The organism is Photobacterium sp. DNB22_13_2, assembly GCF_052873915.1.
Window position 1 is genome coordinate 288,357 of the sequence record NZ_JBNNXU010000004.1, and the last position, 57,671, is coordinate 346,027.

Sequence of the window (57,671 nt, forward strand, 5' to 3'; positions counted from 1 at the left end):
CTGTAAAGAACATAAAGTTAACCCATACGACATCGTCAAGGACACCCAACCCATCGCGTTTGAAAATGCTGCTTGGGCCTACGTACTAGGTGCAGCCATCGCATTAAAAGAAGAATGCAAAAGCGCAGCTCAAGCAGCTGACTACATTGGTCAAGGCCTGCAAGCATTTTGTATTCCAGGCTCGGTAGCCGATCAGCGGCAAGTCGGTTTAGGACACGGAAAACTTGCTGCTCGCCTGCTCAGTGAGCAAACTCAATGTTTCTGTTTCCTCGCGGGCCATGAATCTTATGCCGCAGCAGAAGGAGCTATCAAAATCGCCCTCAATGCCAACAAAGTCCGTCAACAGCCTCTTAGGGTGATCTTAAATGGCTTGGGCAAAGACGCGGCGTATTTAATCTCTCGTATTAATGGTTTTAACTACGTCCAAACCCAGTATGACTACGACACAGGATCACTCAATATTGTCTCTGAACGTCGTTTCTCTCAAGGAACTCGCGGCGAGATCAATTGTTATGGTGCCGATGATGTACAAGAAGGCGTCGCTATCATGCACCATGAAAAAGTGGATATTTCTATTACGGGCAACTCTACCAACCCAACACGCTTCCAGCACCCTGTCGCTGGTACATATAAAAAAGAACGGTTAGAACAAGGCAAAGCCTACTTTTCTGTCGCCTCAGGTGGTGGTACTGGACGTACTTTACATCCCGATAATGTCGCGGCAGGTCCAGCATCTTATGGTATGACAGACACCATGGGCAGAATGCACAGCGATGCGCAGTTTGCAGGTTCATCATCTGTACCTGCTCACGTTGAAATGATGGGATTAATTGGTATGGGTAACAACCCTATGGTCGGCGCTACTGTCGCGGTTGCAGTTGCTATTGAGCAAGCAATGCATTCATCAGATCAGTAATCACACAGCCTATTCATATAGAACGATTTGCCCAGTCTTGTATTTATCACTGCAACTGGGCAAATAACTTAACCAAGCTCAAACGTTGTTACCCCGTATGTACAACTCACCGAAATGGCGGGAATGTCACCCGTGTACATCCGTGCAGTAGTAAACACTGGCTCCATATTATATTTCTCAGCCAATGCAACACCCGGCAAGTTAACTTCCGGTACATCAAGGTAAACATTATCACTCGGTGATGCTTTGGATCTCAAAGCGAGGAATAGTTCCTCAGCCAATAACGCATCATTGGCAAATAACGGGCCTATTTTAAATCCATTACGACATGGCCTGATCACACCATACCCTACCAACCTGCCCGATTGCTTAATACCCAATGCCGATGAACCGGTTTGTTTTATCCAGTGTTGTAAAAATCTCTGTCTATCAGCAGGGAAAAAGGCGTGGTCATAGTCCAATACTTCACTCAATGGCAGTTCACACAGGTCAACCAAACCAATACCATCCGGCTTAACTCCTCCACCCAATCCTTCAAAACGAATGTTGCCATAGGCGAGCTTAAACCCTGATTGTTGATAGTTACCTTGCTGTTCGACAACGCCATCTAATCCAACATTACAACCTTTCAGATAAGCTAAACCTGCTTCCCATAACTTGAAGCCATAACCTTTGCCTCGATAGTCAGGCTTAACGATGTAGAACCCTAAAAAGCCGTAACTGCCGTCATATTTGACCACTGAGATCGACGCGATAGGCTCATCACCTAGATACCCCATCAAAAAACCCTTTGGGTCAGCTGCATAAAATGATTCAATATCGTGAAGCCCTGGGTTCCAGCCTTCTGCAGCAGCCCAATCAATTGCCAATGCTAAATCCTGCTTTGACATTACTTTGATGTTGTATTTTTTGTCAGTCATCACAGCCCCTCATACATCTCATCTACATTTCACAAAGTTAGGCTAAGAGTAGATTGTTTTTTGTCTTGAACGCCGCATTAAAGCCCTTTATTGCCACCTTACTCGCAACATTATTCCGCTCACTCATCTCGCTAGCATAAACCGAGCCTTAATTCTCAATTAATTTTTGATAATAAATCAAAAGCAGAGCTGTTTTCAGAAGACTAATATCCATCTACTATTCACTACATCAACACGGTATAGACAAACACAACTATCAATAAAACAAACACAGTTTCGAATAGAGGAAGACACATGACCAAGCTAACTATCGTAGCCAACATCATTGCAAAAGAAGATAACGTTGAACTTGTAAAAGCGGAACTACTAAAGCTAATCGACATCACTCGCGCAGAGGAAGGTTGTATTAATTACGATCTTCATCAAGACAACGAGAACCCAGCCCACTTCCTGTTTTTCGAAAACTGGACATCTCGTGAGTTATGGCAAAAGCACATGGGTAATCAACACCTTGCTGATTACATGGCAGCAACCGAGGGCTGTGTAGAGCAATTTATCCTAAACGAAATGTCACAGATCGATTAACCCTGTCAAAGTATTCATTCGTCACCATTGGTACTTGTGCCATTGGTGACGAATGCGCTGCTGCGCAAATGCAAGTTACCACTGAATCTCACTGTGGCGATATTTTACTTTGTTTAAAATCAACAAGGGATTCGATTTTAGTAAGCACCCTTCCCTCTTTAGACTGACCTCTCAGTCTGTACCCCTCTGTTATTTATACTGGTCACTTTGCTTAACATGGAAAATGACAGATGGACTTGTTTAAAAAACACGTAAACGGACGGCAATTCATAGAGGCATCGTCTAAATCTGTCACAGTAACGACTACAGCGAAGTAACCATCAAGATAAATTTAACGTTCAGTATTACATCAGGTTCATTAGGGCTATGAGGGTAGTTTCCGCAACAATGAGTTGAGCCACCGCAATTAATCACTTCCATTCTTAAATTGTGATTCAAATCAGATAGTAATGTCACAATTCATTTGTCGTACATATTGTTTTGTCAGATTGGTAAGCGTAGTCTTTACATTTTATATAGGCATCTGATGCATCCCTGATGCTTTCCCTGCGCTTCAGTTTCAATAAAAAGGAGATTTTATGCGACTCAAATCTGGTTTCAGCAAGCTACTTCTTTGTGGCTTGTGTTTTGTATCAACTTTCACACAAGCTTCTGATCTCGAAAGATTCGAAGGGCTTTCCGGAACGATCAATATCGCCGGAGGAACCGCGCATATTCCCGTAATGAAACAGGCGGCAAAGGCTGTTATGCAGAGCAATAATGAGATCCGTATAACAATTGCCGGTGGGGGATCCGGTGTAGGAGCCCAACAAGCGGCCAAAGGGCTAGTTGATATCGGAAACACTGGTCGACCACTGAAACCTAGTGAAGTAAATCTCGGACTAATTTCTTTTCCCTTCGCTATCGACGGTGTCGCAATTATCATCAACCCATCAAACCCAATTCAGGCTTTAACCCAACAACAGGTGGCCGATATCTATGCGGGAAAAATCACCAACTGGCAAGAGCTTGGTGGAGATGACCGCACTATCAACACATTTACCCGAGATGAGGCCAGCGGCACCCGCGCCATCTTTGTAGACAAATTGCTTCACAACTCACCGATAGTCAATCACGCCAATGTCGTACCGTCTAATGGCGCAATGAAAACTGCCATCGCACGTGATCCTGGTGCCGTTGGATACAGCAGTGTCGGCTATATAGATGACATGGTTAAAGCGCCAGCGCTAGACAATGTGCAGCCAACTAATGAAGCTTGTGAATCAGGAGAATACCCTGTTGTGCGCCGGCTTTACATGAATACCAAAGGCCAGCCTCAAGGGCTAGTTCGAGAACTCATTGATTATATCTACAGCCCACAAGGGGCTGAATTTATCCGAGCGTCTGGATATATCCCAGTCAGCAACAACTAATCCATGAGATCCCTGATCACGACAGAGCGGATACTCATGGTACTTGTTGCCATCGTCTTTGTATTCATGATGTTGTTATTTGGCTTTTTGTTCTGGTTCGCCTTGCCTGTATTCTTTAATACAGATACACAGGTTTTATCGCTGAACTGGCGTCCAGAACAAGGGCAATATGGCATTTCATCGATGATCATCGGCTCCGGGCTGATCGGTTTGATGGCACTATCATTGGCCTTCCCTGTTGCGATTGGTATCACGGGATTTTGTCTGTTCAGTCGTTATAGGAAAATAGCCATTTGGATCCGACGTATTATCCGACTGATGGCCGGGGTCCCGACGGTTGTGTATGGGATTTCTGCTGTATTTTTACTTGTTCCATTAATACGAGAAACCTTCAAGAGTGGCTCTGGTTTTAGTCTGCTCGCCGCGGCTGCCATGGTTGTACTATTAATTTTACCCGTTATGATCATGATGTTAGACACTCACTGTCGTCCACTGGAAAATCAGATCCGCTTAGCATCAGCCTCGATGGGCTTTACCGATACACAAACAATTTTATATATCATCTTACCCAACACGACAAAAGCAATGGCCTCTGCCGCGTTGCTGGGCTTTAGCCGAGCTATTGGTGATACTCTTCTTCCGCTAATGTTGGCCGGAAATGCCCCGCAACTGGCTACCAGCGTATTTGACTCAATTCGCACCTTGACCGCTCATATTGGCCTCGTAATAGCCACTGAAAATGGCAGCGCTGCTTATAACTCACTTTTCGCTGCTGGCTTAGTATTACTCGCGATCAGTGTCACTGTTACATTACTGATCAGAAAAATGGAACACGCACAGATCAATGCACATACAGGTGACGCAAAATGAAGGCACGGATATTTCACTTCTGGTGCCTTATTTGTACCATCGGAACGCTGCTATGCCTGAGTTTTTTCATTGGATTTATTATCATCCGTGGTGCCCCAGCACTCAGTCTTTCACTTTTCTTTGGCGATGCTGACCCTATCAAAGGGATATTTGGACTTGAACCAATATGGGACGGAATCTGGCCAGCTTGCATTGGCACAATGACGGTTGTTGCTAGCGCCTTATCTCTAGCACTTTTACCCGGGCTAGCAACCGGGATCTGGCTGGCAACCAGTACGACTTCACGGTTCAAAACGATCCTGGCGCTTAGCATTGATATCTTGGCTGGTATTCCGTCAATTCTGATGGGGCTGTTCGGCTTTACCTTAATCTTATTTCTACGTAACTGGTTACTTCCTTCAGCCAATACCTGCCTAGTACTATCAGGGGTATGCCTCGCGATGCTCATTATTCCCTATTTAGCAGTCGCAACCCGTACAGCTCTACAAGCCTTGCCCCCTTCACTTGAAATAACGGCTCTCTCGCTTGGTATGTCACGTTGGCAAACTTTGCGTGTTGTATTGCTGCCGCAAGCTGCGAAAGGCATTATCGGGGGGATTATGCTTGCGACGGGAAGAGCCGCTGAAGACACTGCGGTTATCATGCTGACAGGCGCGGTTGCTAACGCAGGATTGCCCGGGGGGATATTTGAGCGTTATGAAGCGCTGCCATTTACCATATTCTATTACAGTGCCCAGTATCAAAACGATTCAGAACTCCAAATGGCCTTTGGTGCAGCCCTCACTCTTTTGTGCCTCACTGCCACCATTTTTTCAGTGGCCGGTCTTTTACAGCGTAAACCGTCATGGAGAATTTAGTATGACGTTTAAACGGCCGCCAGAATTGGCCGGTAAAGTATCGAATCTCACCATTTCATTTGGCTCCCAAGCCGTAATTTCGGACGTAAGTGTAGACTTTTATAAAAATCAAATTCATGTGCTTACCGGTACATCAGGTTCTGGCAAAACAACGTTTCTGAGGGCACTCAACCGACTCAATGATTGTTTTGAAAATTGCCATACACAAGGGAAAATAGAACTGTTACTAGACGGAACAACGCAGTCGGTTCATGCCATGAAACCCCAAGGGCTGCCAGGGTTGCGACGGAAGGTAGGCATGGTTTTTCAGCACCCGCAGTTGTTACCCGGCACGATTAAAGAGAACTTACTATTACCTCTTAACGTTGTCTGCGGCTTGAAGGGCCAGGTTGCGCAGCAAAAACTGCGTACTGCCCTCAACCATGCCGCGCTCTGGGATGACGTTAAAGATCGCCTTAGCATGCCAGCTCACTCTCTTTCTGGCGGGCAACAACAGCGTCTTTGTCTGGCTCGTACATTAGCGCTTGAACCCGAAATTTTACTGCTTGATGAACCTACTGCTTCACTGGATCCTGAAACGGCCGATCATATTGAGGCGCTTATTACTCAACTGGCTACACGGTATACCATCGTGATGGTCTCCCATTCAGCACAGCAAACAGAAAAGCTGGCTGATCACATCAGCTGTTTTGAAAATGGAAGAATTGTATGATCGCTATAAATACTACCGACAAAGTTCATTAAACCGTGTGGACGAGAAGGTGTACATTGGCTGGTCAATCAACATGTTACATTTACGGATAGATTAGCAGATTTAATTCCTGAGTTATTAAATTTAATTTAGTACATAACATTGTAAGCGTGTCAGCCAAGATCGGCTGACACAGAGATGAATACTTTTTGTATGAGGTTTCGAAGCTAGAAACAAGTAAACATTTGAGCCAATATCAACACAAACTTTGTTAGCTCTCAGCCCAGTTAAACTTGCTTTCGTCTACACCATCTTTTGCTTCTTTAATACGCTCCCTTCTAAATCGCTCTTCGTCGCGGGCCGCATCAATTTCTTGCATAATGATTGCGATATCAGCTTCAGTATCACTCTCTTCAAAGCTTCCCGTTAGCTCACTATCAGGGGTTAAATCGCCTTTTTCAAACAGAGCCCAAATTTCTTTGGCGTACTCAGTGTCTCGCAACTCAGGGGCAAACTGGCTGTAATAATCACGTATATTGTTGATATCGCGCGCCAACATCCACTCCGCATTATTATTTGCAGAGGCGTCTACAGCTTGTGGCAAATCGATAATCACTGGACCTTTTTCATCAACCAGCACATTAAACTCAGACAAGTCACCGTGAATTAGACCAACGCATAGCATTTTTATCACGTAGGTCATCATAGTTTGATGATCTTCACGCGCTTGCTCTGCTGACATAACCACATCATTTAGCCTTGGAGCCACATAGCCTTCGTCATCAGTGACCAACTCCATCAGCAGTACACCGTCAAAGCAGCCAAAAGGTTCGGGAACCCTAACTCCAGCAGCAGCGAGTTTATACAAAGCATCGACCTCTGCGCTTTGCCACACTTTTTCCTGCTGCTCACGGCCAAAACCAGAGCCTTTCTCCATAGCCCGTGCGCGGCGACTATTGCGCACCTTGCGACCTTCTCGATAGGCCGCTGCTTTCTTAAAGCTACGTTGAGTTGTCTCTTTGTACACCTTAGCGCAACGGATCGTATCTCCACAGCGTACTATGTACACTGAAGCCTCTTTGCCACTCATTAATTGGCTTGTCACCTCGTCGACCAAACCATCGTCAACTAAAGGCTGTATTCTCTTCGGTATTTTCATGGCATTGTTATACCCTAGTTAGCCAATAGATGTAATACCCACCTAACAAATTGAATATCACTTCATATAAAGTGATACATCGCCATAGCAGCCCTAATAGAAAGCACACACCATGTAGGATACATGCAAAACCTGACTTAAAAAGTACACAGAGTTGAAAACTAGCTGTCATAACCCTTGAATACTCTCTATCGAAACTGAGCGAATGCCAGTAGATAATGATTTAAACAAATAATGATAATAGGAAAAAAGTTTGACAACCATTAACGCTGTAACCAATAGCCCTGCAACTAGCGTCATGCCTTACCTTGCTATTTTCGATCTTGATGAGACGTTGATTGCGGCTGATTCTGCCAGTCTATGGAGTGCTTACCTTGTCGAAAAGGGTGTCGCCCCTTCGACTCTTCTGGTTGAAGAAAAACAAATGATGCAAGCGTATGCCAAAGGCAAGATGGACATGGAATCCTACATGCAGGCAACGCTTAAGCCAATGATCGGTATGGATGACTCAGACATTTCGGTATTGGTGGACGAATTTATTAAACACCATATCAAACCTGCGCTTTACCAAGATGCCATAAGCCGAATTCAATGGCACAAACGCCGAGGTGATAAGATTTTGGTGATTTCGGCCACTGGTGAGCACTTGGTAAAACCAATTGCTGACATGCTAGGCGCCGACGATGCCATTGCAATAAATCTTGAACAGGTCGATGGTAAGTTCACAGGAAAGACAACAGGTACGCTTAGTTACCAATATGGAAAGGTGATCAGGATGAAAACTTGGCTTGACCAACAAGATACTGCCTTTAAAGGTAGTTATGGATACAGCGACTCTATCAACGACTTGCCTTTACTTGATGCTGTCGATCGCCCCTTTGCTGTCAACCCTGATCCTGCTCTGGCATTGCATGCACAGATGAACGAATGGACCATTATGGACTGGCGTCACGATAATAACATTCTTCGTTGATTTCCTCTTTTGAAGCCATTGGCTTATTTCTTGTCAATGGCTTAAATATCTATCTGGTTACTCTCCTCATACTCTTCCCCCTCGGCAATACTCCCCCACTCTCGCATGTTATTCAAATAAATTGATGTTGTTGTTCAACTGTTAGTACTTATGTTCCTGACAGTGGTGTCTACAATATCTCTATAAGTGACATAGAGTAGAGAAAGATGAACAAGGAAAGAAAAGCATATGATGGTTTATCCATCTTAATTCACTGGCTAACAGCAATCACCGTTATTGGTTTGTTTGCCGCTGGGCTATGGATGGTTGATCTCAATTATTATTCTCAATGGTACAAACCTGTCCCCCACTGGCATAAGTCAGTTGGGATCTGCCTAGCTGCTCTGACTCTTTTCAGGTTGGTGTGGAAACACATTAAAATGCAGCCTTCCATTGAAGGAGAGGCATGGGAAATTGCTGCGGCTAAAATGGCCCATGCTTTGATATATATCTTACTCATCGGTATTTTTACTTCAGGTTATCTCATTTCCACCGCAGATGGTCGCGCCATCGAAGTTTTTGATTGGTTCGCCGTGCCTGCTTTGGGCGAACTGTTTCCTAATCAAGCAGACATTGCAGGAGAGGTGCACTACTACCTCGCCTTCACGCTAATCGGGCTCACCAGCCTACATGCCCTTGCGGCACTTAAACATCACTTTATTAATAAAGACAACACTCTAAAAAAAATGTTGGGAGTAAAGTAAATGAAAAAGCACATCATCGCCATGGGACTTATGGCTGTGGCATCGGTATCTGGTTTTGTAAATGCGGCAGACTACGCTATCGATACAAAAGGTGCTCACGCATCAATCAACTTTAAAGTTGAGCACCTAGGGTACAGCTTTATTAAAGGCCGTTTTAATACTTTTGACGGTACATTTAGCTATGACCCACAGAATTTGTCAGCCTCAAAAGTGATGGTTAATGTTGATACCACCAGCCTTGATAGTAACCATGCAGAGCGTGATAAGCACCTACGCAGCGAAGACTTCATCGACGCCGGTAAGTTTTCTACCGCTACCTTTACCTCAACCAAAGTCGAACCAAAAGGCAACGGTGAAATGACTATCTTTGGTGATTTGACCCTACACGGCCAAACTAAGCCGTTAGCTATCGATGCCAAGTTCATTGGTGAGGGTGAGGACCCATGGGGTGGTTACCGTGCAGGCTTTACAGGCACAACCCGGATTGAGCTAGCTGAATTTGGTATTCAGGTTATGGGCTCATCGAGCTACGCTGACATCGAACTACATGTGGAAGGTGTTCGCCAATAAAGGTGTAATGTCAATTAATTGCAAAATCCGGCTATTTGCCGGATTTTTTGTATGCATTTCAATCGATCAGCAATAACATTTACCCATGGTTACAGATTGAAACAGGAACCATAGGCTAGGATGAAGGTCATAAAAACAAAGCATAATAATGTGCTACTCAATGAGAAGGTAAATCATGACACCACAAGAAAAAGAGCTGATCCAAAATGTCGCCAACAAGCTGAAGCAAAGCCCAAATAAATCGAAAGACTCAGACGCAGAAAGCTTGATTAACAATGAAATTGGCTCTCAGGATGATGCTATCTACAAGCTTACCCAAGCTGTTCTTGTGCAAGAAATGGCGTTAAAAGAGCTCAAACAAAAGAATGAATACCTTGAAAAATGTGTCGATCACCATAAGACGGAAGCAAACCGTGGCACATTAAGCAAAATGATGGGGGGTAACCGCCCTGCCCCTCAACCACCTCAACCAACCCACCAACCAAGTGCTTTTGGCAGCTTTATGCAAACTGCCGCAAGCGTAGCAGTTGGTATGGTTGCCGGTAATATGATCAGCAACATGCTGTTCAATAACGATGAACAAGCAGCTGATACCATGGCAACAACTGACCCCGTTGCAGAAGATACGGCTACGGAAGAAATGCCTTCAGAAGACGCACTAGCTAACTCTGGTGCTGAAGAAAGCAGCGGTGGTTTCTTAGATGACTCTTCAAGCTTTGCCTCAGACTATACTGACAATTCCGGCGGTTTTGGTACTGATGGTTTAGGTGGCAGTGACTTAGCTGATAGTGGCTTCGGCGAATCTGGTTTCGGTGATGCCGGCTTTGGTAGTGACGGCTTCGAAAATAGTGGTTTTGATGACACACTAGCCAATAATGGCTTTAGCAGCGATGATGATTTCTTCGGTGGCGGTGGTGATGACGGCGGCTTTGACTTCGGCGGCGACGAATAACCACCTTCTAGCCAAGAACCTTCAAGGTGCTTGCGTATATAGAGTTTCTAAAGGGCACTCGACTGCCCTTTTATTAGCCTCGCTCATCTTTCGGTGTATCCATCACCACCATGGTCGAAATGGAATTAACTTGAGGGATCTCTCCCAGTACATCCGCATGAAACCGCTTATAGGCATTTAAATCCTTTGTTTCGACCCTTAACAGATACTCGCTAGCGCCTGTGATGTTATGGCACTCCACCACGTCTTTCGCCAGCTCGATATGAGACTCGAAATCCAACTGTGACTTTTTGCTGTGATTTGCCAGCCCAACACTGACATAAGCGATAAACCCAACACCCATTTTTGTCTGGTTTAATATCGCTTTGTACCCTGAAATGATTTCCTTTCGTTCAAGCTCCTGAACTCGCCTGAGTGTGGCGGAAGCAGATAGACCTACCCGTTGAGACAGCTCGACATTGGTCAACCGGCCATCACGTTTTAACTCCTGCAATATTCTTTCGTCAAACTTATCCATAACGCAACATCATTGTGATTAATTAAATTTAAAAGCAAAAGTAGGCACAAAATGCACCCGTTCTTTAATTAATATACAGGTTAATCTAAAACAGAACATCGGACAATATTATGGATTACCACCACTTCGCTGCCCTTGTAGCATTTGCCTTTGTCTCTACAGTTACACCAGGACCAAACAACATCATGCTCATGACGTCTGGTGCCAATGTAGGCTTCTTACGCACGATCCCCCATATGCTGGGCATTATCTTTGGGTTTAGCTTTATGGTGATATTAGTCGGAATAGGTTTAGTCGGTATTTTCCAAAGCTATCCGCTGTTGCACCAAGTGTTGCAAGTTATTAGCATTGGGTACCTTATCTACCTCGCATTTTTGATTGCTCGCAGCAAACCGTCTCATTCAGATCAAAACGATTATCAGCCAATGTCGTTCCTTTCTGCGGCCGGTTTCCAATGGGTAAACCCCAAAGGGTGGACAATGGCAATTACGACAGTCAGTATCTACAACACAACGTCAGACTGGCGTGGGATAGCACTTATTTCATTGGTATTCGCCATCGTTAACATACCGTCAGTCAGCATCTGGACTTATGCTGGTAAACAGCTTCAGGCTTTTCTCCAACAACCAGCTAAAATGAAATGGTTTAACTATGGGATGGCAGGGCTATTGATCGCATCATTGACTCAGGTGTTGTGATAATAAGTCGTAAATGTGTAAACACATTTCAGGACAAGACAACTTGATGTAGGACGGGTCAATAGAAATGAAAAAGCCTCCAAATTGGAGGCTTTTAAGAACTATTTTTTCGCTTTTGCATTATCCAGAATTTCTTTAATACGTTTGTTTGATACACGTTTAGCCATAACATTAACTCCTTTTAAAATTACATACCACGGTCTAAGTCATCGCCCCACATCAATATGTTAATTTTTCGTGTCCTAAGGGCTTAATACCAATATACCCAACTTAATATGCAATGAAACACCTTAAATGCTCATATATGCTTCCTCTTGCAATAACAGCTTGGAGGATTTAACTGCAAAAAATCACCTTTAAAATATATATCAACAAAACAACCATCAGGTAACAAATAAAACCACCAATAAATAATGAAATAGCAAAACCTTTTCTCAAGTGTTTTTTTGTGACCAATCGCCCAAAAGATCATCATTTGTGTCAATGGTAACGTCAGTTGTAGCTTAATTTAGATTTGTCATCACCAGTCCCGCCAATTAGAATCTAATTGGTATTACCTTGAAAGGAATCTAACCGAAAAGTTATGGCATATTTGTTTGTTTTTTTTCGTTACTTAGTAATGATCGTTAGTTTTTTTTCTTTTATTGGTTGTTCTTCCATACCTACTACAGAGAAAACACCAAGTTACACGATACCTTTTGATTCGCAGACACAACTTGCTAGCCAGGTGCTTCCCTACTTAAATAAACACCCTGAGCTGACAGGCTTTTATCCGCTAGGAGATGGACAAGAAGCATTCTTAGCCCGTTTAGCGCTTATTTACGGTGCAGAGCACAGTATTGACCTGCAGTACTACATTTACCGCGACGACAATACCAGCTCGTTAATGACTTACGCCTTGTACCAAGCTGCAGAGCGAGGTGTTCGTGTGCGAATGTTACTCGACGATATGCAGTCACGTAATGATGAATCAATGGCGCAACTTGCAAGCCACCCAAACATTGACATTCGCCTGTTTAATCCATTTGAAGAACGTTCTGCGCGTATACTTGGCTTTATCAGTAATTTTGATCGCTTGAACCGTCGAATGCACAATAAGGCTTTAATTGCCGATAACGCTTTTGTCATTACAGGAGGACGAAATATTGGTGACGAGTATTTTGCCGCTAACACCGCGGTAGATTTTGGTGATTTCGATATATTGATGCTCGGAGAGTCTGTACCAAAAATTTCCATACAGTTTGACCTTTATTGGAATAGTAAACCTTCTATACCGATTGAGTCTTTTGTTAAAAATGCATCTGAACCGACTACAGAAAGGATCAAGAGCTGGGAAGATGACCTAAAGCGTCACTTCAAACACTCCCGATACGTTAAATCACTTGCAGAGCTTCCTCTTACTGAGCATATAAAAAATGAAACCTTGGCGTTTTATTGGGGCGAGGCTGAAGTCCACTACGATCTTCCCTCAAAAGTCTATTCGCCAGAAGATACCGATCTCCTTCTCCATCAGCTTAGTGCCATTATCAACCAAGCCGACAATGAATTATTACTTATTTCCCCTTATTTTGTTCCAACAGAACAAGGGGCAAATTCATTGACTCAGGCGGTTGAAGACGGCATTGATATCACGATTATTACAAACTCCCTTGCGTCGAATGATGTTTTTGCCGTACATGGTTGGTATGCAAAATACCGAAAGCCACTTCTTGCTGGCGGTGTTAAGCTGTATGAAGTTAAAGTTGATCCTAGCCTGAAAAAAAAGCGTTCTTGGTTAGGTAGCTCCCGCACCAGTTTGCACGCCAAAACCTTTCTCATCGATCGCAAGGATCTTTTTGTCGGTTCATTTAACATTGATCCCCGCTCTGCCTACCTAAATACCGAGATGGGTGTTTTGATCGAGTCAAGTGAGTTTGGCGAAGTGATATATCGTGAAATAGAGCGTAATCTTAAGAAGAATACCTATCGCCTTGCATTAAATGGAGATGGTGATCTGGAGTGGCACAATGATTTGAGGGGTACAGTTACCCACTCAGAACCCGATGCCAGTATCTGGTTGCGTTTTTCAGCTTGGTTTGCCGGGTTATTACCGATTGAAGATCAACTTTAGAGTGATATTAAAAAAGCCCCATCAACACTTGGTTCATGGGGCTTATCTTTTTATCAACGAAAAATGAAAGTTATCAGCTACGCGTTCAACCGACCTGCTGCTGATGCGATGGCGCCTTTACCAACACCTTCATAAGCAATAACGTCAACCGTTGAACCGGCCTCAACAGATTCACTGACCTGCTCAGCGATATAAAGCGCAAGTAGTTCTACCGTTGTATCGGTTTCAATCATCTCAACATCACTTCTAGCAATAGCTAACTCAAACTTACCCTGAGGTGCTGTATAACGAAATGCATGATGACTTTGATCATTCACTTCTGCAGCAAACGGACTCAGGTTTAGTTCGGCCAGTGTGCACTCATCTTCTGCACTACCAAGATAAATATCTTCCCAGCGCAGTGCCCACTGTTGCTCCAACGTCAGATCTCGTTGCCCATTAATCAATAGCTCAACCGGAGAGCGGTGACCATGTGCAATACGCTGACAATTACCGTCATGCTTTTTCAAACCATGACTGTAGTGATAGAAAGGTCCAGCGATCGGCTCATGGCGAAGTGTGATCTCCAACCCTTGAACATTGTCAGGCAGCTTGCCTTCTAGCACTTTGTAGATGTGGCGGGTGACAGATTCGATAGTGACTTCACTGTCTTCGATAAAGCAATAGGCCTGATCAGGACAGTGCAGATGAAGGCTTTTGTCTCCACGCAACAAATCAACTGTGGCATAGCCTGGTTTCGTTGCTGCAGTACGAATTGCATCGCTTTGGCTCGGGACAATCAATCGATGATCAACGTATTCATCAACAATCTGTTTAATTTGTTTTTTTACCCGGCTGAAATCAAGCACCATGCTCATTTCATTCAACTCGCCCGACATTACCACATCGAGGATCCAACTCTCGCCTACCATACCTCGGTGTTGGCAAAGGTAAGAGGAATCGATGACGGTAAGATCTCTAACAAATAGCTTCAAACTGAAGTCCTTACTGATTCTGGTTGCGGCATGGCATTATACGCAGCTATATTCCTGAGTAAACCGCTCAAGCAAACCTCGACCCCACTAAAATCGATAGGTGGCGCCAAGATACGCAGATGTTACACCTTTTAGCTGTGTTTCAACCGTAACCGAGTCGCCTGCGCTGTTTTCGGCTTGCCATGAGCGACGCTCTGAAGGCAGTACAGTATGGCGTAAACCTACTTCAAGTCCCAAATCGTCGATGACCTGCCAACCCAAACCGGCTTGGAAACCAAAAACAATGCCACTCTCATCATAACTACCAGAAAAATCAGAGTCTGTTTCGGCAAATGCATACCCTATATGAATACCGACAAAGGGCTTAACTGATGCTTGTGGGCGGAAAATATGCTCCGCATTTAAAAGGTGGAGCCCAACGTTAATATCATAAGCATCCTGACCGTCAAACTGAGTGGTCGTAGTATGGTATTCAAAGCTATAGTAAACACGTCCCCGCTGGTTAGGCATATACACCCCAAAATCCAGCGCACCAAAAGCGCCAAAATCGTCATCATCAGAGTCGATATTACCAGTGGTAACAGAAGCGGTGTTATCACTGCCAATTAAGTTACCCCCACCGCGAAGTCCAACAAAATACTGAAAACCAGGAGCTTGAACCTCCGGCTCAAGCTCCGTCTGTGCTGCTACTTTTTCATCACACCATGCATGCATGGAAAATAATGACAACAGAACCCCAGACGCAATTACATTCCTTTTCATTTTCACCATACCTGTAGCGAAATTTATCATTCTAATCAGGGTCTGCTTACCTTTCCCCAAACTATCAATATCTTAATGTATACACAGTTTCAATACTAGCCAGCTTACTCTTCCCGCAGCCAACTAATCGCCTCTAGAGAGTCTTCGAAATAGCGAACCTCACCACTGACAAACCAACTTCCCACCTTACTCATGACTTCTTGCCAATGTTGATTACCATAAATAGCAATTTTGTTGAATTTACGGCCAAATCTCAGCCCTAGTTTGAGATCATCCCAAGCAGCATGAAGATCCCAGCCCTCAAAATCAGTTCCGTCAAAGTACACATTAACCATTGGGTTTTCGATGCCTTCTAGCGCATCTTCAATCAACGGCGTAATTTTCTCATAGTCTGAATGGGTCAAGGTACCAACAGCCTTTAATTCCATAAAAACCTGATCATCTAACCTATCTATCTCAACTTGGATACCATGGACATAGCTCATGCTTATTCCTCTTTGAATCCGGCTACCTCAATAGTTTATACCCAAGTTGCTTGAGTAGCAGATTGAAGACATCGAGGCACCTCTGCATATACTTAATTGGGCGATCTCGCTATTATTTATCAAAAGCCTTAACATTTACCTTCTTGACATGGCACTGATCACCGAGCAGACCCAGTTTAATCCAGATTCGATTCCCAGCCAGATTATTGGCATCGCGGCCAATATTGGCCGCCATGATTCAGGTATGCATAGCCACCGCAAAGCACAGTTGCTTTTCGCTCCGTCAGGATGCATGAGTATTACACTGGACAATCAGCAATGTATTTTGCCCCCAACCCGAGCCGCTTGGATCCCGTCAGGTATCAGCCATTGTGCGGTGATGACGAATGTCGTTGCCTATCGCTCTGTTTATTTCGATATACGATGTAAGGAAGAGGGATTCGATAAACTAAGAATTATCGGAGTCACCCCTTTATTACGTGAGCTTATTGAAAGAATGGCCTTTTGGCCTTGGGAAATGCCATATTCTGAACAAGAAGCGCTGGTGAGTTTGTTTTGGCAAGAGCTGGCTGTCGCTCCCGAAGAAAACTTACTCTTACCGTTACCCTCAGATGCTAGGCTAAAAACTTGGATGAAAAAACTCAACAATGAAGGACGCACACCGCCTCCTTTAAATAAAGCGGCACTGTCTATTGGGGCTAGCGAAAAAACCATCTCTCGCATTTTTTCTCGAGAAACAGGTATGCCCTACCAGGCTTGGCGCCAACAATGGCGATTGATGAAAGCCATTGAACTTCTGTCTGAGCACAAACCAGTATCAGCAGTTGCTTTTGAACTCGACTTTTCAAGCGATAGCGCTTTTATTAGCTTTTTTCGCAAGCAAACGGGGACCACGCCCAACGCCTATATAAAACAGCCTATTTAGTGAAGAGCAAGTACTTTGAAGCAATTAACCTGCACATTAACACCAGCGCCTAACTCGTTGACAATAAAGCTCAAATTGCTCGCCAAACATTGCTTGTAGTACTGCCTCCTCGGGAGCAATCTGAAAATGGTTCATATAAAAAATAAACACCCCGACCATGAGCAAGGGACTAAGCGCAGAGAGATAGACAAACGCTGCGCATATAAAACAAAGCAGACCAAGATACATAGGATTACGTGAATAACGAAAGATCCCTGATGTCACGAGCTTAGAGGTTTTATTCGGGAAGCGGGGATCGACAGTTGTTCTGGCCTTTGCAAAAGACCACACGGCAGACAGCCCCATAACAGTGCCAAGAAGACAAAAAAGCAAAACAATATGTGACTGCCCGGCAAACGAAAAAGCATAGAATGGCGAGTAACGTGCAAGGCCATACATGCAGCCAAGGGTAATGAGTAAAATCAGTGGTGGTGGCAATCGTAATTCCATTTTTTCTCCTTTTTCTTTTATTCTAGAGCCATTGTTCTCCACTATCCTAGCCTGAGATTGCCCAAGTTAGCCAAAATGTTTAAAATCGCGCTTCCACTCAGCGTCTGACTGTTCATATGAAAGAACTAAAATACCTACAAGGCTATCCCGATCCACTCATTGACCAAGTCAGCCAACTGGTTGAGCAAGGTAACCTCAAGCGTTACCTGCTAAAAAAATACCCAGAACAACATACTATCCAGTCAGAAAAAGCACTCTATGAGTATGTCATCGAGTTGAAAAATCAGTACCTAAAAAAATCATCTCCAATCAGCAAGGTGGCTTACGACAGCAAAATCCATATGGTCAACCATGCATTGGGTATGCATAGCTTTGTCTCTCGTATTCACGGCAAGAAGTTAAAGGCGAAGAATGAAATCAGGGTATCAACCATTTTCAAACAAGCCCCTCTTCCACTGCTAAGAATGATAGTGGTACACGAGCTTGCCCACAGCCGTGAAAAAGATCACAACAAGGCATTTTATCAGTTATGTAGCCATATGGAGCCTGACTACCACCAGCTAGAGCTGGACGCCCGTTTGATGTTAACCCAGCTTGAGATCGACGGTCCGCTATACAACTAAGTCATTTGAGTATAAAACTAGCTATATGGATCATTTAATTTCTGGCAATTATTGCACTTTTGCCTAAAATACCCTGCTAACTACATTATTAGGTGTTTACATGAAAATTTGTGCTGTTGAGCTTCGTAGCAACGAAGCCATAATTTGCCTTCTTTCCCAGAATGACGGTCTGTTTGATCTTCCTGAGTGCCGTTCTCAAAAGTTCATCATGCAAGACTCAATGGACAATGAGCAGATGCGTAAATTCCAGCAGACTTTCAAAAAGCTACTGGATGACTACCAAATCGATCGAGTTGTGATCCGTACGCGTGAAACACGTGGTAAGTTCGCAGGTAGCGCGATTGGCTTCAAACTTGAAGCCGCTATTCAGTTAATTGAAGGCATTGAAGTTGATTTCATGACTAGCCAAGAAATCAAACAAAAGCTGAAGCGCAATCCACTTGCTATTGAATTCCGTGCAACTGGCCTTCGTCAGTTCCAAGAAGCGGCTTTCATGACAGGTTATGCCTACATGGGCAAATATTAAGCCTGTACGCTAAATTGCATGCAAAAAGCCAGTTCAGCTGGCTTTTTTTGTAATTGTTGAATATAAACTCGCCACTTAAGCTTTAACCATGTTAACTACAAGGTTATCAAGCCCATACAGTCCATTACAGTTGTAAACTTTATTTTCAATCCACCAACCACCATAAATCTTAACTCATACACCGATTCAGCGCTCTGCTCTCTTATTACTATCCTTTCGTGTGCAACCCATGGTGGGTTCCCAATGCAATCGCATACCCAGGCCTTACAAATCAAGACACAGATCCGTGACGACCACACATATAATCCAACCGAATCATTACATGGACAGTTATTCATTTTTTGTAAAGCTCACTTTAAACGGTCACATAATGAAAAAAACGATTATCAGCCTTTCAATCATCAGTCTTTTAACCGGTTGTGGTGGAGGTGGCGGCGGAAGCTCTACGCCGGACAATAAAAAACCAGCACCAACAGTTGATTTCCCATTGAAAGGGGCGACATTTGATGCTGCTAAGCTCAACAGCACGACAATATCCATCAAAGAGTACAATTCATCTTTCATGGAAGATGATGCTTTGGTTGAAACCAATTATGAAAAAAGCATATATCAGGCCATTGATAGCAGCGATATCGCCAAATACGATATCCTAAATGTTCTAGCAAACGAAGAAGGTGTTGAGGGCTTCTTTTCAGTTAGCACAACCGAATATAAAGATGCAGGCCTAACCCAACAAACAGATCAGGATAGTTCGTTTGGAGGTGAAATTGCAGATAAGCATTTTATTACCTATATCGATGAAGAAGCAGACAAAGAACATCAGCTTTGGGGATTACCGGATTTCATTGCCAATGGTGACTTCGCACTTGCTCAACAAGGAAAGTATCAAGCAACATTTGAATCAAAGTTATCAGGTTTATCTAGAGACGATATTCAACATTTACTTGAGGATAATGGCGTACAAGAAGGTAATGAAAATATTACTCATTGTGACGATCTATCAGTAACAAGAACATTTGATTTTACGCGATCATCAACAGAGATTCTGACCATTAACTCGAAGAAAATCGAAACCACGAAGTTCTATGTTCGCGATCGAATCACTGGTCAGTGTTACGGTGCAACAGATTGGGACATGATTACATTGATGGCACATAGAAACAACGACCCTGTAGGCCTTGAAGTATGGGCGAACCCATCCTTAGGTCTCGTCAAAGGCATCGAAAAAAATGACTCTAAAAAAGAGGCATATTTAGTCGAACTTGTTGATTTTTCAATGAACCAATAAGCCTGCTGGATACAATAAATCTTTACCCAAGCTTTGCATAAAAGCTTGGGTATCAACATGAAGCGAAAATGAAATGCAATAAGTTATCTTTACAACGTTCCTGCGGGTGATTTAATCTCGATCCTTTCGTCTCTTTCTTAACTTATATAACGTCATAATCAGCAACGCACTGACGGCAACAGTAAGAACAACAAATGCATAGATTAAGAGGTTGCTACTCTTCATCCACCTCAATAAATGAAAGGCACTAAAAAAGAAAAGAAAATAGCCACCGATCACGGTGAATAATTTATAAAAATCAACCTCACTTACTTTATTTAGCATCACTGATCGCTCCTATTGCTATACCCAAGTCAACCTATACACATAAGAAGCTTGGAATACGTTACAAGTATGGTGCGTCCTGCTGGTTTTGCCTCTACCCTGAATAAACACGTTAAAACTAATCAGTTATCTTCGCTGTGACAACTGCCTTTCAGATACAAAATCGAACAAATAGACACCAACACACATAGTGTTAACAGCATACATTTACGTAATGCTCTGTGGTCAAGCTCGCAGCTTTCATTGTTCATTTTACCTATACTCATCAAAATGATGGCAGTGATTGTCGTTTACAGCATTGGAAAATCGAAAAGGATCTCGAATGGATAAGGTGTACGATTACATCATTGTAGGTGGTGGTATTGTTGGTATATCAACGGCTTGGCAACTCAAGCAACGCCTCCCCGATGCATCAGTTATCGTCATCGAGAAAGAAGACGCGCTGGCATTACATCAAACCGGGCACAACAGTGGTGTTATCCATGCCGGGGTTTACTACGCGCCAGGAAGTCTGAAAGCAACACTTTGCAAGGCCGGAGAAAAAGCGACCAAAGCTTTTTGCTTTGAACACAACATTCCTTTTGAACAATGCGGCAAGCTGTTAGTTGCCACCGATTCTGCTGAATTAGAAAGGATGCAGACACTGTATAAACGTTGTTTAGAAAATGACATTGAAGTCACACTGCTAAACCAAAAACAACTGCAGCAACAAGAGCCCAATATAACCGGCCTTGGTGCGATACTGGTTAATGCAACGGGCATTGTGAATTACAGAAAAATCACCAATAAAATGGCCAAATTGTTTGTTCAAATCGGTGGGGAGCTAACCAAACGCACTGAAGTAACAGCCATTCAAGAGCAAACAGAAGAGGTTATCGTCACCTGTCAAAGTGATGGCCAGCCTTTTACTCTGCATGGCAAATTTTTGATATGTTGTGGCGGGTTAATGGCAGATCGACTTACTCAGATGTTAGGCATCGACACCGACTTTCAAATTATTCCCTACCGAGGGGAGTATTACCGCCTAGCATCGCAACACAATCAAATTGTGAATCATTTAATCTACCCAATACCAGATCCTGAATTGCCATTCCTCGGTGTTCACCTTACTCGGATGATTGATGGCACCGTCACCGTCGGCCCCAATGCCGTTCAGGGCTGGAAACGAGAAGGGTATAATCGAGTTAACTTCAGCCCCAAAGATACCGCTGAAATGCTGACGTTTAAAGGATTCTGGAAGGTCACGGCTAATCATATCAAATCAGGGTTAATCGAAACTAAAAACTCATGGTGGAAGCCTGGCTACCTCAAACTGGTCAATAAGTACTGCCCACAACTTACAACCTCAGATCTAACCCCTTACCCTGCTGGGATCCGTGCTCAGGCGGTATTAAGTGATGGTTCATTGGTTCATGACTTCTTGTTTGCCGAAAGCCCACGCAGCCTCCATGTTTGTAATGCCCCTTCTCCTGCAGCAACCTCTGCGATACCTATTGGCAGTTACATCTGTGATAAAATTCTCGCTAGCCCCCAATCTACTAACGTTGAAAATGAAAAAAACTCGACTGTGGCGACATTATAGAGATGACGTAACATATTTGTTTAAAAGCCTATAACGTATGGTGTCGCTTTGCGCTCTGGCGGTATAGGCTCAAAGCCAAATCTTTATCAAAATCTTTTTTGGATTTATATCCCAGTACCTGCCAAGAATATGCGGCTTGGTAGCCACATACCACTTTGGCTAAACAATCACGTCGGGTTTCAGTAATTAATTTATTTATCATAGCTTTAAGTTTGTTCATTGTTTTGGCTCCTCGTATGGCTTGCCTCAACAATACGCTTTGGTGGAAGGCTGACTTATCCAAACTTATCAACTATAAGTACTATTCCATCATTACATTCACCTCACTGCTAATTTCAGTACTATATTGATAAACACTGGTACTTTTCCGTAATTCTTGGATCTATTTCATGCAACAAGCGACAGTCGAAAGAGTCATGCAACGCCAAGGCTATTCATGGCGATATCGCAAGATAGAAGAACCGAACAAACACTACCAATGGCACTTCCATCAAGAATATGAGTTAGTTATCCATCGCCATTTTCAGGGCAAGGCTTGTATTGGCCACTACGAAGGTCATTTTGGCGATAGTAATATGGTGTTGATCGCCCCTAACCTACCACACCGTTTTATCTCCACTGAAACTGAAGAAAACCAACTCTGTGAGACTCATATTATTTGGTTCAAAAAAGAATGGATCGCCAATATGATGTTCAGCTGTGTAGAGATGAGAAAAATAGAATCTTTACTAAAGCGGGCAGAGAAAGGCATCGAGTTCACTGAAAAAACCTGTAGTCAGGTGCTCAAGTTGTTGAAAGATATCACCACCTATCCCGCTATGGCACAGCTTGGTATTTTACTTCAAGTCCTCAGTGCCTTAATAAGCGATAAAAATAGCCGGACCTTGCTTTCTTATGCCCCCCAAAAGCTGTCATATGCCCTCCCAAAAGAACAAAGCGCTGAGAAAGTAAGCCAAGAAAAAATTGAAAAGGTCTGCCTATACCTTGAACAGCAGTTCAGTCATTCCGTCACTTTGGCGGATCTTGCTGCACATATGAGTACAAGCGAAAGTAGCATCCACCGATTATTTTCCATCCACTTTAAGGAAAGCTTTAGTCAGTACTTGAAGAAACTTCGGTTAAACCATGCGGCAGAATTGCTGCAAACCACCAGCCAACCTATTGGTCTGATTGCCGAAAGCGTCGGATACCGCAATCAGGTCAACTTTAATCGGCAGTTCAAGGACTATAAGCAAATGACTCCAAGACAATACCGCAACAGCTATAAAATCAATGCCCCGGTCTAAGTCGTCGAGTAGTGAGATGCTACTTTATGTATGAGTACGGCTAATCACAGTCTTATACCCTGCCTCGGTAGAACCAACGAAGTCCACATAGTTGGTAATACTCTCCAGTGCATCTTCTGGGTGGTGGGAAACATAAAGTAACTGGCTTAATTGGTTCTTTGCAATCATCTCCAAGGCATTCTTAACCAATTGGCGATTAAGAAAATCTAACCCTTGATAAGGCTCGTCCAGAATAAGGAGCTTAGGTCGCTTTATCAGCGCCCGGGCCACCAGTAGCAACCGCTGTTGTCCGTATTCTAGTTGCTTAAATGACGTCGAGGCCAAGTGCGACATATGTAACAGAGCTAACCAGTCTCTGGCCTGTTTTATCTCCGCGATACTCGGCTGCTGATACAAACCAATAGAGTCATAAAACCCTGAAAGGATGGTATCCAATGCCGAGCAGGAAACACGGTATTGTAAATGCAGAGCAGAAGACACCATGCCTATATGCTGCTTGATGTCCCAAATAGTTTCCCCGCTCCCGCGCTTGATACCAAAAAACTCAATATCATTACTGTAACACTGAGGGTGGTCACCAAAAATTAAGCCTAGTAATGTACTTTTACCACAGCCATTTGGACCTCTTACTTGCCAGTGTTCATGATTTTTAATTTGCCAATTCACCTCATCAAAAATCAGCCTATCGGTATATTCAACCTTGCCATTTCGAAGTGCGATGAGAGGATCTGACATAGCCGCTTGATGCCGGTATTGCTTAACCAGCTGCAACATCGCCTCGCTGCGTTCGCTTGACTGGGCCCGTAAGTGAGCAAGTATGGGGAGCGATTCCCATTCATCACGAGAATACACACCAGCCAGTTTGTAGTCTTCAAATACTCCAACATGGGTAATGCTGTCAGGTAACGTCTGCTCACGTGAAGTGATCAGAATAACCTGCAGATCATGTTGTAGTTGATCAATAAGACAGATCATTTGTTGTTGATGTGCACTATCTAGCCCCGCCATAGGATCATCTAAGATCAATAATTCGGGCTGCTCTGCTAATGCTCGGGCTAACATTACACGGCGGGTTTCTCCGGTTGATAATTGTCGAAATCCGCTTTTTCTAAGAGTTTGTAGATCTAACAGCGTAAAAAGCTCCTCGGCATGCTCCAAACTGTCACAATTTACTGTGACCAAAGCCTCTACGCTTGTTCCGGCATCTAGCCTATCAATAAAGTCGGTATCATCGTTAGCAAGCTCCTCTTCCAGCAAGGCCTGTTGCTGGGCCAACGATACCAAGCTGACCTTTTCCGGCAGGCCTGATAAGACACCATCAAAATCGGTATATTCATCAAGCACTTTATTATCAAGCAATAGCTGGGCAAACACTGAGCCTGCATCGCCTTTTGCACAAAAGAAAGCCCAATGCTGATCTGGAGATATGTCTAATTGAGGAATAGATAAGCGGTTAAAATGTGTATTTGAACCGGGTTGATATTTTTGAAGTGTAATATCGCGTAGCTTGATAGACATAGATTCCCTACTTTGTCATTTCGAGTACCAAGCTGATACCTTACACGCAAGGAGGGAAACCAATCAAATAGTCAATTTAGGGAAAAGTCAGTCTTTTGGAAAAGCCATAGTGATAGCACCACTAAAGCAGGATGTACGACACTGGCCGCAACCATCACAAGACTCACTGTTAACTACTGGCACTTGGCCTTGTCTTACTTCTATGGCCTGATGAGGGCACTGTTCAGCACACATTTCACAGTAGCCTGATAATCGGTTAGTACATCGCGTAGAAAACTCAGGACGAACACCAATATCTTTGATTGCGGATGAGAGAGCTTGAGTCGGGCAAGCTTTTTGGCACTCCCCACACTGGCTGCAGTCATTGTATTCAAGGTTTAATTGAGGTAGCCCCTCAGGCCGTTCAATGACTTGCTGCGGACATGCCTTTTCACATTCATCACATGACTGACAAACTTGCAAAAATAATACTTCTTCGATCGCCCCCGGAGGACGCGGAACCGTGCGAACGATCATCGGGGCTTGTGCTTCTTTCTTTACGCGATTTGCACCAGAAAACAAGCCTCGAAGCAAACCACGGCGGCTTACCGTGTAATGCTCCATGCACGCTTTGTAATATCGTTCGTCACGTTCAGCCATTAGAAGTACACCTTTTTCTCCACAGTTGACACCGCAAGTTCCTCGGTGATGAATTCCAACCACTGCTGTGCCATTGCACCAAGCAGTTGGTAGGACTGGGTGTTGGCATTTTTCTGCATCAGTTCAAGGTATCGAGGTGCCCAAGGTAGCAAATGTACCGATAACAGCGCCTTAATTGCTTCATTATCATTGGCTTCAGCCAATTTAGATATTGCCATTAGCATTAAGCCGAATTGGTCTTCAGGCTCACGCATACCCGTATCAAGGCTCATTGCCTTATCAGCCAGAAAACGACGGTAATCAACGGTGGTTTCACCAAAAATGACTTGCTCACGGTCTAGGTATACCGATCCCCACGGAGGCGCAGGCATCACTTCGCAGCCTTCAAACAGTTGCTGGAAGTCCATCGCAAGATCTTGTGTACCGTCAGCCTCAATAGCTTGCAGCAACTCTGCAAACGGTGAACCTTCTTGCTCGTCATTATCAGCAATCATCTGACAGACTTGTCGGTTCGTTTCGTGGGTAAGTGGATAATAAAAAAAACTACCCAGAATACGAGCGATTGTTGAAATGTGCTCCATGGTCACATCCGCCTCCAAAAATATGTAATATCATGCAATAAGTTTTCATGATGCCAGTGGAATAACAGCTAAATTAGGTTATTCATTAACATTTTCCTAAGCACGATAGCCGATAACTAACACGGAAAAAATGCTTTAGGACAATCTTTAATGCTTTAAGTTATTGAGAATGAATGATAATCACTATCAACACCCCTCTCTGAGAAACACCTTGTTACACGTATTAACCCCCTCATTCACATTGTTACAGATACATAAATATTCAAGATTATTCCTCATGATTTCTTGATCGACGGCAAAGTTAAACGTTCTCACTCACGGAAAATGCGTGTCAGAAGCCTACCCAACAAGTGTAGGACTGTTAGTCAATACCGAGAATATCGTGTCATGAAATCACAATTCAAAAAGCTATTGGCACCTAAATTCACCCGCCGAGATTTTGTTAAATCAAGCTCGGCGCTAGGTGGATTAGCTGCAGTTGCAGGCAGTATTTCACTGCCATTTAAGTCAAGTAAAGTCGAGGCCGCTACAACAACTGATGAAAAAGTTGTTTGGAGTGCGTGTACCGTAAACTGTGGTAGCCGTTGTCCACTACGTATGCACGTTTCAGATGGTGAAATAAAGTGGGTTGAGACCGATAACACCGGTGATGACCAATACGGTAACCACCAAATTCGCGCCTGTCTGCGTGGCCGCTCAATGCGCCGACGCGTATACAACCCTGATCGCTTGAAGTACCCAATGAAGCGAGTCGGTAAGCGCGGTGAAGGTAAATTCAAGCGTATTAGCTGGGATGAAGCCTTTGATGAGATCACCAACAACCTAAACCGTATCCGTAAAGATTACGGTAGTGAAGCGGTATACCTAAACTACGGTACCGGTACTCTGGGTGGCACAGTCACTAAATCATGGCCACCAGGCGCAACCTTGATTGCTCGTTTGATGAACCTGAGTGGCGGTTACCTAAACCACTACGGCGACTACTCAACAGCACAAATTGCGGCGGGTATGCCATACACCTACGGTAATGGTGCTAACAACTCGTTTTCTGATCTCGAAAACACTAAGTTGATTGTTCAGTTTGGTAATAACCCTGCTGAAACCCGTATGTCAGGTGGTGGCCAGATCCACCACTTGATGGAAGGTAAAGAGCGATCTAACGCCAAGATGATCGTTATCGATCCTCGCTACACCGATACTGCCGGTGGCCGTGAAGATCAGTGGATTCCTATCCGCCCGGGTACCGATGCTGCGTTTGTTGCCGGTATGGCACACGTGATGATCACCGAGAATTTGGTCGATCAGCCTTTCCTTGATAAATATTGTGTCGGTTACGACGAGAGAACGCTTCCAGCATCAGCGCCAGCTAACTCTGACTATAAGTCATACATTCTTGGCCGTGGTGATGATCAAACTGAGAAATCACCAGCTTGGGCTGCTGACATTACCGGTATTCCTGCTGATATTATCATCAAGCTTGCTCGTGAAATCGGCTCAACTAAGCCATGTGCAATCTTCCAAGGTTGGGGCCCTCAACGCCACGCCAACGGTGAACTAGCGGCTCGTTCAATTGCCATGCTAGCAATCCTGACCGGCAACGTCGGTATTAATGGTGGAGGTACCGGTTCTCGTGAAGGCAACCAAGCGATTCCTTTCGTGCGCTTCCCTATTCCTGAGAACCCAGTTAAAACAGCTATCTCAATGTTCCTTTGGACAGATGCGATTACACGCGGTCCAGAGATGACAGCAAAAGCAGATGGTGTCCGCGGTAAAGACAAGTTGGATGTGCCAATCAAGTTCATCTGGAACTATGCGGGTAACTGCCTAATCAACCAACACTCAGACATCAACCGTACGCATGACATCCTACAAGATGACAAAGCATGTGAAATGATCGTCGTTGTTGATAACCACATGACCTCATCTGCCAAGTACGCTGATATCGTTCTACCTGATCTTACAACTTCAGAGCAATCTGACTTCTGTATGGACGGCGCTGCAGCGAATATGCCTTACTTCATCTTTGCCAGCCAAGCAATTGAACCTGTTTTCGAAGCCCGCAGCATCTATGACATCTGTACTGGCATTGCTAAACGCCTAGGTATTGAAAAAGAGTTCACCGAAGGTCGTGACCAAGAAGGTTGGCTACGCCACCTATATGCACAAACTCGTGAGCTTGATCCTACTCTGCCGGGCTTTGATGCCATGCGTGAACAAGGTATTTACAAGCGTAAAGCTGAACATTTCGTTGCCCACGCTGATTTCCGTAAAGATCCAGAAAGCAACCCGCTGGCTACACCGTCGGGCAAAATTGAGATCTACTCTGAGCGCCTTGCAGATATTGCTGCTGAATGGGAACTGCCTGAAGGTGACGTGATCCACCCGCTGCCGGTATACGCTTCAACCTTCAACGGTTGGGATGATCCAAAACGTAAGGATTATCCGCTACAGCTTACTGGTTTCCACTACAAATCTCGTACTCACTCAACCTACGGCAACGTAGAGCAGTTGATGGAAGCGGCACCACAACAAATGTGGATGAGCCCTATGGATGCAGAACAGCGCGGGATCAAGAATGATGACGCTATCCGCATCTTCAATGAGCACGGCGAAATCCACCTAACGGCGAAAGTAACCCCTCGTATGATGCCGGGTGTTGTTGCACTAGGTGAAGGTGCTTGGTACGCACCAAATAAGAACGGTGTTGATCAAGGCGGTAGCATTAACGTATTGACTACCCAGCGCCCAAGCCCGCTGGCGAAAGGTAACCCGCAACACACCAACCTAGTCGACGTGCAACTGCTAAAAAAAGCATAAGGTTTAAACCATGAAACAATACGGTTTTTATATCGATTCAAGCAAATGCACCGGCTGTAAAACCTGTCAGCTATCGTGCAAGGATAACAAGGACTCAGATGCCGGTATTAACTACCGTCGTGTCTACGAGTACACCGGTGGCAACTGGGTAAAAGAGGGTGAAACCTTCCGTCAGGACGTGTTCTCTTACTACCTATCTATTGCCTGTAACCATTGTGACGAGCCAGCCTGTGCCAAGGTTTGTCCATCGGGTGCAATGCACAAGCGCAAGGAAGATGGCCTAGTCATCGTTGATACCGATACCTGTATCGGTTGTCAGTACTGTTCTATGGCATGTCCTTACGGTGCACCTCAGTACAACGCTGAAAAAGGCCACATGACCAAGTGCGATGGTTGTTACGAGCGTGTCGGCCAAGGTCTAGATCCTATTTGTGTTGGCTCTTGCCCACTTCGTGCTCTTGAGTTTGGTCCTATCGATGAGTTGCGTGCAAAGTATGGCACTAACGCTGATGTCGCACCGCTACCGTCGTCGTTAAAAACAAAACCAAACCTGGTCATCAAAGCAAACCGTCATGCCCGCCCTACTGGCGATCGTACCGGTTTCCTAGCAAACCCTAAGGAGGTATAAGATGGCTTGGCATGAATGGCCCCTGATCCTATTTACTGTATTGGCACAAACGGCTGTTGGTTCATTTATCCTACTGGGTGGCGTGATCCTGAGCGGCAAGTTATGTATCGGTGTGAATGACCGCCTGCATAAAGCTATGTTCTTCATCTGGGTGATCATGGGGATGGGCTTTATGGCTTCAACCATGCACCTTGGCAGCCCATTGCGTGCATTCAATGCGCTAAACCAGGTGGGTAGCTCTTGGTTATCCAATGAAATCTTCACCGGTAGCGCATTCTTCGCACTGGGTGGCGGTTACTGGCTGCTAGAAATGTTGGACAAAGGTAACGAAAAAATCCGCAAAGCTCTGCTTGTTGCTGGCATGGTAGTAGGTCTGAGCTTTATGTTCTCAATGACCAAACTGTACCTATTGGATACCGTACCAACGTGGAACACAGTGTACACGCCAATTGCTTTCCTAAGCACTATGGTAGTTTCAGGCCTGATCTTCGGTCACCTGCTACTAACCGGCGCTCAGCATAAAATGGTTAACCTTGATCGCGTATTGCCATACGTGGGTGCAGTTGCCATTGTGATCAGCCTAGTTGCACTCGTTAGCCAACTGATTGGTCTCGCTGAAATCCAAACCTCGGTGATTACAGCTGCAGAGCTTATCCCGAACATGGCTCAGCTACAGATTATCCGTATCGGTCTTCTACTCGCAGCGCTAGCGGTATGGTTCATCCCGAACCTGATGAACAGCCGTCCGGGTATGCCTGTTATGGGGCTGAGCTTTGCTTTGGTTCTGCTTTCAGAACTAGTTGGCCGTGGTGTGTTCTATGGCCTGCACATGACTGTCGGTTTGTAATTCATAACTGATTTTCAATCAGTCAAAAGGGAGAGATGGCTAATACCATTTCTCCCTTTTTTAATTCCATCTCTATCCCCCCACCCAATACATTTCTCCAGCACAGCAGGCAGCGCTGAAACTCGTAAACATTAGTGGAAATAGTAAACGATATCATTCAATAAAGTATTGATATGTAACACGCAATTCACGCCAAACATTTTTGTATGATGAATATCACACTCCTTTACATTTTATGCTGCCTTCGCATTTATATGCGCCCTTTATTGATAGAAAACAAAGCTAGTCACACACAGCACGCCGATTATCTCGATAGAGCCCTACCCCTAAAGTAGTGTGTACAACTAAAAATATAGAGAATGTCGTGCTATGAAAAACAAGATAAAGCAGCTCCTCTCCCCTACATTTAGCCGTCGTGATTTCATGAAATCCACGTCGGCAATAGGTGGGCTTGCAGCCGTTGCAGGCAGCATCGCGCTGCCCTTCAAATCCAGTCCAGTTGCAGCCTCAACAAATGCACCAGATGAGAAAGTGGTATGGAGTGCCTGTACAGTTAACTGTGGTAGCCGTTGCCCATTACGTATGCATGTTGCTGATGGTGAAATCAAATGGGTTGAGACCGATAACACCGGTGATGACCAATACGGTAACCACCAGATACGTGCCTGTTTGCGTGGTCGCTCAATGCGCCGCCGCGTTTACAACCCAGATCGCCTAAAATACCCTATGAAGCGTGTAGGAAAACGTGGCGAAGGAAAATTCAAGCGTATCAGCTGGGAAGAAGCGTTTGATGAAGTGGCCAACAACCTTACTCGTATTCGCAAAGAATATGGCAGTGAAGCAGTTTACCTCAATTATGGTACCGGTACCCTTGGTGGTACGGTCACCAAATCATGGCCTCCAGGTTCAAGTTTGCTTGCCCGTTTGATGAACCTGTCAGGAGGGTACCTAAACCATTATGGTACATACTCAACCGCACAAATATCGGCCAGCTTACCATACACATTTGGTAGCGGTGCTAATAACTCTTTTTCCGATCTAGAAAATACCAAGCTTATTGTTCAGTTCGGTAACAACCCAGCAGAAACCCGCATGTCAGGTGGTGGCCAGATCCACCATCTAACTGAAGCTAAAAACCGTTCAAACGCTAAGATGATCATTATTGATCCACGCTATACGGATACAGCCGGTGGCCGAGAAGATCAATGGGTTCCGATCCGCCCAGGTACCGACGCAGCGCTCGTTGCAGGTATGGCCCATGTGATGATCTCAGAGGACTTGGTCGATCAGCCGTTTCTTGACAAATACTGTGTTGGCTACGATGCCAAAACTCTACCTGATTCAGCACCTGCGAACTCTGACTACAAGTCCTACATTCTAGGCAGTAGCCAAGATAGCACTGAGAAGACCCCTGCTTGGGCTGCCGACATTACCGGTATTCCTGCCGATATCATTATTAAATTGGCACGTGAAATTGCTTCAACCAAACCATGTGCCATTTTCCAAGGATGGGGACCGCAACGTCACGCCAACGGCGAACTCAGCGCCCGCGCAATTTCGATGCTTGCCATCCTGACAGGTAATGTTGGCATCTCCGGTGGTGGTACGGGTGCGCGTGAAGGGAGTACCTCTATTCCATTCGTGCGTTTTCCTATTCCTGAAAATCCGGTGAAAACATCGATCTCCTTCTTCTTATGGACAGATGCTATTTATCGCGGCACAGAAATGACTGAAAAAGCGGATGGTGTACGGGGTAAGGACAAGTTGGATGTACCAATTAAGTTTATCTGGAACTATGCCGGCAACAGCTTGTTGAACCAGCACTCAGATATCAACCGTACCCATGAAATTCTGCAGGATGACAAAGCCTGTGAAATGATTGTGGTGATTGACAACCACATGACATCATCTGCTAAATATGCCGACATTATCCTGCCAGATCTTACTACTTCAGAGCAGTCTGATTTCTGTATGGATGGTGCTGCCGCAAATATGCCGTACTTCATTTTCGCTAGCCAAGCCATTGAGCCGGTATTCGAAGCACGTAGTATTTATGACATGTGTACCGAAATTTCTAAGCGTCTTGGTATCGAAAAAGAGTTCACTGAAGGTCGCGATCAGGAAGGCTGGTTACGTCACCTATACGCAGAAACCCGTAAGAAAGACCCAAGCTTGCCTAGTTTCGAAGCTATGCGCGAGCAAGGTATTTATAAGCGAAAAGTTGAACACTTTGTTGCCCATGCGGAATTCCGTAACAACCCTGAAAGCAATCCACTCAATACCCCTTCAGGTAAAATTGAGATCTACTCAGAGCGACTGGCAAACCTTGCTGCTGAATGGGAACTCGCATCCGATGATGTCATTCACCCATTACCGGTTTATACCTCGACCCATGACGGTTGGGATGATCCCAAACGCAGTGAGTACCCGCTACAGCTAACGGGTTTCCATTACAAATCACGTACCCACTCCACCTACGGAAACGTAGAACAGATCATGGAAGCCGCGCCGCAACAAATTTGGCTTAATCCATTGGATGCTGAGCAACGCGGGATCAAGCAAGATGACCCTATCCGTATTTTCAACGAACGTGGCGAAATTCATTTAACGGCAAAAGTCACACCGCGCATGATGCCAGGAGTGACGGCCCTTGGGGAAGGAGCTTGGTATGCGCCGGACAAAAGCGGCGTAGATCATGGCGGTAGCATGAACGTGTTGACAACATTACGCCCTAGCCCATTGGCAAAAGGCAACCCGCAACACACCAATCTAGTCGACGTGCAACTGCTAAAAAAAGCATAAGGTTTAAACCATGAAACAATACGGTTTTTATATTGATTCAAGCAAATGCACCGGCTGCAAAACCTGTCAGCTGTCGTGCAAAGATAACAAAAACACAGACATGGGCGTGAATTACCGTCGCGTCTATGAATACACTGGCGGTAACTGGGTGAAAGAAGGTGAAACCTTCCGTCAGGATGTATTCTCCTACTACCTGTCTATTGCCTGCAACCACTGTGACGAACCCGCCTGTGCCAAGGTTTGTCCATCCGGTGCGATGCACAAACGCAAAGAAGATGGCTTGGTCGTGGTCAATGAAGATGTGTGTATCGGCTGCCAATACTGCTCTATGGCCTGCCCTTACGGCGCACCTCAATACAATGCAGAGAAAGGTCACATGACGAAGTGTGATGGCTGTTACGAGCGCGTTGGTCAAGGTCTGGAGCCAATCTGTGTAGGCTCCTGTCCACTGCGTGCTCTGGAGTTTGGCCCTATTGATGAGCTGCGCAAGAAATATGGCACCAATGCGGATGTTGCACCACTGCCTTCATCACTGAAAACCAAACCTAACATTGTCATCAAACAAAATCGTCATGCCCGCCCGACCGGCGATCGCAGCGGTTTCCTAGCAAACCCTAAGGAGGTATAAGATGGCTTGGCATGAATGGCCCCTGATCCTATTTACCGTGCTTGCACAAACCTCAGTCGGTGCTTACCTGCTGCTTGGTGGTGTGATTTTGAAAGGCGATCTTTGCGTGGGTGTTAAACACCGCCTGCATCAAGCGATGTTCTTTTTGTGGGTATTGATGGGGCTCGCTTTTGTCGCCTCGACCATGCACTTAGGCAGTCCACTGCGCGCTTTCAATGCGTTAAACCAAGTTGGTAGCTCCTGGCTATCCAATGAAATCTTCACAGGTAGTGTGTTTTTTGCTCTAGGTGGTGGTTATTGGCTGTTGGAAATGCTGGATAAAGGCAGCGAAAATCTTCGAAAACTACTACTCGCAGCAGGTATGATCGTCGGAATCGCATTTATGTACTCCATGATCAAACTGTACCTACTTGATACCGTACCAACTTGGAATACGGTCTACACGCCGATTGCTTTTGTAATGACAATGCTGACATCTGGTCTTATCTTTGGCCACCTGTTGCTAACTGGCGCACAGCATAAAATGACAGGGCTTGATCGAATCTTACCGTTTGTTGGATCATTAGCAGTTGCTATCAGTCTTGGTGCGTTGGTCAGCCAGCTTATCGGGCTAGCTGATATCCAAACCTCGGTGACCACTGCGACAGAGCTTATCCCTAATATGGCGCAGCTTCAGATCATCCGTGTCGGCTTACTACTTGGCGCCCTAGCCGTCTGGTTCATTCCGAACCTTATGAGCAGCCGTCCAGGTGTACCCGTAATGGTGGTTAGCTTTGGTTTAGTACTGCTTTCTGAACTCGTTGGTCGTGGGATCTTCTATGGTCTACATATGACAGTGGGAATCTAACTACTTCATCACTTAATAGCGGAAAACAAAACGGGAGCCCTTTTTAATGGCTCCCGTTTTTCTATCTCTTCTGAGTATTATTTAGTTATCGCTTTAGAAGTTAGCGGTCATACCCAAGTACCAGCTACGAGGCTCAATGGAGTAACTACGGCGAGTGACTTCAAAGTCATCAAACTGCTCATCAGTAATATTGCGTACGCCCGCGCGCAGACGCCAGTCACTGTTGATCAGGTAGTTCATACCTAGGTCTGCAGTCGTGAAGCTTGGGCGGTATAAATCACTACCGGAATCAATCAGGGCTTCGCCTGTGTAGTTAACGCGCAGGAAGGTATCAACGTAATCAGTCGCGTACCAAGTAGCACGTACATTCGCTTGATGGTCTGGACGATCTTCAAGAGATTTCCCGCTCGATTTATCTTCAGTATCAAGATACGTATAGGCACCGTTAAGCTGAATTGACTCAGTCACATCATAATGACCGGTTAACTCAAGCCCTTGAGTCATTGCTTTGTTGATATTCTTGTAAGTGTAAATATCACGGCCATCCGGTGAGATACCCACAGCATTATCACGGTCTTGATCGATCAGGTTTTTAATATCGTTACGGAATAGGCCGGCTTCAACACTCCATGTCATCTCATTGTAGATAGCTGAGACTTCGTAGCTAACGCTCGTTTCTGGATCAAGATCCGGGTTACCGACAACCTGACAATCACCCTTACAGCTGTTAATCACGTTTTCTTCTGAGGTTTGCAGCAGTGTTGGTGCGTTGAAAGCAGAACCTACGCCACCTTTCAACGTTAGCTTATCCGTTACCGTGTTAACCAAATAAGCACGAGGGCTCCAGTGGCTACCGTAAGATTCATGGAAATCTAAGCGAGTACCGTAAGTCAGTGTATAAGCGTCGTTGATTTCCCATTGATCTTGCACAAACAATGCCTGCTCATGAACATCGGCTTTACCGGTTTCTGTTAGGCTCTCAGGGTTATCTAGTTCAGAGTAGCTCCATTCACCGCCAAAGGTCAGCGTGTGGCTGCCAATATAAGTGGTGCCATGGCCATAAACTTGCTGGTTGGTTTCATCAATGTCAGAGACACCGGTGTCGACTTCCGCTGCATCGACACTCGATACCGCATCACGGTTATAGCGAAGTTGCGCTTCACCCCAATCGAACATACCGTTGTAGGTTAGCGCTTGCATATCACGTTTTACACGTGAGTCAGAATCAGTAAGACCTACTGTTGACTCAATCATACCGTCACGTTCATCGTCGGTATAAGAAAAATCGAAAGCGATATCATGCATATCATTGATATACCATAATACGTTACCGCTTACGGCAAGGGTTTCGCGTTCTTCAAGTGTTGTCGCTTGCGAGCGATCATATTCACCGTTTGAGCCTTCTGCCTTACCTGAGAAAGCACTGTAAGCATCGCGCGCTGTTTGGCTTACAGCAAACGACATATACAATTCATCGTCAATCAACGCACCAGAGGTATTAAATCCTGCTGAATATTGGCCACCGTTGTCATCATCACGGTAGCTGTAGTCGCCACTGATCTGTGAATTCCACTCATTGGTCGGTTGCTTGGTAATAACATTGATCACCCCACCCAATGCCTCAGAACCATACAGTGCTGACATCGGACCACGAATGACTTCTACACGTTCAATGCTTGCTTTTGGAATCGCTGACAAATCGAAGTCATTACCACGGAAAATAGCATTTGAAGAGCTAAGCTTACGACCATTCACCAGAATCATAGTAAATTTAGGATCCAGACCGCGAATCGAAATCATTTCACGCCCCGCCCGTCCACCATCCATTTGGCTTTCAACACCAGCAATGTTTTGCACCAAATCATTCAATGCCAAGCTTGGCTCTGAAAGAATATCTTCTTCCGTAACCACCGATATTGACGCAGGTGCCTTCGCTAAGGTTGTCTCCGTTCGCGTAGCAGTAACAACCATTTGCTCATCCGTTTGATCTTCTTGAAGGTCAAACTCTGCGTACGCAGGAACAGAGAAAAACACAGAAGCAACAGCTAAGGCTAAAGGCTTGCGAATGAAGTTGGTGCTGGTAAACATAAACGTCCTTATAGAACTATAAAGCCAAACATAATGATAATGATTCGTATTAGATATATTATTCATTAAAATGGCAATACAAGTTCCATACGGGTTTTGAATTTTGATTATTCAATATATGAATAATGACAGAGCGGTTAATTCAAGTTTTTGCTCGTGTGCAATTGTTTGATTATTTCACGTATCCACATACATAACTCATCATTGTGATATCGCTTATGCCAATACAAGTAGACATCTTGATAAGGTGACCGCAATCCTTCTGGCACTGGCCGCGCCACTAAGTTACGGCTAACACAGGCTTCTTCGGCAAAAGGTGTCGGCAAGTGAAAGATGACATCTGAATGCTCAGCCATGGCAGGAGCGACGTTAAAATTAGACAGCATCAACGGAGTAGATATAGGCTTGCTCCTGTCTGTCAACCCGAGATCCCTGAAGCGTTGCTCAATGGATAAGTTTCTATCCCCATGCAAGGAAATTTGTCCAAATTGGCATTCAACCAATTTTTCTGGTGTCAATTCCTGATCGGCTAAGGGATGATCTGCGCTCATCAGTAACCTGTAATCACGCGATGCGATAAAACTGCGGTAAATATTTTGCTCAGACGAAGGCGGTTGCTGAGTAGAGAGTACAAAATGAACATCCCCAGCGATTAAAGCGTCAAAATGCCGCTTAGGCACCGTATCCAATTCTAAAGTCAGTAGAGGTGCATGCTCCCTCAGATATTGAAAAAACGTTGGAAGCAACCAATTTACCTGTGGCACTAAGCCAAAGACCTTCAATGATTTCTGGCATGTCTTTGGATCAAACTCTTGGTTATGCACCAACTGCTCCAATGAAGCTAGCATCGAACTAACCTCTGTCTTTACCGATTCGGCTTTTGGCGTCAACTCATAGCCATGGCTAGACCGAACCAACAACTCATCCTTAAACAGGGCTCGACACTTTTGTAATGAACGACTCACTGATGGCTGGCTGATATTCAGTGCTTGCGCGGTATTCGAAACGTGCTTTCGCTCTAAAAGGTGTTTAAGGACAATGAGATGTCCGATATCCATTTGGCATAAATTCATAATTTAATCACTGATATTTATCTTCGTTAGTCGTCGATTCTTTGGAAAATCCGCTGAAGGATTAATGGGATTCAATTATAGAATACACATTACCAACACATTCAAAAACTGAATAGTCACTATTCATACTCAAAATACTGTGATGCAGCTGAGTCGTGCCACAGCTAGTACTAAAGGTTATAGAGTGTAAACAAACATTAATAATACTATGCTTTTTGCCCGTTTCATGCGTAATATCAATAAAAACAATTCTCATTTGTGATTAGATTGCACATATCAGCTTCTAATCAGCTTCCAGATTGACAAGGTTAGTTATGACTCGCTTTACCACTGCATTAAAATCGGCACTTCTTATGGGTGCAATGGCAATCAATTTACCAGCATTGGCAGAATCCGTTACTGTTCAACACACATTAGGCACGACGACCATTGAAAACACACCGCAACGTGTTGTTGTTGTTGGTGGCCATGGCAGCCTTGATACGCTAAATCGTTTAGGTATCGAACCCGTTGGTGCCGTCACAACAATGTTGCCTGAATACCTTGCTGATTACAGTGAAAAAGCAACCGCCATCGGCAGCATGAAAGAAGCGAATTTCGAGCAGATTTTCAACCTAAAGCCTGATGTGATCATCGCGGAAGGTCGTGCAGCGGATGCGTACCCAACGCTATCTCAAATCGCTCCAACTGTTATGCACGTCGTCGAGAACGGTAACTACTGGGAAGACACGAAGAAAAACTGGCGTATGCTGGGCAAAGTCTTTAACAAAGGAGCAGAAGCTGAACAGCTGATTGCAGAAACAGAAGCGCAATTCAGTGAAGTACGCGAGCAAGTACAAGAGCAAGGCCTGAAAACACTGGCTGTAATGAACAACGGTAATAACGTTTCAATGTTTGGTGAAGCCAGCCGTTTCTCTGTGCTGTTTGACGAGTTTGGCTTTGCGCCAGCCCGCACTTCTGATACCCAAAACCCTCATGGGAATCTAATCTCATTTGAATTCATCGCTGATGCAGCGCCTGATGTGCTATTCGTCCTTGACCGTGAAAGTGCAATTGGCCAAAGCTCTGGTAAAGCGCAGCAGCTATTTGATAACCCGCTAATCAAGAGCACTCCTGCTTATAAGAACAACCGCGTTGTCTTCCTAAACCCAAGCGCATGGTACCTGACAATCGCAGGGGTTAATGCAACAGAAATCATGATTGATGATGCTCGAAAAGCGGTAACATCTACTCAATAACAACCTATCAGCCCGGCAATAGCCGGGCATAAATACTCATGCATAATAAAAAATTACTCTGGGCGGTTATCGCCCTATTCCCTCTAGCAGCGTTTTCACTCTTTATTGGTGTTGCCAATATTAGTTTTGATAGCTTGCTAGCCGGCGATGAACATACCCTATCCATTCTTTTTGGCAGCCGTCTGCCTCGCCTACTTGCTATTTGTCTAGCCGGTGCGGGACTGAGTGTCGCAGGTTTGATCATGCAGCAAGTCTGCCAAAACCGCTTCGCGGCCCCTTCGACTACTGGTACGATTGATTGTGCTATGTTGGGATACGTTCTCGGTATTGTCTTTTTTGCCGGTGCCAACCGCTGGGTTAGTCTAGGGGTTATCCTAACCTTCTCGTTAGTCGGTACCCTATTATTCGTTCAGTTTTTACAACGACTACAGTTTAAGAATGCTGTCTTGGTACCTCTGATCGGTATTATGTACGGCAATGTCATCTCAGCAATGACGACATTTATCGCCTACCGATATGATCTTGTTCAAACCATGTCGGCCTGGACGGTTGCCAACTTTGCCTCTGTTCTTCAAGGCAACTACGAATTCCTCTACCTTGCCCTACCGGCTTGTATGATCGCCTACTACTACGCCAGCCAGTTTAGTGCTGCCAGTGTTGGTGAAAGCTTTGCTAAAAATATTGGTTTAGATTTCCAAAAGATCGTTTTCATTGGCGTGTTAATAGTGGCAATCCTTGCATCGACCGTCGTTATGATCGTTGGTGTCATTCCGTTTCTGGGGTTAATCATTCCAAACTTAGTCGCTATCTTTATGGGCGATAACATGCGCCGTAATCTGCCTTGGACAGCCTACTGGGGCATAGTGATGGTATTAACGTGCGATATCTTAGGTCGCTTGATTATCTTCCCTTATGAAATGCCAATTTCGATGATCATCAGTATCTTCGGTGGTGCGGTATTTATTGCTCTTGTACTGAAGGACAAATCTAATGCGTGACAGTGTTAAAGTCTCCCTACTCGCGGTATTGGGGTTACTCATTACTGTCTACTTTATTGGCCAGGGCCTCAACGCCCAGAATTACCAGTTCTTTCTGTCGCTAAGATTGCCGAAAGTAATGGCAATTGTTCTGGCCGCTATTGCGATTTCAACTTCGTCACTGGTATTTCAGACCATTACCAACAACCGAATTTTAACGCCTTCTATCCTTGGCTTCGATTCGCTCTACGTAATGATTCAGGTCATCATCATCGTGATGTTCGGTAGTATGAGCGTGTGGTTTGCTGATGCAAAAGTTAACTTTCTGATCACGACTCTAACGATGAGCGTTTTCTCCATGGTACTGTTCAGCCTGTATTTCCGTCGGGCCAATAGCAATGTCTTCACTCTTCTACTCATTGGTATCGTCTGTGGCAGTCTGTTTAGCAGTATTTCCAACTTCTTTACCATGATCCTCGACCCTAACGAGTTTGCCAACTTACAGAACACCATGTTTGCCAGCTTCAATAACGTCAATGCTGAACTGGTTTACTGGTCAACTATTCCGCTGGGGATCTGTATCGCTATCTTGTATTCACTTGCCCATAAACTGGATGTGTTCTGGCTGGGTACTGACAATGCCAAAAGCTTAGGCGTAGATACGCACAAGGTCACGATGCAGGTAATGATGGTGATTACCGTAATGGTGGCAATTTCAACTGCCTTAGTGGGGCCTGTACTGTTCTTCGGCTTAATCGTCGTAAGCCTGACCCGCCAACTATTTCGTAGCTACCACCATAGCTTCCTAATGCTGGCAGCCAGCACAATGTCTGTTGTACTGCTGGTTGGCGGTCAATGGATGATTGAAAAAGTCTTTGCTTTCGATACCACAATCAGCGTCATCATCAACTTTGTTGGCGGTAGTTACTTCCTTTATCTTCTAATGCGTAACAAGTTTTGATTTATCATGATTAAATTAACTGGACTCTCAAAAAAATATAACGACACCTTGGTGGTTAGCGAGGCGAGCGCCCTGTTCCCATTAGGAGAAGTAACCTCAATTATCGGCCCGAATGGTGCGGGTAAAAGTACCCTACTTTCGATGGCTAGCCGCCTTACCGAAAGTGATGCCGGTGAAGTACTGATTGCGGGCAAACCACTGTCACAATGGAATACCCAAGAGCTATCTAAACGTTTAGCCGTGTTGCGCCAGTCGAACAACATTAATATGCGATTCACTATTCGTGAACTGGTTGCCTTTGGTCGCTTCCCGCACAGCAAGGGCCGCTTAACCGACGAAGATAACCGCATTATTGACGAAGCGCTTGAGCACCTGGATATCACTCATATTCAAAATAAGTTCTTGGATCAGCTTAGCGGCGGTCAACGTCAAATGGCCTTTATCGCCATGGTCGTGGCGCAAGATACTGACTATATCTTCCTAGATGAACCGTTGAATAACTTGGATATCAAGCACTCTGTTGAGATTATGCAGACTATCCGCCAGCTTGCCCATAAGATGAATAAAGCCGTTGTTATCGTGATCCACGATATCAACTTTGCATCGTGCTATTCAGATAACATCGTTGCGATGCGCAAAGGTGAAGTGATCAAAAGCGGTAAGGTCGATGAGGTCATCCAGCAGTCAATCATGGAAGATATCTACAATATCCCATTCAAGATCCAAGAAGTCGATGGCAGCCGTATCTGTATGTATTACGGTAGCTAACCCAGTCTGTTTCTGACAAAAAAGCGGCGAGTACCATGCTTTCAAAGCTGTGCACTCGCCGCTTTTCTTTTACTGTTGTTCAGGTAAACCGTGTTACCCCTGGACTGAAATAGGCTGAATTGCCGCTAATTCAAAACTGATAGCCCCCATCGGGCATGAAGTCCGGCATTGACCGCACCCGGTACAGTTTTCTTTAATTACCGTCGGGCGTTTATCAGTCAAATCAATTGCCTGTTTCGGGCACTCATCGGCGCACATATCACAGTAGCCATGTAACACCCGGCGACACGCACCGCTAAAGACCGGAATCATCCCCGTTGACGCTATATTGTTTGATAGTGCTTTAGTTGGGCAGGCTTTTTGGCATTCGCCACAGTCGGTGCAGAAATTACAATCCAAGTGTAGCTCTGGCTTACCATCGATCATGGCAATTACTTGCTGAGGGCATGCTTTTTCGCACTCACCACAACCATCGCATAACTTGGCTAACAAGATTTCATCTACCGCTTGGGGGGGACGGGCCACTTTGCGAGTAAAAGGCTCAGCGACGGCCGCTTGATGGGTTTTCTTCACCCCACCCAGCAAGCCACGGAACAGGCCTCGACGGCTCACTTGCTTATGCTCTAATACCGCTTTGTAATACTTCTCGCTTTTGTCTTCCATCGCCCTGCCCCTTATGTAAATTAACGGTATAAACGAACGATCCGATAATCTGCTTTTACCAACTGAGCAAACTGGCGCAATGTGCCTTCTGCAGCAAAGCTGATACCACGATAGAAGTCCGTATCTGCCTGTTCACGCATAATGTGCAGCATACGAGGCGCCCACGTCAGCACATGCTCGGTCAGAAATTTTTCTAATGCACAGAGTATTGGTGATGGTTTGTCTTCATCAATATCCTGCTGTAATGCCATTTCGGTTAGATGTGCAAGGAAAGTAAAAATCAGACCAATATGATCATCAGGCTCTCGTTCACCCGTATCTATTTCGATCCCGAATTGGGCATAGAAGGCTTTAATGGCCAATGTTGGCTGACCGAAGAGTATTTGTTCTTCGGTAAGGTAGACAGATGCCCAAGGTGCCGCTTTTAGTACATCAGGTCCAATGAAAAGGGCTTGGTAGTCATCCGCTAATGTTTTTAGATCGGGTTTGTATTTCAGCAACTCCAGACCTTGTACCAATGAATCATTATCTGCATCTAACGGCCACTGCCCGATCAATGCATTTTGGTAGATTGCATCAACAAAGTCAGCCGTTGGTGCTTGGTGAAAAGCTTGGTAGAAGAAACGGCTAACTAGTGATAAGCCTGCGACAGTTTGAAATTGTTGTTCGGTCATATTTTATCCAAAAAAGAAGACTGAATAATCAGCCTTCCTTGCTTAATCAAATAGAGAAGTAGCTTCTACGCTCAACATCTTAGGCAATTACATGCCTGCACTTGCGCTGATGTAAACATCGTAGAAGAAGGCACGGCCCATAAACTCAGAGACCAAAACCAGTACAAAGCTGGCAATCGCAACATGTTTAGCGTGGTAGCCCCCCTTCAGCGAACTCACTAGCCAGAATAATACACCAGCGAGTAGTAAACCAACACGCACGAATGCCAAACGGAATGAGTAATCAACCACTTCAAACGGGTTAACGTGAACGTTCAATTGACCTAACCATACCAAGTAAGCTGCGTAGCCCATCAGTGCTACAAGACCAAAGCCAGCAGCCGAGGCAGCTAGGTTTCGGTCTGCTTTAGCACCCAGTTCACCCATGCTTACAGACTGTGCGCGAAGCATCACTGCTGCTGCAATTGGGCCAAGTACCGCTGCAGTCATCAAGAACTGGAACGACGTAAATGGTGTATTCCAAGTTGGTACTGTCACTAGGGTATATACGTTAGCAATAGCCAGAATAAACACCACACCCAAGACCATCGCAATAGGTAGCAATAGCTTTCGCACTGCTGGCATCAAATTAAACAAACGCATACCGGTGTATGCTGCACCTGCGCCACCAAATAGGCTCAAGCCCACAATTTCCAAGCTCAACGCACTACCATGCGCCAAACCGAACATCACGTTGAACATACGGAATGGCTGGCCAAGGTGAGTGACAGAAGCAACCGCACCGATACCTAGCAGAACAAATACTGCGATGAAGCTACGGGTCATGCTTTGGGTCATGTTTTTTTCGTTTGGCTTGAACAGCATTTCAACCAAGCCAAGTGCGATGAACATACCGACCGCACCTTGTGCCAGTACGGTAAAGAAGACTAGTGATAACTGGCTCATGCGCCCACCTCCGTTGGGTTCTGGATACTACCCTTGGTATCGCCGCTTAGCTTGCTGTTTGAACAAGTGCTAACGATCAAGTTCGGACTGGTTAAACGTGGATCCGGTAAAGGTGCAATATCTGCACGCGCACCGTATTTGTGACGCAGCTCTTGAATTGGACCGAAATCAATCGCACGTAGTGGGCATGATTCCACACAAACCGGTTTCTGGCCTGTGCCGATACGTTCGTAACAGCCATCGCACTTAGTCATGTATTTCTTTTCTGGGTTGTACTGTGGGGCACCGTAAGGACACGCCATTTCACAGTAGCGACAACCTACACACACATCCTCATTAACCACAACCAAACCGTCTTCTTCACGCTTGTGCATCGCACCTGTCGGGCACGCTTTGGTACAGGCTGGGTTGCTACAGTGGTTACAACTAATAGACATGTAATAAGCAAACACGTCATTGGTGAAAGTACCGTCTTCATGCTGCACCCAATCACCACCAGCATACTCATACACACGACGCCAGTTAACGCCTACCGGTAGATCACTTTTGTCTTTACAAGATACTTGGCACGTTTTGCAGCCAGTACACTTACTGGTATCAACGTGGAAACCATATTGAGTCATTTACGCTTCTCCTTAGGCCTTGGCTACTTCAACTAGAATGGTGTGCTGTGGGTTACCTTTCGATAACGGAGTCGCACGCTGCGACGTTAGCGAGTTAATACAACCACCTTGGTCGACACCTTTCTTGTCTGGGCTGTACCAAGCACCTTGGCCCATCGCTGTTACACCAGGCATGATACGAGGAGTTACTTTAATCGCGACGCGGATTTCACCTCGGTCGTTCCATACTTTAACGAAATCACCACTCTTGAGGTTGCGCTTCGCGGCATCCATTGGGTTCATCCAGATACCGTCAAATACCGCTTCACGTAGCCACGGAATATTGTGGTAAGTAGAATGAGTACGGCCTTTGGTATGGTAACCGAATAGCTGTAACGGGAACTCTTTAGTTTTCGGGTCCAAATGGCTTTCCCAAGTTGTTACATATTGAGGGAGCGGTGTGATCACATCACCGTCCTTCAGATCCCACTCTTTGGCGATAGTTTCAAGCTTGGTCGAGTAAATTTCGATACGGCCAGATGGCGTACCTACAGGGTTAGCTTCTGGATCGTTACGGAAATCTTCCAGTGCAATACGGCCTTCTTTAGGCGCTACCACTGTATATGGGCCATCTTTGCGAAGTTTGTCCAAAGAAGGAATATTCGGATCTTGCTTCATGCGTTCGGCATACAAGTATTCCAGCCACTGATCACGGTTACGGCCTTCAGAGTACTGTTCATACAGACCAAAGCGCTTAGAAAGCTCGGCACACATCTGGTAAGCACTGCGTGTTTCGTACAGCGGTTCAATAGCACGAACTAACGGCCATAAGCCCGCCATAGACCCAGACGAGTAGCCATCAGAACTAACTTCGTTGTTTTCTATAGTGGTTACGTCTGGCAGTAGTAGATCGGCATAACGTGCTGATGCGGTCATGTGGTTGTCGCATACAACAATAAACTCAGCCAATGACTCATCTTTAATGATCTCAGCTTGACGGTTTAGATCGGCATGCTGGTTCATCAATACATTACCTGAGTAGGCAAGGATGAATTTGATTGGCGTACGCATGCGCTCATCACCTTGAATACCATCGGTCTTGTCGGTCATTTCCTCATGGCGCCAGATTGCATCGCTCCACTTAAAGAACGGTACTTTTACTTTCACGGGGTTAGAACCAACCGGAATACGCGGCGCTGGGTAACCGTAGTTAGCTGGCATATCACCGGTGTTAGTACCCGGAAGACCGATGTTACCCGTTAGGATTGGCAGCATAACGATAGCACGTGAAGTCTGCTCACCATTCGCCTGACGCTGGATACCAGTACCCTGTGTGATGAAACATGGCTTCGCTGTGCCAATTTCACGCGCCAGCTGGATAATCTTCTTCTCTGGAATACCCGTAACCCCTGCCGCCCATTTAGGTGTTTTCTCAAGACCGTCTGGGCCCTGACCTAGAATATGAGCTTTATAGTGACCGTTTGCCGGGGCACTTGCAGGTAGCGTCTTCTCATCGTAACCCTGACAGAACTTGTCTAGGAATGGTTGGTCAACTAAGTTCTCAGTGATCAAGACGTGAGCGATAGCTTCTACCAAGGCCGCATCGGTACCCGGACGAATGGCTAGCCACTCATCTTCTTTACCCAACATAGTGTCGGTATAACGCGGATCGATAATGATGGTACGGACATTCTTCTTGCGCTGGGCAGCAATATGCTCGTGGATCTCACCACCGCCACTCATACGCGTTTCAGCAGGGTTATAGCCAAACATGACCAGCAGCTCTGCGTTTTCAATTTCTGTCGTGTAAGAGCCGTATGCCGCTGCCTTTTTGTCACCATAGGTGAACGGCAGTGCGAACATGATCTGACCCCAACTGTAGTTTCCGTAGTAATCCAGGAAACCACCCATCATGTTAAATAGTCGCTTGAAGCAATCCTTACCGTCGGTACGATAACCTTGAGTACCCGAGCCGTAAGTAATGAAAATCGAGTCATTACCGTACTCTTTGATGGTGTACTTGAGTTTGTCTGCCATCAGATCTAGCGCTTCGTCCCAGCTAATACGCTCGAAACGGCCTTCACCACGCTCACCAACTCGCTTCATTGGGTATTTCAGGCGATCAGGGTTGTATACACGGTGCTTGATAGAACGGCCACGCAGACAGGCACGGATTTGGTGCTTACCAAATTCGCTATCGTCACCACGGTTATCGGTTTCGATCTGAGTGATGACGCCATCTTTAGTGTGAACACGAAGTGCACAGCGGCTACCACAGTTAACCATACAGGCAGACCAAACAGTATTTGTCTCGCCTACTTTTTCATTTTCTGTTGGTTTAGCCACCGCTTTTAAAGGCAGACCTGTACCTACAGTTGCAGCAGCACCCCCGACAGCGGCACTCCACTTAATAAAGCTACGGCGCTTCATTGGCGAAAGGATTGCTTCGTTTATCCAGTTTTTCATATTGCGACCATTATGAATGAGGAGTAAAACCATCCCCTTTGTAATTTGTTATAGAAAAACAATACAAATAAGACAGGCTGTTTTACATATTTATTATTTCGCTGATACTAAAGTAGTAGTGGTCGTGAATTAATGATCAGAATCAATTTAAGACACTATGTGATAATAAATTAATGCAGGCACGTATTTCCCGAGCAACAAGAGAGGAAAACAAACAGAAAGTAAAATATTTTATATTGATAAGAATATAAAACCTCACCTATAAGTCATTATTTTTAAGACAAAATACAATTAATAACCACTCGCAAATGATATATGAAACCACCATTAACCCCTTATTCATAATTTTAAATAAAATAGCTTTTTCTATTAATAAACCAGAAGAAACAAGAGTCATTTAAATAAATAAGAGCAATTAATCCTATTGAAAACATTCCTATAAATAAGCAACATAGGAACAACCTAGCGAATATAGGTAAAAAAGCCCCGATGCTTAATGCAAGCACCGGGGCCTAGTAAACTCATCTTTATTTATTAATGCTTAGCTATTTATTTCTAATTCCTTACTATCTTCTCGCTTAAGCGCTTTGTGGCCATCTTCAGTCACGCCTTCTTTCCAGTAACTGCTGAAGTAACACATTTTACGGTCTACATCTTTGTCTGACGTAATGTAACTACGGATCGCCCGCATTTCACTGAACTCACAAGCACACCATACCGCCAAACCGGAAGTGTCGAGATCAATCGCTTTAACACGATCAGACAGCGCGCTTTCAGCGCTAATGTTAACAACTAGCTCAATGCCTTCCGGAAGTACAAGTGGCTGCACATCATCTTTCGTCGGTACATCAAGAACAACATGACCTTTAGCGCTCTCAGGCAATAAAACCAGTTTGCCCTGCAACGCAGTTTGCGCTGTCATATCTGCTACCAACAAGAAGCGATCAGCTTCAACAGGCATCGCTTGAATTGGGCGAGGGCCTACCAAAGAGATAGTGTCACCGGCTTGCGCTTTGAGTGCCCATCGAGATGCGTAACCACCAACCTCAGGTGTCATATCACCATCAACTTCAGCCAGATCATGTTTGGCAACATCAATCGTGATGGTGCCTGCTTCATCCCTAGTTCCGGCTTGATAGCCTGAAACTGTAAAGGTACGCATCATCGGCCTTTTCCCTTCAGGTACTTGGCCGATATCAGTACTGCCATTCGCGGTAAAGAGGAACTTCACATACTGCCCAACACTGTCTTGCGAAAAGTGGTGGCTCCCTTCACCGCCAAGCGTCAAACGGATCATATTAGGGGTAACGAATTGTTTACCCACTACTGATAGCTTCTTTGGACTCATCGCCTGGGCCATGTAATACTCCACAAAAAAAGTGATAATAATATTGATTATCACTTATATTTTTGTGTTACTTCAACTTAAAATTCGCCACCATTGCATTTAACTGGCCATTGGTAACAGCAAGTTGCTCGGTACTGGTGACAGAATCATCAGCATTACGATTTAGCTCATTGATCATGTCGTGAATCGCAATCATATTCTTGTTCACTTCTTCCGTTACCACGCTCTGTTCATTGGCTGAAGTGGCAATTTGGGTAGTGAGATCGTTAATCTGACCAATCGAGTTGGTCATCGATTCCAATGACGCCATAACATTGGCAGTATGCTCGACTGTCTGGGCACAACTGCCACGAGTAACACCCATCGACTGAACAACAGCAGACGTCGCTTTGCGCAAATCAGATAACATGATATCGATTTCAGAGGTGCTCTGTTGCGTTCTTGCCGCCAACGCCCTTACCTCATCAGCGACAACAGCAAACCCTCTGCCCTGCTCACCAGCCCGTGCGGCTTCGATAGCAGCATTTAGCGCCAGCAAATTTGTTTGTTCTGCTATTTCACCAATGACATGCAACACAGCATCGATTTTTTCAAAATCCTTACTCATAGTCTGGATAGATTCTGACATACCTTCCACTTCAGTCGAGAGCTGGTTCACACTACTAGAAGCGATCTTTACCACATCCTTAGATTTCTCGGCTTCAACATTGGTTGCATGGGTAAAGTCAGCAGCACTCTTGCCACTATGCGCCACAGATTCTGCCGTCGCACTCATTTCGTTTATGGCTGTCACCACTTTTTCAGTTTCTTGAGTATGGCGAGTAAGTAGAGATTTGTTAGAGTCCGCTTTTCCTTTAAGGGCCGTCACTTCATGCTCAATTGCCTGGCTTGATTGCGACACCTCCAGCATCATTTTCTGCAAGTTTTCAATAAACTGATTAATGCCCGAGGCAATCTTACCTAGATCATCATTGCTGTATACATCCAATCGTCGTGTTAAATCGGCATCTCCTCTGGACAGGCCGACGATGATGTTTCTCAACGCGCTAAGGTGCTTGAAGATAGTATTGATAAAAAGAATACTAAGAGGAATAGAAATCAATGCCACCAGCACGAGTGCCATCGTAATGCTGCCACTTAAAGTATTCGTATTTTGCTGAATATAACCCCGATCAATGTAGCCTGTCAGGGTCCATTGACTATCACCAACAGCAAACTGATTAGTATAAGGGATAAGATCGCCATCAACCCTGTTACTAAACAGCACAGTGCCTTTATTATCTTTCAAATCAAAGTAACTACCTTCAACCGAAGATTGAGAAAGTAACTGTTGAGTACTCCTCAAGTCGAGATAAAGGACATCACCACCATTACTGCTAGGTACCGTTATTGATATTAATGGGATATCATTTTGATAGAAAATATCACTAACAGTCGTTCCATGTGCTCTATTTACAAGTTCAATATAGTGACTTGCTGCTGTTTCGTCATCAACACGCCCTTTATCAGTTATAACAAAATCAGAAATCACCTTCGCTGCCGCATAAAATCCAGCTCGCTCTGCCACCTCTTGGATACTGGTTATATCTAAGCTAATATTCTCAGAAATCAGAACCTTATTACGGATATCATCATACAGCTTATCTTTTACCAAGTTGATTTGCGCATTAATATTTTTGGCATCACTGTCAAAAATATATCGACTTAAATAATAATTGACGCTAAAGAATGAGGTAATCACCGTTGCTATTAATATAGCTATCAAAGTGGTAATAATTTTAACTTTAAACGATAGTATCTTTGCCATATTTTATCCCTGTGTGGCAAGTGTTTGGTAAGAGAAACAACCCATAGGCAAATGGGGAAGAAACACCATACATGGAGCGCCAAAAAATAAATGTCGGTTTGATCTATAAATAAAAAAAAGGCCCGATAATCGGGCCAAAAGTTGGTAAATATATACACAAACTATAGGTGTATAAGGACTTTTTATTTTTTGAAGAATGCACGTTTAAGGGCCATTTCTAGGCCTCGTACTTCCGCAAGTCCTTTTAAACGACCAATCGCAGAATAACCTGGATTTGTTTTTTTCTTAAGGTCGTCCAGCATCTGGTGACCATGGTCAGGACGCATAGGGATCAAACGGGTATTACCCACTTCTTCACGACGTTGTTCTTCTTCCAAAATGGCCATTACGACATTGTACATGTCAACATCACCATCAAGGTGGGCCGCTTCATGGAAGCTCATTTGGTTTTCTTCGCGCTGAGTAGAACGCAAATGAGTAAAGTAAATACGGTCGCCATGCTGTTTGATCATGTTAACCAAATCATTGTCACCACGCACACCGTAAGAGCCTGTACACATGGTAATACCATTATTTTGGCTTGGTACTTCAGACGTCAACCAATTGATATCTTCAATCGTAGACACGATTCGTGGCAGACCAAGAATTGGGCGCGGTGGATCATCAGGGTGAACCGCCATCTTCAAACCATTCGCATCACAAATAGGCATTAATTCTTTTAAGAAATGTGCCATGTGCTGACGAAGATCATCTTTACTGATACCAGCGTAGCGATCAAGCTGAGCTTGAAACTCTTCCAGAGTGTACCCTTCTTCTGCACCTGGAAGGCCAGCAATAATATTACCGGTTAACTTAGCAATGTCTGCGTCAGACATATTATTAAAATAGTCTTGAGCTTGTGCTTGCTCTTCTGCTGAATAATCGTTTTCAGCACCAGGGCGCTTAAGAATATGTAATTCAAACGCAGCAAAAGCAATTTGATCAAAACGCAGAGCTTTAGAACCATCCGCCATTTCAAATTCTAAATCAGTACGAGTCCAATCGAGAACAGGCATAAAGTTATAACAAACCGTATCAATACCGCATTCAGCAAGATTACGTAATGTTTGTTTGTAATTATCAATCCACTGTTGGTAGTTGCCTGTTTGCGTTTTAATTTCTTCGTGTACAGGCACGCTTTCAACAACAGACCAAGTTAATCCTTTCGCTTCAATAATTTCTTTTCGCTTAAGAATTTCTTCTTTAGTCCACACTTCACCATTAGGAATATGGTGTAATGCGTTGACTATACCTGTTGCACCAGCCTGACGAATATCATCAAGAGAAACAGGATCGTTAGGGCCATACCAGCGCCAGGTTTGTTCCATGACAATCACCTTTTTACAGACATACTTAACCCGCTTGAACATTTTCAAGTTAAGTATTTTTGACTTTAAAATAACAGCTAATAATTAACTGTCAGAAAATAGAGGCCAATATATATTGGCCAGCACCATTAATTATGATTGATGTTTATTCACCACCAAGGAGAACAACCGGATTAGAGCTAAATAAATAACCATCAAAATTCGGATCATCAATATCAGAAAGTTCTAATAAGCGTTGCTTTACATTTTCAAGGTGTTGCCACATAGCATTCTTAGCCGCAATTGGATCTTTACGCTGCATTGCAGCCAGGATCTTAGCATGATCTTCCAACCACTCTTCACGATATGCCGTATCATTAATGTGACTGTGAAGCTTTTTCCACATAGGGCTTTGCTCACGACGTTCCCAAGAATGCTTTAACATATCGACCAACACTGAATTTTGAGTCGCTTCTGCGATACAAAGGTGGAACTGCTCATCACCAGTGCAGTTCATAGAACCACTTGCGATTTCATTTCGTTCCAATTCAAGTGCAGCACGCATTTTAACAATGTCACTTGGCGTCACTTGAATAGCAGCAAATTCAGCTATGTTACTTTCAAGTAACTGCCTTGCTTGCAGCATTTCAAACGGGCCTGCGTCATCGCTGATCACATTCTCACGAGTGTTAGAGTGGTTAGGAATATTAAGTACATATACTCCTGACCCTTTTTTAACCTCAACAAGATTTTCCAACTCGAGCATAATAATCGCTTCACGTACCACGGTACGACTGACATCAAGCCTGTCAGCGATATCACGCTCTGGTGGTAAACGATCCCCAACTTGGTAATGACCGTCTCTTAGCTCTTGTCTTAATACCAACCCTAACTCTTGATAAGGGCGTTTTGGTTCAAAAGGCATCATGATGATATTTTCACTATTTTCCATTGCACTATTACGCCATCATAATGACCAAATAAAATTGGTCAACCTCTATATCGAAAAGTGTGGCAACACTTTGTTATTACGTTTATTTTGTTTGTGATTTCATATTATTGAACAGCTTGGATACGCTCAACAATTTCATTCAACTCAGGGTTTGATGTTTCTAGCGCATCATACATTGGCTGTACAGCTTCAACGAATGCGGTTTTGTTTGGTTTCACAAACTTAACACCCAGCTTTTCAGCATTTGCGCGCTCTTCTGCTTCAGATTCAGCCCAAAGCTTCTTCATTAACTCCATCGAGTTCATTGATGCTGTTTTCAGTGCTTCACGGTGCTCTTCAGAAAGGCCATCGTACGCTTTAGTCGAAATAACCAGTACATCCGGAACCATGGTGTGCTCGTCTAGGCTGAAGTACTTAGAAACTTCACCATGACGGCTCAAACTAAATGATGGAATGTTATTTTCAGCAGCATCAACAACACCTTGCTGAAGAGCAGTATATAGTTCACCGTACGCTAGCGGTGTAGGGCTTCCACCCAATGCGTTAACCATTGCAATTGCAGAAGGGCTTGGCTGAACACGAATCTTCATACCTTTTAGATCTTCAGGCGTATTGATTGGCTTAGAAGTATAGAAACTACGTGCACCTGCATCATAATAAGTCACACCAACAAAGCCACTGTCACGTGAAGAAGCTAGGATCTCTTCACCAACTTCGCCTTCCTTAACATTGTAGTAGTGTGATTTATCACGGAAAAGGTATGGAAGGTTAAAGGCAGCATAAGCTGGGGCAAATGCTTCTAGCTCAGCAGCATTAGTCTTCACCATTTCTAGTGCACCGTTTTGCATCAGCTCCATTGACTCACGCTGGGTACCAAGCTGCGCATCTGGGTAGATACGGATACGAACTTCACCATCTGTAAGAGCACGTACTTCTTTTGCCATCGCGTCCATTGCTTGGTGTACCGCATGGTCACGTGGGTGGTTATGGCTTAGCTTTAGCGTTGTTGCAGCGTATGCAGAAGCTGTTGCACCAAAAGTTAATGCTGCGCCGATTACTGCTGTTAACACATTCTTACGTGTCATCATTATTGTTATCTCCGTGAGATTGGTAATCCATTTATGTAGGGTATGTTTGCTTACGGAGCCAATATTGTCGCCAAATGGATAAACCGTCAAACCTAAAACATCAATTGGTTGACCTGTATCACAATAAACACCCCGAAATTGGTCAACCAATACAAATGTGATGCTCCTCACATGACTTTTTACCGCCCTTCCCTATAATTTCAGCCAGAAATGACCGTGTCTATGCATAGAACTTATTAATATTTTCTTACATTGGTTAACCAAACCATAGGGCACGAATCCCCATTGAAAGGAACTGAAGATGAACAAACTGGTTGGTTATATAAATAGAGGGTTGGCGATGTTTACTGTATCGCTGTCTTCTTTCTTGGTTTTCTGTGTAATTTGGCAGGTAATTTCACGCTACGTCATTGGTAAACCAAGCACTGTTACTGACGAACTAGCTCGCTATCTATTTATGTGGGTTGCTTTAATTGGTGCCGCCTACACCACAGGTCAAAAACGTCACCTAGCTATCGATCTTCTCACAATGAAATTAAGTGGTAAGCGAAAGTTAATCAACGAAATTGTTATCCAGCTTTCAATTGCCGCTTTTGCTTTCATCGTTTTGGTATATGGAGGCACCAACCTAGCGCTAAAAACACTGTCAACAGGACAGGTGACACCGGCCCTAGGCCTTGAAATGGGCTACATATATTTCTGCCTACCAATTAGTGGAGCGCTAATGATCTTCTACTCCGCTGTTTTCGGCTATGAAAAACTGTCGCAACTACTCTCTGGCAATATCCCAGCCGCTGAAGCCCAACAGAATTAATTAAATAAAGGATTACCACTATGGAATGGCAAGTCATTCTCACACTCTTTGGTAGCTTTGCAGTTCTCCTCACTTTGGGGATCCCTGTTTCTTTTGCTATCGGTTTATCGTCGCTTGCAACAATCATGATGAGCTTACCGCTTGAGCCAGCGATTGCGGTTGTCGCACAACGTATGGCCGCTGGTCTGGATAACTTTGCACTATTAGCTATCCCGTTCTTTATCTTAGCCGGTAACATCATGAACCAAGGCGGTATCGCTATCCGTCTGATCAATTTCGCCAAAGTATTAGGTGGCCGACTACCGGGCTCACTAGCACACGTAAACGTTATGGCTAACATGATGTTTGGTTCAATTTCTGGCTCGGCTGTAGCATCTGCGGCTGCGGTTGGTGGCACCATGTCGCCACTACAGAAAGCAGATGGTTACGATGAACACTTCTCGGCAGCGGTTAACATTACCTCTTGCCCAACAGGCTTGTTGATCCCGCCAAGTAATACATTGATCGTATTCTCATTGGTTTCTGGAGGCACATCGATTGCGGCTCTTTTCTTGGGTGGTTACATTCCAGGGATCATCATGGGTCTTAGCTTGATGTGTGTCGCAGGTTTTATTGCTAAACGCCGTGGCTATCCACTTGCACCTAAGCCAACCCTGGCACAAGTGTGGGACACACTACTTAAAGCGCTTCCTTCACTGATGCTTATCGTCATCATTATGGGCGGTATTATTGGTGGTATCTTCACCGCAACAGAAGCCTCAGCCATTGCGGTTGTCTATACCTTCATACTCGCCGTGTTGATTTACCGCGAAGTGAAGTTCAAAGACTTACCGAAAATCATTCTGGAATCAGCAGTAACGACCTCAATTGTTTTGCTGCTGGTCGGTGCTTCAATGGGTATGTCTTGGGCGATGGCCAATGCCGATATCCCTTATATGATTGCCGATGCCCTACTGGCTGTCTCTGAAAATCCATTGGTTATCCTGCTGATCATCAACTTAATCCTATTGATTGTTGGTATCTTCATGGATATGACGCCAGCGGTTCTTATCTTTACGCCAATCTTCCTACCTATCGCTCTAGACCTAGGTATCGACCCAGTTCACTTCGGTATCATGATGACCTTTAACTTAGCGATTGGTATCTGTACACCGCCGGTAGGTAGCGCACTGTTTATCGGTTGTTCGGTGGCTAAAGTGTCCATCGATAAGATCATCAAACCGCTGCTGCCATTTTATGCCGCACTGATTGTTGCGCTGCTAGCTGTAACCTTTATTCCTCAGCTTAGCCTGTTCCTACCAGGTCTAGTTCTAGGTTACTAATCAAGTAGTTCACTTCCCCAATTTAACATTCCGCCAGCATAGCTGGCGGAATCAAGGACAAAACAATGGATAATATCGCTAACAAAAACGTAAACACACAAGTCATTCGCCCTAACTACGATCGTTCAGCACTAAAAAGCCGTATCGTTCACCTTGGCTTTGGTGCTTTCCACCGAGCCCACCAAGCATTGTTTACCAATGAAATGCTGGAAAAAACCGGCAGCAACTGGGGAATTTGTGAAATTAACCTCTTCGGCGGCGAAGAGCTGATTACCCAACTACGCGAACAAGAACATCTATATACTGTGGCAGAAAAAGGGGCGAAAGAAACAGTCGTCAAGATGATCGGTTCAGTCACTGAATCATTGCATCCAAGCTTCGATGGTCAACGAGCGGTACTTGAAAAAATGGCAGAAGAGCAAGTTGCCATCGTTTCAATGACAATTACAGAAAAAGGCTACTGTGCCGACCCTGCAACCGGCCGTTTGGATAAGAACAATGGACTTATCAAAGCCGATCTTGAAACCCCTCGCGAGCCAAAGTCTGCAATTGGCTATATCGTCGAAGCACTGCGTATTCGCCGTGAACTTGGCCTTGCACCATTTACCGTAATGTCATGTGATAACGTACAAGAAAACGGCCATGTGGCCCGTGCTGCTGTACTGGACTTTGCCAACTTAGTTGACCAAGAATTGGCTGGTTGGATTGAAGCTAATGTGACCTTCCCCTGCACCATGGTTGACCGCATCGTTCCAGCAGCAACACCGGAAACCTTAACTGAAATTACCGAACTGGTTGGCGTTGCAGACCCATGTGGTATTGCTTGTGAGCCGTTCCGCCAGTGGGTGATCGAAGACAACTTCGTTAATGGCCGTCCTGAGTGGGATGTAGCTGGTGCAGAGTTTGTTGCAGATGTCGTACCTTTTGAGGAAATGAAACTGCGCATGCTAAACGGCAGCCACTCGTTTCTTGCTTACTTAGGCTACCTGGGCGGCTACCAACATATTTCAGACACCATGACCAACGAAAGTTACCGCAAAGCAGCTTTCGACATGATGATGCAGGCACAAGCGCCTACCCTAAGCATGCCTAAGGGCACTGATCTTGAAGCTTACGCCAAGCTACTTATCGAGCGTTTTACCAACCCAAGCCTGAAGCATCAAACATGGCAAATTGCGATGGATGGTAGCCAAAAGATCCCTCAGCGCATGGGTGGCTCGCTGCGTCATCACCTCGCCGCGGGATCTGATTACAAGTGGTTGGCGATGGGCATTGCCGGCTGGATGACCTACATCAGCGGTGTGGATGAAAAAGCCAACCCAATTGATGTTCGCGACCCTATGGTTAACCAATTCAAAGCTATCTACCAAGAGCACGGTATTAATACCTCGGCCGTTAAAGCCATTTTAGGTATTGAGGCTGTTTTCGGTACGGATTTGATCCAAAACGATGAATTCGTTGACGCTGTCACTAAAGCTTACCAACTAATCCTTACCAAAGGCGCTCGTGCCGCCGTCGCATCCCTATAACCCATTTCAACAGTGGGCGACATGCTCGCCCACTGTTTCTTCGGAGCCAATACTGATGAAAAACTTCCTTTGTGATGACTTCCTACTGTCCAACGAAATTGCGCGCGTGCTCTACCATGATTACGCCAAGGACATGCCAATTTATGACTACCACTGCCACCTGAACCCACAAGAAGTGGCTGAGAACCGTCGCTTCGATAATATTGGCCAAATGTGGTTAGAAGGCGATCACTACAAGTGGCGTGGTATGCGTGCAGCGGGTATCCCTGAAGCCTTAATTACAGGCAAAGAAACATCTGATTTCGATAAGTACATGGCATGGGCTAAAACCGTCCCTCAAACACTGGGCAACCCACTTTACCACTGGACCCACCTTGAGCTTCGCCGCCCATTTGGTATGACCGGTAAACTGTTTGGTCCTGAGACAGCAGAAGGTATTTGGCACGAATGTAATGAAATGCTAGCT

At 44.8% G+C, this 57,671-nt stretch carries 55 protein-coding genes (2 of these 55 cut by a window edge); 32 read left to right on the forward strand and 23 right to left on the reverse strand.

Annotation, left to right across the window (positions count from 1 at the left end; all coding sequences use genetic code 11):
* Window positions 1-916 carry the 3' portion of a GGGtGRT protein gene (locus tag ACVA58_RS08855; protein WP_446510066.1) on the forward strand. The gene continues 98 nt to the left of window position 1, outside the view, so 916 of the gene's 1,014 nt are visible here — the last part of the coding sequence; the start codon falls outside the window, past its left edge; its stop codon occupies window positions 914-916.
* Between the two features lie 68 nt (window positions 917-984).
* Here the strand turns inward: ACVA58_RS08855 and ACVA58_RS08860 are convergent, their stop codons facing one another.
* Window positions 985-1,836: a GNAT family N-acetyltransferase gene (locus ACVA58_RS08860; protein WP_446510067.1), complete on the reverse strand. Its 852-nt coding sequence runs from the start codon at window positions 1,834-1,836 to the stop codon at window positions 985-987.
* Between the two features lie 294 nt (window positions 1,837-2,130).
* On the opposite strand from ACVA58_RS08860, the gene ACVA58_RS08865 reads away from it, so the two are divergent.
* From ACVA58_RS08865 to ACVA58_RS08885, 5 genes are all read left to right on the forward strand, one after another.
* Window positions 2,131-2,421 carry a putative quinol monooxygenase gene (locus ACVA58_RS08865; RefSeq protein ID WP_446510068.1) on the forward strand — a complete coding sequence of 97 codons (291 nt, stop codon included), beginning with the start codon at window positions 2,131-2,133 and terminating at the stop codon, window positions 2,419-2,421.
* Between the two features lie 578 nt (window positions 2,422-2,999).
* Window positions 3,000-3,833 (forward strand): phosphate ABC transporter substrate-binding protein, encoded by an 834-nt coding sequence (locus tag ACVA58_RS08870; protein WP_446510069.1) that lies wholly within the window; start codon window positions 3,000-3,002, stop codon window positions 3,831-3,833.
* Window positions 3,834-3,836: 3 nt separating this feature from the next.
* Entirely contained in the window at window positions 3,837-4,703 is an 867-nt protein-coding gene (locus tag ACVA58_RS08875; RefSeq protein ID WP_446510070.1) for a PstC family ABC transporter permease, read from the forward strand.
* Window positions 4,700-5,560, forward strand: coding sequence for a PstA family ABC transporter permease (locus ACVA58_RS08880; protein ID WP_446510071.1), 861 nt, complete (start codon window positions 4,700-4,702; stop codon window positions 5,558-5,560). The genes ACVA58_RS08875 and ACVA58_RS08880 overlap by 4 nt, the downstream gene beginning before the upstream one ends.
* A gap of 1 nt (window position 5,561) precedes the next feature.
* The gene (locus tag ACVA58_RS08885; RefSeq protein WP_446510072.1) at window positions 5,562-6,272 is read left to right on the forward strand and encodes a phosphate ABC transporter ATP-binding protein; all 711 of its coding nucleotides are present in this window, start codon (window positions 5,562-5,564) and stop codon (window positions 6,270-6,272) included.
* Window positions 6,273-6,522: 250 nt separating this feature from the next.
* Here the strand turns inward: ACVA58_RS08885 and ACVA58_RS08890 are convergent, their stop codons facing one another.
* Entirely contained in the window at window positions 6,523-7,410 is an 888-nt protein-coding gene (locus ACVA58_RS08890; protein WP_446510073.1) for a PA4780 family RIO1-like protein kinase, read from the reverse strand.
* A gap of 253 nt (window positions 7,411-7,663) precedes the next feature.
* Here ACVA58_RS08890 and ACVA58_RS08895 point away from each other — a divergent pair, with 253 nt between their 5' ends.
* The 4 genes from ACVA58_RS08895 (at window position 7,664) to ACVA58_RS08910 (ending at window position 10,648) form a co-directional block, all read left to right on the forward strand.
* A complete protein-coding gene (locus ACVA58_RS08895) occupies window positions 7,664-8,383 on the forward strand; it encodes an HAD family hydrolase (RefSeq protein WP_446510074.1) in 720 nt (239 codons plus the stop codon).
* Between the two features lie 206 nt (window positions 8,384-8,589).
* Window positions 8,590-9,126, forward strand: a complete 537-nt coding sequence (locus ACVA58_RS08900) for a cytochrome b (RefSeq protein ID WP_446510075.1) — start codon at window positions 8,590-8,592, stop codon at window positions 9,124-9,126.
* Window positions 9,127-9,696, forward strand: coding sequence for a YceI family protein (locus ACVA58_RS08905; protein ID WP_446510076.1), 570 nt, complete (start codon window positions 9,127-9,129; stop codon window positions 9,694-9,696).
* Window positions 9,697-9,871: 175 nt separating this feature from the next.
* Window positions 9,872-10,648: a DUF2076 domain-containing protein gene (locus ACVA58_RS08910; RefSeq protein WP_446510077.1), complete on the forward strand. Its 777-nt coding sequence runs from the start codon at window positions 9,872-9,874 to the stop codon at window positions 10,646-10,648.
* A gap of 73 nt (window positions 10,649-10,721) precedes the next feature.
* On the opposite strand, the gene ACVA58_RS08915 is transcribed toward ACVA58_RS08910, so the two are convergent.
* Window positions 10,722-11,165: an Lrp/AsnC family transcriptional regulator gene (locus ACVA58_RS08915; RefSeq protein ID WP_446510078.1), complete on the reverse strand. Its 444-nt coding sequence runs from the start codon at window positions 11,163-11,165 to the stop codon at window positions 10,722-10,724.
* A gap of 110 nt (window positions 11,166-11,275) precedes the next feature.
* Here ACVA58_RS08915 and ACVA58_RS08920 point away from each other — a divergent pair, with 110 nt between their 5' ends.
* Both ACVA58_RS08920 and ACVA58_RS08925 read left to right on the forward strand, forming a co-directional pair.
* Window positions 11,276-11,863, forward strand: a complete 588-nt coding sequence (locus ACVA58_RS08920) for a LysE family translocator (protein WP_446510079.1) — start codon at window positions 11,276-11,278, stop codon at window positions 11,861-11,863.
* 583 nt (window positions 11,864-12,446) lie between these two features.
* Window positions 12,447-13,973 (forward strand): phospholipase D-like domain-containing protein, encoded by a 1,527-nt coding sequence (locus ACVA58_RS08925; RefSeq protein ID WP_446510080.1) that lies wholly within the window; start codon window positions 12,447-12,449, stop codon window positions 13,971-13,973.
* Between the two features lie 77 nt (window positions 13,974-14,050).
* Here the strand turns inward: ACVA58_RS08925 and ACVA58_RS08930 are convergent, their stop codons facing one another.
* The 3 genes from ACVA58_RS08930 to ACVA58_RS08940 all read right to left on the reverse strand — a co-directional run bounded on the left by ACVA58_RS08930 (window position 14,051) and on the right by ACVA58_RS08940 (window position 16,194).
* Window positions 14,051-14,947, reverse strand: a complete 897-nt coding sequence (locus ACVA58_RS08930) for a 6-pyruvoyl trahydropterin synthase family protein (protein ID WP_446510081.1) — start codon at window positions 14,945-14,947, stop codon at window positions 14,051-14,053.
* Between the two features lie 87 nt (window positions 14,948-15,034).
* A complete protein-coding gene (locus tag ACVA58_RS08935) occupies window positions 15,035-15,709 on the reverse strand; it encodes a hypothetical protein (RefSeq protein ID WP_446510082.1) in 675 nt (224 codons plus the stop codon).
* Window positions 15,710-15,813: 104 nt separating this feature from the next.
* The gene (locus ACVA58_RS08940) at window positions 15,814-16,194 is read right to left on the reverse strand and encodes an STAS/SEC14 domain-containing protein (RefSeq protein WP_446510083.1); all 381 of its coding nucleotides are present in this window, start codon (window positions 16,192-16,194) and stop codon (window positions 15,814-15,816) included.
* A 148-nt stretch (window positions 16,195-16,342) separates the two neighbouring features.
* Here ACVA58_RS08940 and ACVA58_RS08945 point away from each other — a divergent pair, with 148 nt between their 5' ends.
* Complete coding sequence (locus ACVA58_RS08945) at window positions 16,343-17,119, forward strand: AraC family transcriptional regulator (RefSeq protein ID WP_446510084.1); 777 nt, start codon at window positions 16,343-16,345, stop codon at window positions 17,117-17,119.
* Window positions 17,120-17,155: 36 nt separating this feature from the next.
* Here the strand turns inward: ACVA58_RS08945 and ACVA58_RS08950 are convergent, their stop codons facing one another.
* Entirely contained in the window at window positions 17,156-17,608 is a 453-nt protein-coding gene (locus tag ACVA58_RS08950) for a methyltransferase family protein (protein WP_446510085.1), read from the reverse strand.
* A gap of 116 nt (window positions 17,609-17,724) precedes the next feature.
* Here ACVA58_RS08950 and ACVA58_RS08955 point away from each other — a divergent pair, with 116 nt between their 5' ends.
* The 4 genes from ACVA58_RS08955 (at window position 17,725) to lhgO (ending at window position 21,951) form a co-directional block, all read left to right on the forward strand.
* Window positions 17,725-18,231, forward strand: coding sequence for a M48 metallopeptidase family protein (locus ACVA58_RS08955; protein WP_446510086.1), 507 nt, complete (start codon window positions 17,725-17,727; stop codon window positions 18,229-18,231).
* Between the two features lie 100 nt (window positions 18,232-18,331).
* Window positions 18,332-18,757 (forward strand): DUF3010 family protein, encoded by a 426-nt coding sequence (locus tag ACVA58_RS08960; protein WP_446510087.1) that lies wholly within the window; start codon window positions 18,332-18,334, stop codon window positions 18,755-18,757.
* 370 nt (window positions 18,758-19,127) lie between these two features.
* Window positions 19,128-20,045: a hypothetical protein gene (locus tag ACVA58_RS08965; protein ID WP_446510088.1), complete on the forward strand. Its 918-nt coding sequence runs from the start codon at window positions 19,128-19,130 to the stop codon at window positions 20,043-20,045.
* Between the two features lie 646 nt (window positions 20,046-20,691).
* A complete protein-coding gene (gene lhgO, locus ACVA58_RS08970; RefSeq protein ID WP_446510089.1) occupies window positions 20,692-21,951 on the forward strand; it encodes an L-2-hydroxyglutarate oxidase in 1,260 nt (419 codons plus the stop codon).
* 28 nt (window positions 21,952-21,979) lie between these two features.
* On the opposite strand, the gene ACVA58_RS08975 is transcribed toward lhgO, so the two are convergent.
* On the reverse strand, window positions 21,980-22,171 hold the full coding sequence (locus tag ACVA58_RS08975) for a hypothetical protein (protein ID WP_446510090.1): 192 nt from the start codon (window positions 22,169-22,171) through the stop codon (window positions 21,980-21,982).
* Window positions 22,172-22,340: 169 nt separating this feature from the next.
* Between ACVA58_RS08975 and ACVA58_RS08980 the strand changes: the two genes are divergently transcribed.
* Entirely contained in the window at window positions 22,341-23,237 is an 897-nt protein-coding gene (locus ACVA58_RS08980; RefSeq protein WP_446510091.1) for an AraC family transcriptional regulator, read from the forward strand.
* A gap of 24 nt (window positions 23,238-23,261) precedes the next feature.
* Here the strand turns inward: ACVA58_RS08980 and modF are convergent, their stop codons facing one another.
* The 3 genes from modF to ACVA58_RS08995 all read right to left on the reverse strand — a co-directional run bounded on the left by modF (window position 23,262) and on the right by ACVA58_RS08995 (window position 25,975).
* Window positions 23,262-24,755, reverse strand: coding sequence for a molybdate ABC transporter ATP-binding protein ModF (gene modF / locus ACVA58_RS08985; protein WP_446510092.1), 1,494 nt, complete (start codon window positions 24,753-24,755; stop codon window positions 23,262-23,264).
* 87 nt (window positions 24,756-24,842) lie between these two features.
* The gene (napF, locus tag ACVA58_RS08990) at window positions 24,843-25,394 is read right to left on the reverse strand and encodes a ferredoxin-type protein NapF (RefSeq protein WP_446510093.1); all 552 of its coding nucleotides are present in this window, start codon (window positions 25,392-25,394) and stop codon (window positions 24,843-24,845) included.
* Window positions 25,394-25,975 carry a molecular chaperone TorD family protein gene (locus ACVA58_RS08995; protein WP_446510094.1) on the reverse strand — a complete coding sequence of 194 codons (582 nt, stop codon included), beginning with the start codon at window positions 25,973-25,975 and terminating at the stop codon, window positions 25,394-25,396. Before ACVA58_RS08995 ends, napF begins: the two co-directional genes overlap by 1 nt.
* A gap of 387 nt (window positions 25,976-26,362) precedes the next feature.
* Here ACVA58_RS08995 and ACVA58_RS09000 point away from each other — a divergent pair, with 387 nt between their 5' ends.
* The 6 genes from ACVA58_RS09000 (at window position 26,363) to ACVA58_RS09025 (ending at window position 34,544) form a co-directional block, all read left to right on the forward strand.
* Window positions 26,363-28,792, forward strand: coding sequence for a DmsA/YnfE/YnfF family dimethyl sulfoxide reductase (locus ACVA58_RS09000; RefSeq protein WP_446510095.1), 2,430 nt, complete (start codon window positions 26,363-26,365; stop codon window positions 28,790-28,792).
* 10 nt (window positions 28,793-28,802) lie between these two features.
* Entirely contained in the window at window positions 28,803-29,420 is a 618-nt protein-coding gene (locus tag ACVA58_RS09005; RefSeq protein ID WP_446510096.1) for a DMSO/selenate family reductase complex B subunit, read from the forward strand.
* Between the two features lies 1 nt (window position 29,421).
* Window positions 29,422-30,267: a dimethyl sulfoxide reductase anchor subunit family protein gene (locus ACVA58_RS09010; RefSeq protein WP_446510097.1), complete on the forward strand. Its 846-nt coding sequence runs from the start codon at window positions 29,422-29,424 to the stop codon at window positions 30,265-30,267.
* Window positions 30,268-30,636: 369 nt separating this feature from the next.
* A complete protein-coding gene (locus tag ACVA58_RS09015; RefSeq protein WP_446510098.1) occupies window positions 30,637-33,069 on the forward strand; it encodes a DmsA/YnfE/YnfF family dimethyl sulfoxide reductase in 2,433 nt (810 codons plus the stop codon).
* 10 nt (window positions 33,070-33,079) lie between these two features.
* Window positions 33,080-33,697, forward strand: a complete 618-nt coding sequence (locus ACVA58_RS09020; protein WP_446510099.1) for a DMSO/selenate family reductase complex B subunit — start codon at window positions 33,080-33,082, stop codon at window positions 33,695-33,697.
* Window position 33,698: 1 nt separating this feature from the next.
* Entirely contained in the window at window positions 33,699-34,544 is an 846-nt protein-coding gene (locus ACVA58_RS09025) for a DmsC/YnfH family molybdoenzyme membrane anchor subunit (RefSeq protein ID WP_446510100.1), read from the forward strand.
* Between the two features lie 93 nt (window positions 34,545-34,637).
* Here the strand turns inward: ACVA58_RS09025 and ACVA58_RS09030 are convergent, their stop codons facing one another.
* Together ACVA58_RS09030 and ACVA58_RS09035 are read right to left on the reverse strand one after the other, a co-directional pair.
* Window positions 34,638-36,632 carry a TonB-dependent receptor domain-containing protein gene (locus ACVA58_RS09030; RefSeq protein ID WP_446510101.1) on the reverse strand — a complete coding sequence of 665 codons (1,995 nt, stop codon included), beginning with the start codon at window positions 36,630-36,632 and terminating at the stop codon, window positions 34,638-34,640.
* A gap of 137 nt (window positions 36,633-36,769) precedes the next feature.
* The gene (locus tag ACVA58_RS09035) at window positions 36,770-37,705 is read right to left on the reverse strand and encodes a LysR family transcriptional regulator (protein ID WP_446510102.1); all 936 of its coding nucleotides are present in this window, start codon (window positions 37,703-37,705) and stop codon (window positions 36,770-36,772) included.
* 314 nt (window positions 37,706-38,019) lie between these two features.
* On the opposite strand from ACVA58_RS09035, the gene ACVA58_RS09040 reads away from it, so the two are divergent.
* The 4 genes from ACVA58_RS09040 to ACVA58_RS09055 are packed head-to-tail and all read left to right on the forward strand — an operon-like array spanning window position 38,020 to window position 41,649.
* Window positions 38,020-38,943: a siderophore ABC transporter substrate-binding protein gene (locus ACVA58_RS09040; RefSeq protein WP_446510103.1), complete on the forward strand. Its 924-nt coding sequence runs from the start codon at window positions 38,020-38,022 to the stop codon at window positions 38,941-38,943.
* 38 nt (window positions 38,944-38,981) lie between these two features.
* The gene (locus ACVA58_RS09045; RefSeq protein WP_446510104.1) at window positions 38,982-39,941 is read left to right on the forward strand and encodes an ABC transporter permease; all 960 of its coding nucleotides are present in this window, start codon (window positions 38,982-38,984) and stop codon (window positions 39,939-39,941) included.
* Window positions 39,934-40,881, forward strand: coding sequence for an iron chelate uptake ABC transporter family permease subunit (locus ACVA58_RS09050; RefSeq protein ID WP_446510105.1), 948 nt, complete (start codon window positions 39,934-39,936; stop codon window positions 40,879-40,881). Before ACVA58_RS09045 ends, ACVA58_RS09050 begins: the two co-directional genes overlap by 8 nt.
* Before the next feature lie 6 nt (window positions 40,882-40,887).
* Window positions 40,888-41,649, forward strand: coding sequence for an iron ABC transporter ATP-binding protein (locus ACVA58_RS09055; RefSeq protein ID WP_446510106.1), 762 nt, complete (start codon window positions 40,888-40,890; stop codon window positions 41,647-41,649).
* A 93-nt stretch (window positions 41,650-41,742) separates the two neighbouring features.
* On the opposite strand, the gene ACVA58_RS09060 is transcribed toward ACVA58_RS09055, so the two are convergent.
* The 10 genes from ACVA58_RS09060 to ACVA58_RS09105 all read right to left on the reverse strand — a co-directional run bounded on the left by ACVA58_RS09060 (window position 41,743) and on the right by ACVA58_RS09105 (window position 53,540).
* Window positions 41,743-42,312, reverse strand: coding sequence for a 4Fe-4S binding protein (locus tag ACVA58_RS09060; protein WP_446510107.1), 570 nt, complete (start codon window positions 42,310-42,312; stop codon window positions 41,743-41,745).
* 20 nt (window positions 42,313-42,332) lie between these two features.
* Window positions 42,333-42,986 carry a TorD/DmsD family molecular chaperone gene (locus tag ACVA58_RS09065; RefSeq protein ID WP_446510108.1) on the reverse strand — a complete coding sequence of 218 codons (654 nt, stop codon included), beginning with the start codon at window positions 42,984-42,986 and terminating at the stop codon, window positions 42,333-42,335.
* A gap of 87 nt (window positions 42,987-43,073) precedes the next feature.
* The gene (locus ACVA58_RS09070; RefSeq protein WP_446510109.1) at window positions 43,074-43,931 is read right to left on the reverse strand and encodes a dimethyl sulfoxide reductase anchor subunit family protein; all 858 of its coding nucleotides are present in this window, start codon (window positions 43,929-43,931) and stop codon (window positions 43,074-43,076) included.
* Window positions 43,928-44,554, reverse strand: coding sequence for a DMSO/selenate family reductase complex B subunit (locus ACVA58_RS09075; protein ID WP_446510110.1), 627 nt, complete (start codon window positions 44,552-44,554; stop codon window positions 43,928-43,930). Before ACVA58_RS09075 ends, ACVA58_RS09070 begins: the two co-directional genes overlap by 4 nt.
* Window positions 44,555-44,566: 12 nt before the next feature.
* Window positions 44,567-46,999, reverse strand: a complete 2,433-nt coding sequence (locus ACVA58_RS09080; protein ID WP_446510111.1) for a DMSO/selenate family reductase complex A subunit — start codon at window positions 46,997-46,999, stop codon at window positions 44,567-44,569.
* A 541-nt stretch (window positions 47,000-47,540) separates the two neighbouring features.
* Window positions 47,541-48,359 carry a siderophore-interacting protein gene (locus ACVA58_RS09085; RefSeq protein ID WP_446510112.1) on the reverse strand — a complete coding sequence of 273 codons (819 nt, stop codon included), beginning with the start codon at window positions 48,357-48,359 and terminating at the stop codon, window positions 47,541-47,543.
* A gap of 55 nt (window positions 48,360-48,414) precedes the next feature.
* Window positions 48,415-50,154 (reverse strand): methyl-accepting chemotaxis protein, encoded by a 1,740-nt coding sequence (locus tag ACVA58_RS09090; RefSeq protein WP_446510113.1) that lies wholly within the window; start codon window positions 50,152-50,154, stop codon window positions 48,415-48,417.
* Window positions 50,155-50,336: 182 nt separating this feature from the next.
* On the reverse strand, window positions 50,337-51,521 hold the full coding sequence (gene uxuA / locus ACVA58_RS09095) for a mannonate dehydratase (RefSeq protein ID WP_446510114.1): 1,185 nt from the start codon (window positions 51,519-51,521) through the stop codon (window positions 50,337-50,339).
* A 145-nt stretch (window positions 51,522-51,666) separates the two neighbouring features.
* A complete protein-coding gene (locus ACVA58_RS09100) occupies window positions 51,667-52,452 on the reverse strand; it encodes an FCD domain-containing protein (RefSeq protein ID WP_446510115.1) in 786 nt (261 codons plus the stop codon).
* 104 nt (window positions 52,453-52,556) lie between these two features.
* Window positions 52,557-53,540 carry a TRAP transporter substrate-binding protein gene (locus tag ACVA58_RS09105; RefSeq protein ID WP_446510116.1) on the reverse strand — a complete coding sequence of 328 codons (984 nt, stop codon included), beginning with the start codon at window positions 53,538-53,540 and terminating at the stop codon, window positions 52,557-52,559.
* 301 nt (window positions 53,541-53,841) lie between these two features.
* Here ACVA58_RS09105 and ACVA58_RS09110 point away from each other — a divergent pair, with 301 nt between their 5' ends.
* The 4 genes from ACVA58_RS09110 to uxaC all read left to right on the forward strand — a co-directional run.
* Window positions 53,842-54,354 (forward strand): TRAP transporter small permease, encoded by a 513-nt coding sequence (locus tag ACVA58_RS09110; protein ID WP_446510117.1) that lies wholly within the window; start codon window positions 53,842-53,844, stop codon window positions 54,352-54,354.
* Between the two features lie 20 nt (window positions 54,355-54,374).
* Window positions 54,375-55,676, forward strand: coding sequence for a TRAP transporter large permease (locus ACVA58_RS09115; protein ID WP_446510118.1), 1,302 nt, complete (start codon window positions 54,375-54,377; stop codon window positions 55,674-55,676).
* Window positions 55,677-55,741: 65 nt separating this feature from the next.
* Window positions 55,742-57,205 (forward strand): fructuronate reductase, encoded by a 1,464-nt coding sequence (locus ACVA58_RS09120; RefSeq protein ID WP_446510119.1) that lies wholly within the window; start codon window positions 55,742-55,744, stop codon window positions 57,203-57,205.
* 55 nt (window positions 57,206-57,260) lie between these two features.
* Window positions 57,261-57,671, forward strand: the start of a protein-coding gene (gene uxaC, locus ACVA58_RS09125) for a glucuronate isomerase (protein WP_446510120.1). It continues 1,014 nt past the right edge of the window; 411 of the gene's 1,425 nt are visible here — the first part of the coding sequence; the start codon lies at window positions 57,261-57,263; its stop codon lies beyond the right edge, outside the window.

What these genes read in the sequence shown, in the direction of transcription:
- ACVA58_RS09110 (WP_446510117.1), top strand. Translation starts at nt 53,842, where the DNA reads ATGAACAAACTGGTTGGTTATATAAATAGAGGGTTGGCGATGTTTACT.
- ACVA58_RS08980 (WP_446510091.1), top strand. Translation starts at nt 22,341, where the DNA reads ATGCAACAAGCGACAGTCGAAAGAGTCATGCAACGCCAAGGCTATTCA.
- ACVA58_RS09000 (WP_446510095.1), top strand. Translation starts at nt 26,363, where the DNA reads ATGAAATCACAATTCAAAAAGCTATTGGCACCTAAATTCACCCGCCGA.
- ACVA58_RS08910 (WP_446510077.1), top strand. Translation starts at nt 9,872, where the DNA reads ATGACACCACAAGAAAAAGAGCTGATCCAAAATGTCGCCAACAAGCTG.
- ACVA58_RS08865 (WP_446510068.1), top strand. Translation starts at nt 2,131, where the DNA reads ATGACCAAGCTAACTATCGTAGCCAACATCATTGCAAAAGAAGATAAC.
- ACVA58_RS09120 (WP_446510119.1), top strand. Translation starts at nt 55,742, where the DNA reads ATGGATAATATCGCTAACAAAAACGTAAACACACAAGTCATTCGCCCT.
- ACVA58_RS09105 (WP_446510116.1), bottom strand. Translation starts at nt 53,540, where the DNA reads ATGATGACACGTAAGAATGTGTTAACAGCAGTAATCGGCGCAGCATTA.
- ACVA58_RS09010 (WP_446510097.1), top strand. Translation starts at nt 29,422, where the DNA reads ATGGCTTGGCATGAATGGCCCCTGATCCTATTTACTGTATTGGCACAA.
- ACVA58_RS09050 (WP_446510105.1), top strand. Translation starts at nt 39,934, where the DNA reads ATGCGTGACAGTGTTAAAGTCTCCCTACTCGCGGTATTGGGGTTACTC.
- ACVA58_RS08925 (WP_446510080.1), top strand. Translation starts at nt 12,447, where the DNA reads ATGGCATATTTGTTTGTTTTTTTTCGTTACTTAGTAATGATCGTTAGT.
- ACVA58_RS09040 (WP_446510103.1), top strand. Translation starts at nt 38,020, where the DNA reads ATGACTCGCTTTACCACTGCATTAAAATCGGCACTTCTTATGGGTGCA.
- ACVA58_RS09015 (WP_446510098.1), top strand. Translation starts at nt 30,637, where the DNA reads ATGAAAAACAAGATAAAGCAGCTCCTCTCCCCTACATTTAGCCGTCGT.
- ACVA58_RS08995 (WP_446510094.1), bottom strand. Translation starts at nt 25,975, where the DNA reads ATGGAGCACATTTCAACAATCGCTCGTATTCTGGGTAGTTTTTTTTAT.
- ACVA58_RS08920 (WP_446510079.1), top strand. Translation starts at nt 11,276, where the DNA reads ATGGATTACCACCACTTCGCTGCCCTTGTAGCATTTGCCTTTGTCTCT.
- ACVA58_RS08880 (WP_446510071.1), top strand. Translation starts at nt 4,700, where the DNA reads ATGAAGGCACGGATATTTCACTTCTGGTGCCTTATTTGTACCATCGGA.
- ACVA58_RS09020 (WP_446510099.1), top strand. Translation starts at nt 33,080, where the DNA reads ATGAAACAATACGGTTTTTATATTGATTCAAGCAAATGCACCGGCTGC.
- ACVA58_RS08960 (WP_446510087.1), top strand. Translation starts at nt 18,332, where the DNA reads ATGAAAATTTGTGCTGTTGAGCTTCGTAGCAACGAAGCCATAATTTGC.
- ACVA58_RS09075 (WP_446510110.1), bottom strand. Translation starts at nt 44,554, where the DNA reads ATGACTCAATATGGTTTCCACGTTGATACCAGTAAGTGTACTGGCTGC.
- lhgO (WP_446510089.1), top strand. Translation starts at nt 20,692, where the DNA reads ATGGATAAGGTGTACGATTACATCATTGTAGGTGGTGGTATTGTTGGT.
- ACVA58_RS08860 (WP_446510067.1), bottom strand. Translation starts at nt 1,836, where the DNA reads ATGACTGACAAAAAATACAACATCAAAGTAATGTCAAAGCAGGATTTA.
- ACVA58_RS08870 (WP_446510069.1), top strand. Translation starts at nt 3,000, where the DNA reads ATGCGACTCAAATCTGGTTTCAGCAAGCTACTTCTTTGTGGCTTGTGT.
- ACVA58_RS09065 (WP_446510108.1), bottom strand. Translation starts at nt 42,986, where the DNA reads ATGACCGAACAACAATTTCAAACTGTCGCAGGCTTATCACTAGTTAGC.
- ACVA58_RS08905 (WP_446510076.1), top strand. Translation starts at nt 9,127, where the DNA reads ATGAAAAAGCACATCATCGCCATGGGACTTATGGCTGTGGCATCGGTA.
- ACVA58_RS08900 (WP_446510075.1), top strand. Translation starts at nt 8,590, where the DNA reads ATGAACAAGGAAAGAAAAGCATATGATGGTTTATCCATCTTAATTCAC.
- ACVA58_RS09085 (WP_446510112.1), bottom strand. Translation starts at nt 48,359, where the DNA reads ATGGCCCAGGCGATGAGTCCAAAGAAGCTATCAGTAGTGGGTAAACAA.
- ACVA58_RS09080 (WP_446510111.1), bottom strand. Translation starts at nt 46,999, where the DNA reads ATGAAAAACTGGATAAACGAAGCAATCCTTTCGCCAATGAAGCGCCGT.
- uxuA (WP_446510114.1), bottom strand. Translation starts at nt 51,521, where the DNA reads ATGGAACAAACCTGGCGCTGGTATGGCCCTAACGATCCTGTTTCTCTT.
- napF (WP_446510093.1), bottom strand. Translation starts at nt 25,394, where the DNA reads ATGGCTGAACGTGACGAACGATATTACAAAGCGTGCATGGAGCATTAC.
- modF (WP_446510092.1), bottom strand. Translation starts at nt 24,755, where the DNA reads ATGTCTATCAAGCTACGCGATATTACACTTCAAAAATATCAACCCGGT.
- ACVA58_RS09055 (WP_446510106.1), top strand. Translation starts at nt 40,888, where the DNA reads ATGATTAAATTAACTGGACTCTCAAAAAAATATAACGACACCTTGGTG.
- ACVA58_RS09070 (WP_446510109.1), bottom strand. Translation starts at nt 43,931, where the DNA reads ATGAGCCAGTTATCACTAGTCTTCTTTACCGTACTGGCACAAGGTGCG.
- ACVA58_RS08940 (WP_446510083.1), bottom strand. Translation starts at nt 16,194, where the DNA reads ATGAGCTATGTCCATGGTATCCAAGTTGAGATAGATAGGTTAGATGAT.
- ACVA58_RS08955 (WP_446510086.1), top strand. Translation starts at nt 17,725, where the DNA reads ATGAAAGAACTAAAATACCTACAAGGCTATCCCGATCCACTCATTGAC.
- ACVA58_RS08890 (WP_446510073.1), bottom strand. Translation starts at nt 7,410, where the DNA reads ATGAAAATACCGAAGAGAATACAGCCTTTAGTTGACGATGGTTTGGTC.
- ACVA58_RS09045 (WP_446510104.1), top strand. Translation starts at nt 38,982, where the DNA reads ATGCATAATAAAAAATTACTCTGGGCGGTTATCGCCCTATTCCCTCTA.
- ACVA58_RS09005 (WP_446510096.1), top strand. Translation starts at nt 28,803, where the DNA reads ATGAAACAATACGGTTTTTATATCGATTCAAGCAAATGCACCGGCTGT.
- ACVA58_RS08975 (WP_446510090.1), bottom strand. Translation starts at nt 22,171, where the DNA reads ATGAACAAACTTAAAGCTATGATAAATAAATTAATTACTGAAACCCGA.
- ACVA58_RS09060 (WP_446510107.1), bottom strand. Translation starts at nt 42,312, where the DNA reads ATGGAAGACAAAAGCGAGAAGTATTACAAAGCGGTATTAGAGCATAAG.
- ACVA58_RS08915 (WP_446510078.1), bottom strand. Translation starts at nt 11,165, where the DNA reads ATGGATAAGTTTGACGAAAGAATATTGCAGGAGTTAAAACGTGATGGC.
- ACVA58_RS09030 (WP_446510101.1), bottom strand. Translation starts at nt 36,632, where the DNA reads ATGTTTACCAGCACCAACTTCATTCGCAAGCCTTTAGCCTTAGCTGTT.
- ACVA58_RS09100 (WP_446510115.1), bottom strand. Translation starts at nt 52,452, where the DNA reads ATGGAAAATAGTGAAAATATCATCATGATGCCTTTTGAACCAAAACGC.
- ACVA58_RS08965 (WP_446510088.1), top strand. Translation starts at nt 19,128, where the DNA reads ATGAAAAAAACGATTATCAGCCTTTCAATCATCAGTCTTTTAACCGGT.
- ACVA58_RS09025 (WP_446510100.1), top strand. Translation starts at nt 33,699, where the DNA reads ATGGCTTGGCATGAATGGCCCCTGATCCTATTTACCGTGCTTGCACAA.
- ACVA58_RS08875 (WP_446510070.1), top strand. Translation starts at nt 3,837, where the DNA reads ATGAGATCCCTGATCACGACAGAGCGGATACTCATGGTACTTGTTGCC.
- ACVA58_RS09035 (WP_446510102.1), bottom strand. Translation starts at nt 37,705, where the DNA reads ATGAATTTATGCCAAATGGATATCGGACATCTCATTGTCCTTAAACAC.
- ACVA58_RS08935 (WP_446510082.1), bottom strand. Translation starts at nt 15,709, where the DNA reads ATGAAAAGGAATGTAATTGCGTCTGGGGTTCTGTTGTCATTATTTTCC.
- ACVA58_RS09090 (WP_446510113.1), bottom strand. Translation starts at nt 50,154, where the DNA reads ATGGCAAAGATACTATCGTTTAAAGTTAAAATTATTACCACTTTGATA.
- ACVA58_RS09115 (WP_446510118.1), top strand. Translation starts at nt 54,375, where the DNA reads ATGGAATGGCAAGTCATTCTCACACTCTTTGGTAGCTTTGCAGTTCTC.
- ACVA58_RS08885 (WP_446510072.1), top strand. Translation starts at nt 5,562, where the DNA reads ATGACGTTTAAACGGCCGCCAGAATTGGCCGGTAAAGTATCGAATCTC.
- ACVA58_RS08945 (WP_446510084.1), top strand. Translation starts at nt 16,343, where the DNA reads ATGGCACTGATCACCGAGCAGACCCAGTTTAATCCAGATTCGATTCCC.
- ACVA58_RS08950 (WP_446510085.1), bottom strand. Translation starts at nt 17,608, where the DNA reads ATGGAATTACGATTGCCACCACCACTGATTTTACTCATTACCCTTGGC.